The 57671-nt window shown below is 49.5% G+C and carries 59 protein-coding genes (2 of these 59 running past the window's edge); 24 read left to right on the top strand and 35 right to left on the bottom strand.

Going from position 1 to position 57671, the window contains the following annotated elements:
• The 7 genes in view from ACYVAM_RS27805 to ACYVAM_RS27775 are tightly spaced (at most 35 nt apart) and all read left to right on the top strand, a layout consistent with a single transcriptional unit that may run on beyond the window.
• Window positions 1-445, top strand: partial view of an arsenite methyltransferase gene (locus tag ACYVAM_RS27805; RefSeq protein WP_461073225.1) — the 3' portion only. It extends 413 nt beyond the left edge of the window; only the last 445 of its 858 coding nucleotides appear in the window; the start codon falls outside the window, past its left edge; it ends in the stop codon at window positions 443-445.
• Window positions 446-461: 16 nt separating this feature from the next.
• Window positions 462-887, top strand: a complete 426-nt coding sequence (locus tag ACYVAM_RS27800) for an arsenate reductase ArsC (RefSeq protein WP_461073223.1) — start codon at window positions 462-464, stop codon at window positions 885-887.
• Window positions 888-890: 3 nt separating this feature from the next.
• Window positions 891-1340, top strand: a complete 450-nt coding sequence (arsN2, locus tag ACYVAM_RS27795) for an arsenic resistance N-acetyltransferase ArsN2 (protein WP_461073221.1) — start codon at window positions 891-893, stop codon at window positions 1338-1340.
• Window positions 1337-2401, top strand: coding sequence for an ACR3 family arsenite efflux transporter (gene arsB, locus ACYVAM_RS27790; RefSeq protein ID WP_461073219.1), 1065 nt, complete (start codon window positions 1337-1339; stop codon window positions 2399-2401). The genes arsN2 and arsB overlap by 4 nt, the downstream gene beginning before the upstream one ends.
• Window positions 2398-3201, top strand: coding sequence for a metallophosphoesterase family protein (locus tag ACYVAM_RS27785; protein WP_461073217.1), 804 nt, complete (start codon window positions 2398-2400; stop codon window positions 3199-3201). Before arsB ends, ACYVAM_RS27785 begins: the two co-directional genes overlap by 4 nt.
• Window positions 3202-3236: 35 nt before the next feature.
• Window positions 3237-3845 carry a hypothetical protein gene (locus ACYVAM_RS27780; protein WP_461073215.1) on the top strand — a complete coding sequence of 203 codons (609 nt, stop codon included), beginning with the start codon at window positions 3237-3239 and terminating at the stop codon, window positions 3843-3845.
• A 13-nt stretch (window positions 3846-3858) separates the two neighbouring features.
• A complete protein-coding gene (locus ACYVAM_RS27775) occupies window positions 3859-4221 on the top strand; it encodes a YnfA family protein (protein WP_461073213.1) in 363 nt (120 codons plus the stop codon).
• Between the two features lie 9 nt (window positions 4222-4230).
• On the opposite strand, the gene ACYVAM_RS27770 is transcribed toward ACYVAM_RS27775, so the two are convergent.
• The gene (locus ACYVAM_RS27770; protein ID WP_461073211.1) at window positions 4231-4665 is read right to left on the bottom strand and encodes a hypothetical protein; all 435 of its coding nucleotides are present in this window, start codon (window positions 4663-4665) and stop codon (window positions 4231-4233) included.
• 66 nt (window positions 4666-4731) lie between these two features.
• Here ACYVAM_RS27770 and ACYVAM_RS27765 point away from each other — a divergent pair, with 66 nt between their 5' ends.
• Complete coding sequence (locus ACYVAM_RS27765) at window positions 4732-5130, top strand: MerR family transcriptional regulator (RefSeq protein ID WP_461073209.1); 399 nt, start codon at window positions 4732-4734, stop codon at window positions 5128-5130.
• 294 nt (window positions 5131-5424) lie between these two features.
• Here the strand turns inward: ACYVAM_RS27765 and ACYVAM_RS27760 are convergent, their stop codons facing one another.
• Window positions 5425-6675, bottom strand: coding sequence for a hypothetical protein (locus ACYVAM_RS27760; protein WP_461073207.1), 1251 nt, complete (start codon window positions 6673-6675; stop codon window positions 5425-5427).
• Window positions 6676-6888: 213 nt separating this feature from the next.
• On the opposite strand from ACYVAM_RS27760, the gene ACYVAM_RS27755 reads away from it, so the two are divergent.
• A complete protein-coding gene (locus ACYVAM_RS27755; RefSeq protein ID WP_461073205.1) occupies window positions 6889-7467 on the top strand; it encodes a DUF305 domain-containing protein in 579 nt (192 codons plus the stop codon).
• Window positions 7468-7492: 25 nt separating this feature from the next.
• Entirely contained in the window at window positions 7493-8074 is a 582-nt protein-coding gene (locus ACYVAM_RS27750) for a DUF305 domain-containing protein (RefSeq protein WP_461073203.1), read from the top strand.
• Window positions 8075-8204: 130 nt separating this feature from the next.
• On the opposite strand, the gene ACYVAM_RS27745 is transcribed toward ACYVAM_RS27750, so the two are convergent.
• The 5 genes from ACYVAM_RS27745 to ACYVAM_RS27725 form a co-directional block, all read right to left on the bottom strand.
• Complete coding sequence (locus ACYVAM_RS27745) at window positions 8205-9734, bottom strand: hypothetical protein (RefSeq protein WP_461073201.1); 1530 nt, start codon at window positions 9732-9734, stop codon at window positions 8205-8207.
• Window positions 9735-10072: 338 nt separating this feature from the next.
• Window positions 10073-11170, bottom strand: coding sequence for a glycosyltransferase family 61 protein (locus ACYVAM_RS27740; RefSeq protein WP_461073199.1), 1098 nt, complete (start codon window positions 11168-11170; stop codon window positions 10073-10075).
• A gap of 422 nt (window positions 11171-11592) precedes the next feature.
• Window positions 11593-11916: a hypothetical protein gene (locus ACYVAM_RS27735; RefSeq protein WP_461073197.1), complete on the bottom strand. Its 324-nt coding sequence runs from the start codon at window positions 11914-11916 to the stop codon at window positions 11593-11595.
• 367 nt (window positions 11917-12283) lie between these two features.
• Window positions 12284-14554: a heavy metal translocating P-type ATPase gene (locus ACYVAM_RS27730; protein WP_461073195.1), complete on the bottom strand. Its 2271-nt coding sequence runs from the start codon at window positions 14552-14554 to the stop codon at window positions 12284-12286.
• An 82-nt stretch (window positions 14555-14636) separates the two neighbouring features.
• On the bottom strand, window positions 14637-15260 hold the full coding sequence (locus tag ACYVAM_RS27725; RefSeq protein WP_461073193.1) for a helix-turn-helix domain-containing protein: 624 nt from the start codon (window positions 15258-15260) through the stop codon (window positions 14637-14639).
• Window positions 15261-15919: 659 nt separating this feature from the next.
• Between ACYVAM_RS27725 and ACYVAM_RS27720 the strand changes: the two genes are divergently transcribed.
• Window positions 15920-17980, top strand: coding sequence for a heavy metal translocating P-type ATPase (locus ACYVAM_RS27720; protein ID WP_461073265.1), 2061 nt, complete (start codon window positions 15920-15922; stop codon window positions 17978-17980).
• A gap of 125 nt (window positions 17981-18105) precedes the next feature.
• On the opposite strand, the gene ACYVAM_RS27715 is transcribed toward ACYVAM_RS27720, so the two are convergent.
• From ACYVAM_RS27715 to ACYVAM_RS27655, 13 genes are all read right to left on the bottom strand, one after another.
• Entirely contained in the window at window positions 18106-18549 is a 444-nt protein-coding gene (locus ACYVAM_RS27715; protein ID WP_461073191.1) for a 5-fold beta-flower protein, read from the bottom strand.
• Window positions 18550-18804: 255 nt separating this feature from the next.
• Window positions 18805-20682, bottom strand: a complete 1878-nt coding sequence (locus ACYVAM_RS27710; protein WP_461073189.1) for an efflux RND transporter periplasmic adaptor subunit — start codon at window positions 20680-20682, stop codon at window positions 18805-18807.
• A gap of 2 nt (window positions 20683-20684) precedes the next feature.
• The gene (locus tag ACYVAM_RS27705) at window positions 20685-22082 is read right to left on the bottom strand and encodes an efflux RND transporter periplasmic adaptor subunit (RefSeq protein ID WP_461073187.1); all 1398 of its coding nucleotides are present in this window, start codon (window positions 22080-22082) and stop codon (window positions 20685-20687) included.
• Window positions 22060-23328 carry a TolC family protein gene (locus ACYVAM_RS27700; protein WP_461073185.1) on the bottom strand — a complete coding sequence of 423 codons (1269 nt, stop codon included), beginning with the start codon at window positions 23326-23328 and terminating at the stop codon, window positions 22060-22062. Before ACYVAM_RS27700 ends, ACYVAM_RS27705 begins: the two co-directional genes overlap by 23 nt.
• Window positions 23315-25258: an efflux RND transporter permease subunit gene (locus ACYVAM_RS27695; protein WP_461073183.1), complete on the bottom strand. Its 1944-nt coding sequence runs from the start codon at window positions 25256-25258 to the stop codon at window positions 23315-23317. The genes ACYVAM_RS27700 and ACYVAM_RS27695 overlap by 14 nt, the downstream gene beginning before the upstream one ends.
• A 2-nt stretch (window positions 25259-25260) precedes the next feature.
• Entirely contained in the window at window positions 25261-26661 is a 1401-nt protein-coding gene (locus ACYVAM_RS27690) for an efflux RND transporter permease subunit (RefSeq protein ID WP_461073181.1), read from the bottom strand.
• 101 nt (window positions 26662-26762) lie between these two features.
• Window positions 26763-26990 (bottom strand): heavy-metal-associated domain-containing protein, encoded by a 228-nt coding sequence (locus tag ACYVAM_RS27685; protein ID WP_461073179.1) that lies wholly within the window; start codon window positions 26988-26990, stop codon window positions 26763-26765.
• A gap of 92 nt (window positions 26991-27082) precedes the next feature.
• Window positions 27083-27508, bottom strand: a complete 426-nt coding sequence (locus ACYVAM_RS27680; protein WP_461073177.1) for a helix-turn-helix domain-containing protein — start codon at window positions 27506-27508, stop codon at window positions 27083-27085.
• A gap of 196 nt (window positions 27509-27704) precedes the next feature.
• Window positions 27705-28169 carry a DUF3347 domain-containing protein gene (locus tag ACYVAM_RS27675; protein WP_461073175.1) on the bottom strand — a complete coding sequence of 155 codons (465 nt, stop codon included), beginning with the start codon at window positions 28167-28169 and terminating at the stop codon, window positions 27705-27707.
• Window positions 28170-28357: 188 nt separating this feature from the next.
• Window positions 28358-29155, bottom strand: a complete 798-nt coding sequence (locus ACYVAM_RS27670) for a class I SAM-dependent methyltransferase (protein WP_461073173.1) — start codon at window positions 29153-29155, stop codon at window positions 28358-28360.
• A gap of 7 nt (window positions 29156-29162) precedes the next feature.
• Complete coding sequence (locus tag ACYVAM_RS27665; RefSeq protein WP_461073171.1) at window positions 29163-30029, bottom strand: DUF2911 domain-containing protein; 867 nt, start codon at window positions 30027-30029, stop codon at window positions 29163-29165.
• A gap of 9 nt (window positions 30030-30038) precedes the next feature.
• Window positions 30039-31118 (bottom strand): YncE family protein, encoded by a 1080-nt coding sequence (locus ACYVAM_RS27660; protein ID WP_461073169.1) that lies wholly within the window; start codon window positions 31116-31118, stop codon window positions 30039-30041.
• Between the two features lie 153 nt (window positions 31119-31271).
• On the bottom strand, window positions 31272-31718 hold the full coding sequence (locus ACYVAM_RS27655; protein WP_461073167.1) for an HYC_CC_PP family protein: 447 nt from the start codon (window positions 31716-31718) through the stop codon (window positions 31272-31274).
• Window positions 31719-31899: 181 nt separating this feature from the next.
• Between ACYVAM_RS27655 and ACYVAM_RS27650 the strand changes: the two genes are divergently transcribed.
• A complete protein-coding gene (locus ACYVAM_RS27650; protein WP_461073165.1) occupies window positions 31900-32268 on the top strand; it encodes a four-helix bundle copper-binding protein in 369 nt (122 codons plus the stop codon).
• 64 nt (window positions 32269-32332) lie between these two features.
• Here the strand turns inward: ACYVAM_RS27650 and ACYVAM_RS27645 are convergent, their stop codons facing one another.
• From ACYVAM_RS27645 to ACYVAM_RS27630, 4 genes are all read right to left on the bottom strand, one after another.
• On the bottom strand, window positions 32333-33394 hold the full coding sequence (locus ACYVAM_RS27645) for an exo-alpha-sialidase (protein WP_461073163.1): 1062 nt from the start codon (window positions 33392-33394) through the stop codon (window positions 32333-32335).
• A 316-nt stretch (window positions 33395-33710) separates the two neighbouring features.
• A complete protein-coding gene (locus ACYVAM_RS27640; RefSeq protein ID WP_461073161.1) occupies window positions 33711-33920 on the bottom strand; it encodes a GDCCVxC domain-containing (seleno)protein in 210 nt (69 codons plus the stop codon).
• 3 nt (window positions 33921-33923) lie between these two features.
• A complete protein-coding gene (merTP, locus tag ACYVAM_RS27635) occupies window positions 33924-34514 on the bottom strand; it encodes a mercuric transport protein MerTP (RefSeq protein ID WP_461073159.1) in 591 nt (196 codons plus the stop codon).
• A gap of 13 nt (window positions 34515-34527) precedes the next feature.
• The gene (locus ACYVAM_RS27630) at window positions 34528-34923 is read right to left on the bottom strand and encodes an ArsR/SmtB family transcription factor (RefSeq protein ID WP_461073157.1); all 396 of its coding nucleotides are present in this window, start codon (window positions 34921-34923) and stop codon (window positions 34528-34530) included.
• Window positions 34924-35305: 382 nt separating this feature from the next.
• On the opposite strand from ACYVAM_RS27630, the gene ACYVAM_RS27625 reads away from it, so the two are divergent.
• The 10 genes from ACYVAM_RS27625 (at window position 35306) to ACYVAM_RS27580 (ending at window position 47802) form a co-directional block, all read left to right on the top strand.
• A complete protein-coding gene (locus ACYVAM_RS27625; protein ID WP_461073155.1) occupies window positions 35306-35653 on the top strand; it encodes a DUF6660 family protein in 348 nt (115 codons plus the stop codon).
• Window positions 35654-35753: 100 nt separating this feature from the next.
• Entirely contained in the window at window positions 35754-40184 is a 4431-nt protein-coding gene (locus tag ACYVAM_RS27620; RefSeq protein WP_461073154.1) for a CusA/CzcA family heavy metal efflux RND transporter, read from the top strand.
• 9 nt (window positions 40185-40193) lie between these two features.
• On the top strand, window positions 40194-41480 hold the full coding sequence (locus tag ACYVAM_RS27615; protein WP_461073153.1) for an efflux RND transporter periplasmic adaptor subunit: 1287 nt from the start codon (window positions 40194-40196) through the stop codon (window positions 41478-41480).
• A gap of 10 nt (window positions 41481-41490) precedes the next feature.
• On the top strand, window positions 41491-41838 hold the full coding sequence (locus ACYVAM_RS27610; RefSeq protein WP_461073151.1) for a hypothetical protein: 348 nt from the start codon (window positions 41491-41493) through the stop codon (window positions 41836-41838).
• A gap of 39 nt (window positions 41839-41877) precedes the next feature.
• Entirely contained in the window at window positions 41878-42639 is a 762-nt protein-coding gene (locus ACYVAM_RS27605; protein WP_461073149.1) for a ZIP family metal transporter, read from the top strand.
• 71 nt (window positions 42640-42710) lie between these two features.
• Window positions 42711-43370 (top strand): DUF1345 domain-containing protein, encoded by a 660-nt coding sequence (locus tag ACYVAM_RS27600; protein WP_461073147.1) that lies wholly within the window; start codon window positions 42711-42713, stop codon window positions 43368-43370.
• 16 nt (window positions 43371-43386) lie between these two features.
• Complete coding sequence (lpcA, locus tag ACYVAM_RS27595) at window positions 43387-43965, top strand: D-sedoheptulose 7-phosphate isomerase (protein WP_461073145.1); 579 nt, start codon at window positions 43387-43389, stop codon at window positions 43963-43965.
• A 422-nt stretch (window positions 43966-44387) separates the two neighbouring features.
• The gene (locus tag ACYVAM_RS27590; RefSeq protein ID WP_461073143.1) at window positions 44388-45029 is read left to right on the top strand and encodes a hypothetical protein; all 642 of its coding nucleotides are present in this window, start codon (window positions 44388-44390) and stop codon (window positions 45027-45029) included.
• 5 nt (window positions 45030-45034) lie between these two features.
• Complete coding sequence (locus tag ACYVAM_RS27585; RefSeq protein WP_461073141.1) at window positions 45035-47047, top strand: heavy metal translocating P-type ATPase; 2013 nt, start codon at window positions 45035-45037, stop codon at window positions 47045-47047.
• 41 nt (window positions 47048-47088) lie between these two features.
• On the top strand, window positions 47089-47802 hold the full coding sequence (locus ACYVAM_RS27580; protein WP_461073139.1) for a DUF4198 domain-containing protein: 714 nt from the start codon (window positions 47089-47091) through the stop codon (window positions 47800-47802).
• A 125-nt stretch (window positions 47803-47927) separates the two neighbouring features.
• On the opposite strand, the gene ACYVAM_RS27575 is transcribed toward ACYVAM_RS27580, so the two are convergent.
• The 6 genes from ACYVAM_RS27575 to ACYVAM_RS27550 all read right to left on the bottom strand — a co-directional run bounded on the left by ACYVAM_RS27575 (window position 47928) and on the right by ACYVAM_RS27550 (window position 52351).
• A complete protein-coding gene (locus tag ACYVAM_RS27575) occupies window positions 47928-48149 on the bottom strand; it encodes a hypothetical protein (RefSeq protein WP_297369250.1) in 222 nt (73 codons plus the stop codon).
• 92 nt (window positions 48150-48241) lie between these two features.
• Complete coding sequence (locus ACYVAM_RS27570) at window positions 48242-48613, bottom strand: hypothetical protein (RefSeq protein ID WP_297369252.1); 372 nt, start codon at window positions 48611-48613, stop codon at window positions 48242-48244.
• A gap of 183 nt (window positions 48614-48796) precedes the next feature.
• Window positions 48797-50137, bottom strand: coding sequence for a hypothetical protein (locus ACYVAM_RS27565; protein ID WP_461073136.1), 1341 nt, complete (start codon window positions 50135-50137; stop codon window positions 48797-48799).
• Entirely contained in the window at window positions 50137-50610 is a 474-nt protein-coding gene (locus ACYVAM_RS27560; RefSeq protein WP_461073134.1) for a QcrA and Rieske domain-containing protein, read from the bottom strand. The genes ACYVAM_RS27565 and ACYVAM_RS27560 overlap by 1 nt, the downstream gene beginning before the upstream one ends.
• A gap of 34 nt (window positions 50611-50644) precedes the next feature.
• The gene (locus ACYVAM_RS27555) at window positions 50645-51868 is read right to left on the bottom strand and encodes a di-heme oxidoredictase family protein (protein WP_461073132.1); all 1224 of its coding nucleotides are present in this window, start codon (window positions 51866-51868) and stop codon (window positions 50645-50647) included.
• 96 nt (window positions 51869-51964) lie between these two features.
• On the bottom strand, window positions 51965-52351 hold the full coding sequence (locus ACYVAM_RS27550) for a hypothetical protein (protein ID WP_461073130.1): 387 nt from the start codon (window positions 52349-52351) through the stop codon (window positions 51965-51967).
• A 115-nt stretch (window positions 52352-52466) separates the two neighbouring features.
• Here ACYVAM_RS27550 and ACYVAM_RS27545 point away from each other — a divergent pair, with 115 nt between their 5' ends.
• Both ACYVAM_RS27545 and ACYVAM_RS27540 read left to right on the top strand, forming a co-directional pair.
• The gene (locus ACYVAM_RS27545) at window positions 52467-53072 is read left to right on the top strand and encodes a YceI family protein (RefSeq protein ID WP_461073128.1); all 606 of its coding nucleotides are present in this window, start codon (window positions 52467-52469) and stop codon (window positions 53070-53072) included.
• Window positions 53073-54058: 986 nt separating this feature from the next.
• Window positions 54059-55393, top strand: coding sequence for a hypothetical protein (locus tag ACYVAM_RS27540; protein WP_461073126.1), 1335 nt, complete (start codon window positions 54059-54061; stop codon window positions 55391-55393).
• Between the two features lie 109 nt (window positions 55394-55502).
• On the opposite strand, the gene ACYVAM_RS27535 is transcribed toward ACYVAM_RS27540, so the two are convergent.
• The 5 genes from ACYVAM_RS27535 to ACYVAM_RS27515 all read right to left on the bottom strand — a co-directional run.
• Window positions 55503-56135, bottom strand: a complete 633-nt coding sequence (locus tag ACYVAM_RS27535) for a hypothetical protein (protein ID WP_461073124.1) — start codon at window positions 56133-56135, stop codon at window positions 55503-55505.
• A 335-nt stretch (window positions 56136-56470) separates the two neighbouring features.
• A complete protein-coding gene (locus ACYVAM_RS27530; RefSeq protein WP_461073122.1) occupies window positions 56471-56662 on the bottom strand; it encodes a hypothetical protein in 192 nt (63 codons plus the stop codon).
• A 283-nt stretch (window positions 56663-56945) separates the two neighbouring features.
• Entirely contained in the window at window positions 56946-57125 is a 180-nt protein-coding gene (locus ACYVAM_RS27525; protein ID WP_461073120.1) for a hypothetical protein, read from the bottom strand.
• Between the two features lie 81 nt (window positions 57126-57206).
• A complete protein-coding gene (locus tag ACYVAM_RS27520; protein ID WP_461073118.1) occupies window positions 57207-57410 on the bottom strand; it encodes a hypothetical protein in 204 nt (67 codons plus the stop codon).
• An 18-nt stretch (window positions 57411-57428) separates the two neighbouring features.
• On the bottom strand, window positions 57429-57671 hold the final stretch of the coding sequence (locus ACYVAM_RS27515) for a Y-family DNA polymerase (RefSeq protein WP_461073116.1). It continues 1041 nt past the right edge of the window; 243 of the gene's 1284 nt are visible here — the last part of the coding sequence; the start codon falls outside the window, past its right edge; its stop codon occupies window positions 57429-57431.

Here is a 57671-nt window from a genome sequence, read left to right as displayed (position 1 = left end):
GGACATGCCGTTGCCGAACAATCTGGCCGACGTAGTGGTGAGTAACTGCGTGATGAATTTGGTCCCCGATAAGGTGAAAGCCGTTGCTGAAACCTTCCGTATTTTGAAGCCAGGTGGACATTTTAGTATCTCCGATATTGTACTAAAAGGTGAACTGCCCGCAGGCTTGCAACAGGACGCCGAGCTTTATGTGGGTTGCGTCTCTGGGGCCATCCAGAAGAGCGAGTATTTGCAGCTCGTTGAGGATAGCGGTTTTACCAATATCACCGTGCAGAAAGAGCGTGAAATCGTCCTGCCGGATGAGGTGATGAAAAACTACCTGTCGGACGAAGAAATCGCCGATTATCGCCAGCAGGACAAAGGTATTTATAGCGTCACGGTGTTTGCTCAAAAGCCCGAAGAAGTGGTCACAACGGCTTGCTGCCCTCCCGGTTGCTGCAACTAAATTCAATCAATCAGCCATGAAAAAAATCCTAGTACTTTGCACGGGCAATTCCGCCCGTTCGCAGATGGCCGAGGGCTATTTGCAGCATTTTGCGGGCGACCGTGCCCAAGTCTATAGTGCAGGTGTTGCGCCCCACGGCGTCAATCCGCTAGCCATTCAGGTGATGGCCGAAGACGGCATCGACATTTCACATCACACCTCGAATCATGCCGACGAATACGTGCATATTCCCTTCGATTATGTCATCACGGTTTGCGACAATGCCCGCGAACAATGCCCGTATTTCCCCACGGCGGGCGAAATGATCCATCATAGCTTCCCCGATCCTGGCCACACCCCCGGCGAAGATCCATTGACCTCCTTCCGCCGGGTGCGCGACCTTATCAAAACATACAGTCAGGAACTCATCGCCAGCCGTTTGGGCGAGGCCGTACCGCAATAAACTATGGCCATACACATCGAACCCGCCCAACCGGCCGATAGGGAGGCCGTCATTGCCCTGCTGGTTCAAGGACAGCTTTTAACCGAGGATCTACCAACCGGCCTTCCTGATTTTGTCATTGCGAAATACGAGGAAACCCCCGTTGGGGTGGCCGGTCTGGAGCGCTTCGGCCCGGTGGGTCTGCTGCGTTCGGTGGCCGTTGATCCCCACTACCAGGGCAAGCAAATTGCTGCTCAACTGGTCGGCCGATTGCTGGAAGCCGCCCAGGCATCCAGCCTGCAAGAAGTGTATCTCATCACCAACACGGCCGACCGCTATTTCGAGCGACAGGGCTTTCAACCGGTCAACCGTCAGGAAGTGCCTGCGGCCATCCAACAGACGCAGCAATTCAGCGACTTATGCCCGTCATCGGCCATTGTCATGAAACGCGCGCTAACCCACGAACCTACATGAGTGCCCCCCGTCTTTCGTTTCTCGACCGCTTTTTGACCCTATGGATCTTTCTCGCCATGCTGATTGGCGTGGGCATCGGGTATTTCTTCCCGCAGTCGCAGGGCTTCATCAATCAATTCAATTCGGGCTCGACCAATGTACCGCTCGCCGTTGGCCTGGTGCTGATGATGTATCCGCCTTTGGCGAAGGTGCGTTATGACGAGCTGCCGAAGGTGTTTGCCAATACCAAAATCCTCGGTCTGTCACTGCTGCAAAACTGGATCATCGGCCCGCTGTTAATGTTCGGTTTGGCGGTCGTCTTTCTACTTGATAAACCCGAATACATGACCGGCCTAATCATGATCGGCATTGCCCGCTGCATTGCCATGGTGATCGTCTGGAATGACTTGGCCAAAGGCGACCGACTCTATGCCGCTGGCCTAGTAGCTTTCAACAGCATTTTTCAGGTACTGTTCTATTCGGTCTACGCCTACGTGTTTATTACCGTGCTACCGCCCTTATTCGGTCTGAAAGGCTACACGGTCAACATCACGATTGGCGAAGTAGCCAAGAGCGTTTTCATCTATCTGGGGGTACCATTTCTGGCCGGGTTGTTCTCGCGGATCATCTTGACCAGGCTGTTCAGCAACCAGTGGTACGAGGAACGATTCTTGCCCGCTATCAGCCCAATAACCCTCATTGCGCTGCTGTTTACCATCGTCGTCATGTTCAGTCTCAAAGGGCAGTTGATCGTGTCGATTCCGTTTGATGTGGTGCGTATCGCCATTCCGCTGACGATCTATTTTGCCATCATGTTTTTTTCGGCCTTCTACCTGTCGAAGCGGGCCGGGGCTGATTACGGCAAATCTACGTCGCTGGCTTTCACCGCAGCGGGCAATAATTTCGAGCTGGGCATTGCGGTGGCCATCGCCGTTTTCGGGATCAATTCCGGCGCGGCCTTTGCCGCCGTGGTTGGCCCGCTGATCGAAGTGCCGGTGCTGATTCTGATGGTCAATTTTGCGCTCAAACAAGAGAAGAAGTTTGCTCCCCACTACACAAAAGCATTTCAAAAACACGCATGAAAATTGCCCTGTTTTCAGACATTCACGCCAATCTGCCCGCGCTTGATGCAGTATTGGCCGACATTGACAGCCGCCAGCCTGACGCGGTGTATTGTTTGGGTGATCTAGTCGGTTACAACATCTGGCCGAACGAAGTGATCCGCACCATTCGCCAGCGTGGTATACCGACGATTGCCGGGAATTATGATTATGGCATCGGTCGCAGTTCCGACGATTGTGGATGCGCCTACAAAGAGGAACAGGAAAAGGCCAATGGCAAAGTGTCGATTGCCTATACTAATGCTCAGGTAGGTAATGATGAACGGAACTACCTGCGCACACTCCCAACCCATATTCGGGTAGAATTCGAGCTAGGCAATGACCCCGAACATCTTTGGCAACAACAAACCCCGTTCACGCTGCTGCTGGTGCATGGTAGCCCCCGGCGCGTGAATGAATATCTGTTTGAGGATCGGGGCGACCGCAGTTTGGGCCGCGTGATCGAGGGAGCAGGAGCCGACGTGATGTGCTTTGGCCACACGCACAAACCCTTTCACAAAGTGGTGAGTGCCGAAGCAGAAGGCCAGGAAACCTATTGGCGTCAGGCCATCAATATTGGTTCCGTGGGGAAACCAAAGGATGGTGATCCGAGAGCCGGTTATGTGCTGTTGACGATAGACGAAACAGCGCAGCCAGGTTCACGCGAAGGGGTGGCCGTGGAGTTCGTGCGCGTTGCCTACGATGTAGAAAAAGCGGCCCAGGCCGTTGAGCAAAGCGAGTTGCCGGATGCCTACGCGGAAGCCTTGCGCATCGCCCGTTGATCGACCTACCCGACCGCTCCTAAATCTCCCAGCGTATGAAAAAGATTCTATGTTGGTTCGCCATTGCCGGGATGCTGTATTTTGTGGCAGCTCCCGGCCTTGCTCAGTCGAGTAATAATTACCTGATCGACTACACACGGGAGGGCGCATGGCGATATAGCAGCGTCAGAGAAACACCCTACCAGAGCAACGGGCGGGTAATTCAGCACCAATTAGCCGCGCTAGGTAAGAAACTCAATCATTTGTCGGTGGTTGATGGCTCGGCCTATTCGCAGCTCCAAGGCGATTTACACGGCTATTTGCAACGGCTCGAAAACGACTCTCCCGATTATGGCCGCGCAGAGGTGTATCATGCCGTTTTACTACGCCTGATGCAGTTCGAGGAGTCGATAAAAGAAAGCCTGATCGATAACCGGCAGGGCGACCCGCACCCAATAGCCGCCGATGGGGCAAAACCGGACGAAGGTCAGCAAGCCGCCGTTCTACCGTATGCGTTGCTCTTTCGTCGGCAGGATCACCGCTCCAAGCTAGTGCATATCGTCACCAGTGGGAAAGTCACGATTCTAAAGCATGGCCAGACTTACTGCCTGGTGCGGTGCGGCCCCCATGAGGGATATTTGCACAAAGGAATGATCCTCTGGTAACGGCCCATTATCTTTGACCGAACGTCCTAGCGTTTACGAGCATGCTTCTACCTGTTTTAAAGTCCATTTTAGTATTTATTCTGGCTGGCTTGTGCGAGATCGGGGGGGCTACTTGGTCTGGCAATGGATGAAGGAAGGCAAACCGCTCTGGTATGGCATTGCTGGCGGTATCATTCTGGCGGGCTATGGCATCGTGGCCACCTTTCAGCCCGCCGTTTTTGGCCGGGTATATGCCACTTATGGCGGATTTTTCATTGTGATGGCCCTGATTTGGGCTTGGAAGGTGGATGGATTTAGGCCAGACAAATACGATATTATTGGCGCATTAATCGCGCTCGTCGGGGTGTGCATCATCTATTACGCGCCCCGCAATTAAGCAGCCAGCCTAGCGAACGGCGGGCTTTTGTAGTTTGTCGAGTTCCATCACCAGGTAGACCATTTCCTTTGTTTCGGCGGAATCGCCCATCTCCAACGAAATCGGGCCTTCTTCGGGCTGAAAGGTTAGCTGAAAGACGAGCCAGGGGCAGCATAGTCGCTCGAATTTGATAAATTCGGCCAGATCGCCAATCATGGCATTATCCGACTTCTCGAATACCAGCTCATAACTATTGGGATGCTCTACGGCGCGCGACACTTTTTTAAAAAGCGTCTGATACAATTCATTCATTCGCTTGATCTGGTCTTTGTCAGTAAGCTTACAGGCCAGGGCGATTTTCTTTTTCAGAACGGTTTCGGTTTCCATCGTCTTTGTTGTTTTTGTCTGAGCCAGGCAGGACAGCAGGAGCAGCCAGGCGAGCCCGGTAAGCAGGAGTGATTTCATAGTTTTTCTGGTAAATTTAAACGGTGGAGTATAGTCCACTGTCAAGCGTTTCACCGATAAATCTTTATGCTCATTGGCATCATTGCCCACGAATCGGGCTTTTCCCGCGACACAATTCGGTATTATGAAAAAATCGGCCTGTTGCGCCTGCCCAAAAAAGCCAGGCGGGAAAACAACTATAAGGAATATTCACCGGCCATTTTATCTCGGCTTCGCGCCATCAGGGAATTAAAGAACATCGGCTACACGCTGGCGGAAATTCAACAGGTCATTGCATATTATGAAACCAGCGGGCTGGACTGCATTGCAGGCAAAGACCAAGTACTAGAAAAAGTTCGGCTAATTGATCAGCAAATCAACCAATTGCTCACGATCAAAGAACAGTTGTTGGAAGCAGTCGCCGATTGCCCCGATCACTGCAAGATTATTGCAATCCTTGATGGAGCGTTAGGCCAAGGCGGGTAAAGTCGATAGCTTTTGTTCACATGCATATGTTCGTATGCTTGTGAAAAGGGTCGCACTCTCTTGTCCTGATTTTATAACGACGTTTTCACGGACGATTTCTAATAATGGTCAATATTTATATAAACTATTCATTTATAGCGAGATAAATAGTTCATTAAATAGCGTTCATCACCCATTTATTGACCAAAAACGGCTGTGACCCGTGCGAAAAGCGACTCAGCAGGTCGCGATTTTGGTCTTGCTAAGCGCCTATTTTAGGTCAAAGGTCACAAACTATACCAGGTTAAGACAGATTCACACGGCCCTTGCAATTTTCTCCAAAACCCGATGGTTATCCCCGAATCGACATAGTGCATCGCAGTGGGTGCGCAGGTCCGACATTAGAATGTAGCGAATTGGGGTATTCGTTTGTTTAATCGAGGGACGGGTAAGCTGCATTTCTACTTCTTTTCGGCGACTGTCAGGAACAACCAAATAGAGTGTCGTAGCATGATCGGGCAGCGAGCAGGTCAAATCAGTCAGCCGGAGAATACCGGAGTAGATCGATGTACTTTTTTCCACCTCGAACGCGCAAATAATCCGACCTGTCCCCTTCTCCAGCCACACTATGTCAATCAGACTAATCGTTTGGCTTGTTTCAGGCGCAACAGGTAAGGTAGGCAAGCTAGGCAGGCTTAAAAACGAAAACGAATGGCCATTATACTGACGGGACATATCATTGCGGGCCGCTACTACATCATAGCCTAAGGCTCGCCCAATAGTCAATAGATGAAACTGCATCTCACTATGGGCTTGCGTTTCCTGCTGTTCGTCTACAACTTCCTTGTGGCGTTTGGTGAGTTGTTTTTGAAGCTTTTCCCGGTCGATTGGCAATTGATCGGCTAGGCCAGTAGGTAGCAGGTTCCCCGCACCCACCTCAAACAATAGGCCCGCTATGGCACCCAGATCATTGGAAAGCTGGGTGCGGTTTTCATTATTAATAGAAAGCAACTTCTCCCGAATCGCCAGATACTCGGACCATGAGCCAAGCTTTCGGCGTTCGTTAAACAGACGATTATAGCCGTTGATAATGGCCGTATTAAACGGAGGTATCCAGGTCGGATGCAAGAAATAAAGGATGCTGGCCACAGCAGGCCCTAGCCCTTTAATTTTGTAGCTGTCAAGCCGATTAATTTCGGAAATAATCGTTTCGGGCTTGGTGGCTTTCAAGCAGCACTCCAGAAATTGCCCAAACTGCCGTTTGTGCTCTTGGTTCTCGTAAATATCCGGAATACGCAGTTTTGGTTTCCAGTAGAACGGGTGTGATGCGCCCTCAAAAACCTGCTTTTGTTCAGTAATGCAACTGAGCACAAATTCCAATGAACTGCCCTTAAAATCATTCGGGAATGAGTCGTCTTTGATGTCACTGATGACTTGCAGAACCCCGCGTCTAATCGAGCGAAAGGCCTTCAGGCGATCTTCATTGTGTAAAAACCAGCTTTGATAGGTGAGGTCCGGGTTTTGTTTGTACTCCTCGATAAGACGGGCAAAAGGCTCTGTTGGCATGCTAGGTGTGAAGCAGTTAATCGAACACCTAAGTTAATAACTGTGATGTGCTTTACCGAGTGAATATATAGAAATTCTGTAACCCTACCGGGCAATATTGTAAAAACTGTCATTCCTCACCGACCGTTAATAGAAGACAAAATCACATAACTCAACACAATGAAAAACAACCTATTGGGCTACGCAGCAACAGCCATCTTGTTGCTATGGACTATGACATCTTGTAACTCGAATCGCAGTGATGGCATTACTCCGCAAGCGCACGATGCAAACGTCTATCAGCAGATTATGCACGCCAACATGACACAAATGAACGCCATGATGATGACAGGCGACGCAGATCATGACTTTGCCCAGATGATGTCAATGCACCATCAAGGCGCTATCGACATGGCGAACCAGGAACTGAAGAGCGGCAGCGATCAAACCATGAAGACGATGGCGCAATCAATTATTACCTCGCAAACCAAAGAGAAAACCCAGTTCGCTCAATTCATCAGCGGTCATCAACCGACCGCTTCCGAAGGCGGAAAAACCTTCGATATGATGGCCATGCAAGGAATGGAGAAAATGATGAAGGCACAGGATACCCGTCTTCTGACCGGCGGATCAGACGTTGACTTTACCGCTCTGATGATTGACCACCATCAGAGTGCGCTGGATATGGCTCAAATGGAGTTAAACTACGGTAAAGTTGAGTCGATGCGCCAAATGGCACAGATGATTATTGACGAGCAGAAAACGGAGATCAGCAACTTTCAGGACTGGTTAATTAAGAACAAACCCTATTGATCCACAAAAACGTAATCAATTAATTATGAAAACGAATCTGTTTATGCTGGTTGCCTTGTGCGTGGCTACGCTATTCACCCAACCGGTCCTATCCCAGCAATCAGCCAGTAATGCCATGATGAAATCCATGCAGGCGGGCATGAATCAGATGATGAGCATGAAAATGACGGGTGACCCCGACCATGATTTTGCCATGATGCTCAAGATGCACCATCAATCGGCGGTTGAAATGTCGGATATGGAAATCAAACAGGGTAAAAGTGCAGCGGTAAAAAAAATGGCTAACCAGATTAAAGCGGCTAACCAAAAAGAGATCGGTGAATTGACGCAATTCATGACTACCCACAAACCCCAATCATCCTCGTCAAAATTAGGCCAGAAAGGTATGGAAATGATGCATAGCGGCACCCACTCCATGAACGGCAATGTTGACCACGACTTTGCCAGTATGATGGCTCAGCATCACCAGCAGGGTGTAGCAATGGCAAAGGCATTCCTGAAGGAGGGCAAGACGGAGAAAATGAAAACTATGGCCAATTCGGTTATCAAACAGCAAACCAAAGAGCAAACCGAACTAAAAAACCTAGAAGCCAAATTGAAAGGTTAAGTAACTCCACTAGGTAATTTGGCCCGACTTGCAGGTAAGCAGGCCGGGCCAAATTAAGCTCAGCGCGTTGAAGATTAACCAAGACTTTCCCCTGAGACCTCCGTCATTTTTAGCGCATGGGGTCGTTTCTTTAATGCATACCCCCCATGCCGTTCATGCCGCGCATCATGTTCTTCATCAGTGAGGGTGTGAGTCGTACGTAAATTTCACCTGATAGGGGCATTGTCCCGTAATAAGGTTGTAGGACTTTTTCAGGCATATTGCCCGTTACCTGCGCGCCCATGACCAAATCCGTGCTGGCAATCTGAATAAATCGGTAGTTCATTCCCAGTGTTAGGGCATTATTGACTAGCACCCGTTGGGTGGGTAATTCTGATTCTAAACCAATCTCATCGGGCGATTTACCTACATATTCATAGCGGCCATAAAATGCAGTTTTACCCCACTGTAAACTACTTTCGGCTAAGAAGGCATTCTCATTAAGACCGTGCGAATTATTTAATCCCCAAACGAACGCCGAGGCAATGTAATGGTCAGGCTGACCACCGAGCGGTAGGCTATGCAATACCGAAGCCGTTGTCCGAGTAACATTTTCCTCGGGATGAAGGTCTTCTGGGCTTTTGATGTAACCCTGCGAAAACTGGAAGGCTAGGGCGGGAGAAGGATTAATCGAGATACGGTATGAATAACTATCGAAACGGGGACGGTCAAAATTGTACCGGTTTTCGTTCGGTTCTCGACCCGTAAACCGAGAGGTTTCCAGCTTGGCCCACTTGTAGCGAAATCCTACCGTCGCTACACCGAATAAAATGTGGGTAGCATCTTCCCAGTGGTGGCCCAGCGGAGCATCGGGGTTATTAAAGGTTGAAATCCGGTGCATGAACGCGGGCGGTCCCAGGGCCGGTTCGCCAGGATATCCTACGTATCCATACAGGTCAATATCCGGATTAAAGGCGTAAGTATAGCCAATGGACAGTTCGGATAATAGGTCATGCGGGTGTTGGCGGTCGATTAATGGTTGGCCTTTGTAGGACTCCCCCGATTGATAGAGAAGGGGATACCCCCCGTTGCCCACCGTCAGGGCATCCAGAGAAATCATGGCCCGTACCAGCAGTAGCCCACGCTGCCCCACCCGGCGCTGCGCCATTCCCATAAACCAGTTGGGCGCGTCAACTTGTCTGTCACTTCCTCGCTTATCTCGATTATTGAAATTCTGACTATTATAACGTAGAAACACGCTATAATGAAGCATATAGCTCCACTTTTTGCCATGTTTCATGTAGGCGTACATTGGTGTGTTGTCGGGGTGCCAGGAAGTGCCCGACCCATTTCGATTCATGGGTAAATTACGCGAAAATGAGTGGGTCATCATCATGCCGGGCCGCGTTCGGCTTGAATCGCCCATCATGCTATGGTTCATTCCGGGCATACTTCCCATATCCTTCTTACCCTCATGATTCATCTGGCTATGATCCATTTGGTCATGCTTCATGCCTTCGTGGTTCATCATACCTGATTTGTTGACCTGTTGAGGTTTTCCCTTTATAGGCTTGGTCGTATCGGAAGACATCGTTCCCATCGTCGACATGGAATGTTGTTGAGCAACTGCGCTTGTCGTCACCCCGTGGCCCAAAAGGAGAAAGAAAAAAAATCGCTTCATAACGTTGATTCGTTTAGCAACTAAAAAATAGAAGCGGGCCATCAATCCTGCTTTAGTAAGCGTACGTTGTTTGTGGGTCTATTTCGTTGAGTATCGCCTTTATTAGCTCAATTTCTGCGCGCTGGCTAGAATTAAAAGTTAGGGCCAATTTCTTAACTTCAGAGTCATGAAGTACGGCTTGTTCGCTCATTAAAATGGCTGCGGCACAATGGGGTATCATACCTTTATGGTTTCCACAACGTTGAGCTAATCTCCTATTAACTTCATGTCGGGCGAATCCTCTCTTCGATGCACTTGTAATTTTAGCGGGAAACGCTTACAAAATTGCCTGTTAATGACTAGGTATCGTTCGATATCTTTCGGACCTCTTGATCAAAAAGCGCGTTTAACCCTCGTTCAATGTCCGAAATTGATACAGAAATATCTTCCTCAATCGGGTTTTGGCGAGTCTTATAAGGATGCCCCTGATAATAGGCTGAGTACTGAAGACCCATGAGTTCAGCGAGATACCTAAAATGACCAACAACGTAATTTGGAGAGAATAATTCTACTAAATGCGTACCCGGCTGACACCAGATAATGTTAGAAAACGATGCACCGTGTGGCCCCAGAATAACAGAGGCTCGATTATAAATTGAAAGCTGTTCAGCCAGGGAACGTGGCTTATCTTCGACAATCCTAAAATTGTATTGCTCCAATAAACAAATCAATGCCTCCTCATTGATGATCCGGCGACGTCCCGCCCGGCTGATGTACATACGTTCCCGCTTTTTATCCACGTTTTGAATCAAGGGATACAATCGCTCCCGTAGTGCCCGAACATCGGCTTCATTGGGATAAAACCAATGCCCGCTACTGCCCAATAGACACGTTTTAAAGGTAATATTATACTGGCGGCTGTCTAAAATCTGCCCCGGCGCAAAACCTATATACGTTAGTAACTCCCGTTCGTAAGCCGTCTTAAATAGGGGGTACGAAACGACTGACCGATTGAACAGATCTTTCGGAAACGTATTTTCTATTCGGCAAAGTTTGGCCGCCACTATGTACATGAAATCATAGTAACCACCAATTAAGTAACCATCCTGATAATGGCTAAAGGGGGCTACCAGCGTATTTGTCTCATAGCGTTTTCGGCCTTGCCAATGGAAACGCTCTTTCAAGAGATTCTCAGTCCAAAAGTCGGTGCAAAGTGCTTTGCCTTCGGTCAACACATTACCCGAATGAAGTAGGGTTGTCTTACGTTCATCAGGTTGGTAGGCCCACACATAATTTGGAAACGTAATGGCTTCCTGGCTAGTAAAGATGACTTTATGCGAGTCAGCAATATCGGTCACTTCAGGGAGCAGTAGCTGATTGACTCCCTGTACCGACCGCTGGAAAGGGCTTAAAAAGGCAACGGTTTGCTCTTTTGTTAGAGAGGTTATGCCAACCAAACGGCCTAACCAAGTTACTACTTGTTGGATAACATTCTTAACTGTAGCCGGTATACTATTCTTCATTCCCTATCATGGATACAATGAACCCGGTTACCGGCCCCTATAGTCTAAGAAGGAATGGCCAAAGATTGATTTTCAACTTAATAAGTCAAAAAATGGGACGGTGAATGGGTTGCCAAACTTAGAGAAAGACCTGTTCTAAAGTCGGGCCTTTGTCTTGTAAGATTGACGGTCAGAACTTACAATTTTTGAGGATTAAATTGACTATCCGCAGTCCAAGCTGTTAATCATCACCAAGGCCGACCAGAGTGCGTTGGCCATCCGGACTTTTGTTCTCGTGTGATTAGAGAAGAAACTTGCCCCTATACATAGGTAGTTTCGTTCAACATAACCTTATTTCGATGCCTTGTCTGCATTAATTAATGGACACCCATGTCACCGCTTACCAGGTGTTTAAGGATAATGAACAGAACTAAACTGACAATACCGATCAGAACGTAAAATCTCAATGATGTTTTAGGGCTAATGGCGCTGACCGGCACCTCCTTTTTTCGACCGATGTCATCCCATCGCCCAGATTGGATTCTACCCCACGGCTTGTAGACCGATACGGTGGTAATCACCAGCAGTAATAAAAAAGCGGCACCTGCATCGGCAATAAGTTGCACCCGTAAATTAGGTAGCGTATTTGGTGGAAAAGGATTTTGTGAGGCTACCCTGGCTATATCGCTTATTGGCTTCATGTGAAGTAATAACAAGATGGTGGCCGCAAGAGTAAGCACGAGCTTGACGACTATCCAATACTGGTTGAATAACCCCCATCTCGTACCCAGAGCCTGAATAAGTCCTGTAACTAAGGAAGCCAGGCAAAAGGGAACGATAACGTACCAGCCACTCAACTCCATCGCCAGGTAAGCGGCACGGGCCAGTTGTATATTCTGACTCGTTACACCCGCTATGGCTAGTACTAAGAAGACGGCAATAGCACCCAGCCAACCAACAGCAAATGTGATATGCGAGGTTAGTACTACTTTGCTGAGTTAGGGCGTCAACGTCATGGCTTTAGTTATTGAGAACGTAAATGTAAAGGGGCAGTTTAAACGGTACGGATTAGAGTTTCAGGGTTCGTAATCGCAGACTATTAGTCACGACGGACACTGAACTAAGGGCCATGGCAGCCCCGGCAATCATGGGGTTGAGTAAGTAACCATTGATGGGATACAACAGTCCTGCGGCAATAGGAATACCGATCAGGTTGTAGATGAATGCCCAGAATAAATTCTGTCGAATCGTCTGAACGGTCTTTTGAGAAAGTAGTAATGCTTTCGGTATGCTATTCAGGTCCGAGGTAATGAGCGTCATCTTGGCCACGTCCATCGCAATGTCCGACCCCCGCCCCATCGCAATACTAACATCTGCCTGCGCCAATGCCTGCGAGTCGTTGATACCATCGCCGACCATCGCGACGATCTTGCCCTGAGCCTGTAATGCTTTAACGAACTCGGCTTTATCAGCGGGAAGCGTTTCCGCCCGGTAGTCACTAAGTCCGACTGATTTGGCGACAGCTTTGGCAGTCTGCTCGTTGTCGCCGGTCATCATATAAACGGCAATACCGCGTTTTTTGAGGGTATGAACGGCATGGCGAGAGTTTTCTTTGACCGGGTCAGCAATAGCCAGGACTGCTAAAATGCGCGTCTCATCGGCAAAATACACCACTGTTTTGGCTTGTTCCTGCCAGCCAGCGGCCAGCTTTTGAACAACTGAACCCGTCATGATGTTCTGTTCAGCCACTAGCCGGGCATTCCCCACGATATAAGTCGTGTTCGCAAAGCGACCCGATACACCCCGGCCGGTTAAACTCTCGAAGCCGTCGAGAGATGTACCAGTAATACCGTTGGTTCGCAGGTTATCCACTACCGCATCCGCTAAGGGGTGTTCAGATTTCGCTTCCAGTGCGTAGAGTATGGACGACAAGTTGACAATCTCAGCTTCGCCAGTCTGCCAGATCATATCCGTCACCGTTGGTTTACCTTCGGTAATGGTGCCGGTTTTGTCAAGTACTACTGCATTTACTCTATAGCCCAGTTCCAGACTCTGTGCATCCTTAATAAGGATATTATTTTCAGCCCCTTTTCCTACGCCGACCATGATGGCTGTGGGTGTCGCCAGACCCAACGCACAGGGGCAGGCAATGACCAGTACCGTTACGGAAGTCAGAAGGGCGTGCGTAAACGCATTTTCTCCTCCGAACACCATCCAAGCAACGAACGTAAATAAGGAAATGCCAATGACTACGGGTACAAAAATACCGGCAATTTTATCGACCAACTTCTGAACCGGTGCTTTGCTACCCTGTGCTTCCTGCACCAAACGGATGATTTGCGCCAGCACGGTTTCACCGCCTACCTTTTGCGCCGAGAATCGGAACGATCCTTTCTGATTAATTGTCCCCGCAAATACCTCGTCTCCGGTTCGCTTCGCCACGGGGATGGCTTCGCCAGAAATCATGCTTTCGTCCACAAACGATTCACCGGATTCAACAACTCCGTCCACGGGTATCTTTTCCCCCGGCCGCACAACGATCACCAGACCGACGTGAACCTGAGCAATCGGCAGTTCACGTTCGATACCGTTCTCGACGATACGGACTGTTTTGGGTTGAAGGCCCATCAGCTTCTTGATGGCTGAAGAGGTAGTTGATTTGGCCCGTTCTTCAAGTAGCTTCCCCAGTGAAATAAACGCAATCACTACGGCCGCAGCCTCGAAATAAACGTGTGAGTGTAGACCCCGACGGTGCCAAAACTCAGGATATACTGTATTAAATGTGCTGAATAGAAAGGCAATTCCCGTCGAAAGCGCTACCAGTGTATCCATGTTAGCCTTACCATGGCGGGCCTGCTTCCAGGCGTTGACAAAGTAAGATCGACCCAACCAGAAGACCACTGGAGCTGATAGGCCCATCATGATCCAATTGGCATAAGGTAAGTTCATGAGGAACATACCCAGCAGGATAACTGGCACAGATAGGATGCCCGACCATAGGGTCCGCTTTTTTAGGGATTCGTAGTGTCGCTGCTGCGCTTCCTGCTGTACCTGCTGCGGGTCTTCAACATCAACGACTAAGTCATAGCCAATTGATTGCAGAACCTGTTGCATTCCAGTAGGGGTGATGGCTTTATCATTGTACTCAACCGTCGCCGACTGGTTGGCATAGTTTACAGTGGCTTTCTCGATGCCGGGCGTATTGTTAAGTATGGATTCGACGCTGACCGCACAGGCTGCACAGGTCATTTCCAACACAGGAAAGGTCTGTTTTTTATTAATTACGATGAGCCGCTCTGGTACAGATGATCGATTCGTCGGGTGAGTTTGCGTTTCCATAATTGAACTAAGTACTAGCAACGCAAAGGTCGGCACCCTACCCGCGCCGGGCAGTATATAATCCCCGAACGAGTTTGTAAGATTACTGTGGCGTTCGCTGGAGCGTTTGCTTTTCGCGCCGAATAGAACGGAAATAAGCTGGAGATAATCCCGTCAATCGTTTGAATTGGTTCGACAAGTGGGGAGCACTACTGAAGCCCGTTTCATAGGCAATGTCGGCGAGTGGCAAATCCGTGTAAACCAGAAATTCACGCACTTTATCCAATCGTCGGTTGATGATATATTTTTCAAGAGTAATTCCCTCCTGCGCAGAAAATAACGCACTAAGGATCTCATAATCCATGGGGATCTGTTGAGTAATTAGTTCAGAAAACCGGATTTTGTGGTCACCCAAATCCGTTCGACTCATTAGCTTCTCCACCACCACTTTCACGGCGTCAACGGTAGCCGTTTTGGCATCCGTCAAGAGCGAAAAACCCTGTTGCTCCAGGGCCGACCGAACGCTTGTCAGTTGCTGGGCCGAGACCGGGCCATGCACACGCACCTCGCCTAGCCGGACATCGGTTATAATCAACCCTTGTACTGCTATCTCTGCCCGTACTACGTCAATACACCGGGCGCAAACCATGCCCCTGACTCGTAAACGAATGATATCGGTCGCCTTTGCCTCGCTGATCATATTCTGCTCTTCACCTCTATAACTCACCAGTCAAATACGTAAACACCTGTTTTGGATTTGTTCGGCAGGGAAATACTTGATCTGGTAACGACAAAACTACCAGTCCTGTTGATTCACTCACTTGCAAAATTCAGGCAAAGGATTACAGAATTTTCATCCAACGTACTCTTTATTAATTTATTCGTGTTACTCATTGTAAAGTTATCAGCATCAAGCGGAAATTCGCCTGGTACCCCCTCAGCCTTCAATACGATACCGTTATGACGCACCAACACCGTTTTACCATACACGGACTAACGACCCACGAACAGGCCGAGTCTATCCGCCAGGCTTTAGTGGCTCAGGCTGGAATCCTTGACGCTCAAATAACAGTTGATCCGCCTGAAGCGACACTTACTGTAGAAGAGCATCCGTCCCTGGCTGAGGTGCAACGAGTGGTCTCGTCGGTCGGCGCGTTTCATGTCATGGATGGGCAAGCTAACAAGGCCCCTGTTCATACTCATTCGTCTAAAAAAGAGAAAATAACCGGTGATGAACATTCTATAACCCACCCGATCAGCCATTCCAAAGCTGCTGAATCAACCAGCGAAACCATATCCCCCGCTGAACAGCAGGCCCTCCAACAGATCGGTCATGACGAACACAGCGGCCCGGATAGCACAGAGAGTCAGCAGAATCATACCGGGATGAACTATGTGAGTATGGACCACAGCCACATGAATGCGGGACAGGTGAAGCCTGGCAAAATGGATCATTCTACGATGGATCACAGTCAGATGGGACATGGGGGTGGCCACGATCACGGAGCCATGATTGCCGATTTTCTGCGCCGGTTCTGGATCTGCTTGGGTTTATCCATACCGGTAGTGGCGCTATCCATGATGGCCCAGGAGTTAATCGGTTATCATCTTAACTTCCCTTTCCAAAATTGGATAGTTTTGATTCTGGCCACCCTTATCTATGTCTATGGAGGCTGGCCGTTTTTGACCGGTATGGTGGGTGAACTGCGAACCCGGCAGTTAGGTATGATGACCTTAGTCGCCGTCGCGATCACGACCGCATATGTTTATAGTGTAGTTGTGTCGGTGGGCTGGCTCAGGGGCATGGACTTTTTCTTTGAACTGGCCACGCTGATTGATATTATGCTGCTGGGCCACTACGTGGAAATGAAATCGGTAGCGGGGGCATCCCGCTCGTTAGAGTTAATCGTGCAGATGCTACCCTCGGATGCCCATAAGGTGGAAGGAGATAAAATCAATGATGTTAACGTAAATACTTTAGCCATTGGCGATATCGTGTTGGTACGTCCTGGAGAACGTATTCCAACTGATGGGGAAGTGGTCGATGGGGACAGTGCGGTTAATGAAAGTATGCTAACCGGAGAAAGTGTACCTGCTCAGAAAGCGATGGGTGATGAAGTTATTGCCGGGGCAGTCAATGGGGAAGGCTCACTCAAGATTAAGGTGACGCATAAGGGCGAGGATAGCTATCTCAATAAGGTAGTCAAGATGGTCGAGGAAGCCCAAAACGCCAAGTCACAAACCCAGACACTGGCCGACCGAGCTGCCGGATGGCTAACGATACTATCCCTATCGGTTGGATTTATCACGCTCGTAGTTTGGCTCTGGGTTGGTAAGGATTGGGCGTTTGCCATTGAGCGAATGGTCACGGTAATGGTCACGGCCTGTCCGCACGCCTTGGGTGTTGCTATTCCGCTCGTCGTCGCCATTTCCACCGCCATTTCAGCCCAAAAAGGTCTACTAATTCGCAACCGCACCGCCTTCGAGGAAGCCCGCAAAATTACCGCGATGGTTTTCGATAAAACCGGTACATTAACGGAGGGCGAGTTTGGCGTTACCCGTATCAAGATGATAAGCGGAGAAGGGGATGAATCGAAATTTTTAGCAACAGTAGCAGCCCTGGAGCAGCAATCCCAACATCCGATAGCACAGGGTGTTGTCAGAGAAGCAAAAAAGCGGGAATTGACGTTACCGGTTATACAAAACTTTCAATCGATCACGGGTAAAGGTATATCGGCCACCGTGGACGGTCGGCAGGTGGTAGTCGTTAGCCCTGGCTATTTAAAAGAGAAGAACATTGAGTTACCACCCGATGCGTTTGGGAGTGGAGCCGAGACCGTGGTTTTTGTGCTGATAAATGACAAGGTGATGGGATACATCGCCTTAGCCGATCGGATTCGGGGGGACTCTAAAGAGGCCGTTCGAAGGTTACAGGAGTCAGGCATTAAGGTATATATGGCCACCGGTGATAACCAGAAAGTGGCTGATGCGGTTGCCAAAGAACTTAATCTGGATGGAGTCTTTGCGGAGGTACTACCTGATCAGAAAGTTCAACTAGTCAAAGATTTGCAGGCACAGGGTCAGTTCGTGGCCATGACCGGTGATGGGGTGAATGATGCACCTGCCCTAGCGCAGGCTAATGTGGGGATTGCCGTTGGTTCGGGTACCGATGTAGCCGCAGAAACCGCTGACATTATCCTTGTTAATAGCAAACCCACGGACATTACCAATCTGGTTGACTTCGGTAAGGCAACCTACCGCAAAATGATTCAGAACTTATTCTGGGCTACCGGCTACAATGTCATTGCGATCCCACTGGCGGCTGGTGTGCTGTATCCAAAATTCGTCCTAAGCCCGGCTCTGGGTGCGGTGCTAATGAGTGTAAGTACGGTAATCGTAGCGCTAAATGCTCAGTTGCTGAAACGGAACCTTCATGCTGAAAAGTAAATCCCAAAAAGCCTTTTATAAAATGATTTTTTCCCGTTCAGTAGCGATCAGGTTCTAAATCAATGGCCAGTCGTAAACCAGCCAATCATCAATAACACTCATTAATTAAAGCCCTAGTTGAGTCACTACTGATTCATATGGGAATGCTGATTCTGGAAACAGTGCAGTGCACAAGCGGTTCCTTTGTAACTGTCGTGTACGTTCCCAATTTTTTTACCCTTGGCATCGAAAATGTCACAGGTCTCGTCAGGATTATCTTTGATGGTGAACAGCAGTTCGCCACTGGCATCGTAGTAGGTTTTGCCATCCTTCCCCATTCGGCCCATTTTCTTACCCGTCTTGGTATCGACCAGATTACCTTGCCCATCCACAAAAGCAAGCTTCTTCCCTTTGGCATCTTGAATGATCTTGTCTTTTGTGAAAAGCCCAATGGCTGCACCCGTAGCGTCTTTCACCTGTCCACTGGCACTGATGGTCATCGGCTGCTTGTAATTGGCACTTTGGGCAAACGTATGAAAGGGAAGAGTAGTCAATCCCCAAAATAGAAAAATGAGCGCTAGCGATTTCATAATTGTAAGTTAAATGCTGGTAAAATGCTAATTCGTGTACTCCAGTACCTAATGAATTGCATCAAAGGTGAGAAAACCGACGATTCAATAGCATGACTTTGGTCAGATAAAGTCATGACCTTTGTTGTATTCCTTACTTGCTGAAACGGCTAGCTATCTATCAGCAGATCTAAGGATGAATAGGTAAGAGTAGATAAAGCGCGCTTACCTGCCCCTCATTGAGAAAAACCTGTCAAAAAGCTTGACGTACTCCTATCAAAGTACTTCCTTCGTTTCACCACAAGTGAGCATCTGATCACCGAAATAGGGATTGCGAATTGGCTTTTTATCGCTCAGCCAGTAAGCTCCTTTGCTGTTTTGTGCCATCGGACAATACTGTCGGTACGCTGGTTTACTTAGCATGCCCAGAGTTTTTATACTCTGATAAAGCCCTTCTTCAAACTGGGCATAGGCAGCACGCTGTTTCTCAATGGCTCCCGAATTACGAATGCTCTTCAGAGCCTGATTCATAGCTGTTAGCTGGGTCATCCAGGTTGAATGAACCGGGCCGGAAAGCTGGCTCATATCCACGCGGGTCAGGACGATTTCAATTCGACTTGCTGCGGCTTTGGCCTGGCCCGCATCTGAGCTAATTAGGGCATCAGTAAGTTTTAACGAGGCTTCGTACACGTCCGTCACCTGCTTTTTGACAACCTCTGGGTTTTGACTAACCTTGGGAGAGGGAGACTTCGATAGCTGTATGGCGTTAGAGACTGCTGTAGGAATGGCCGCTTCGGTAGGCAGGTCGGATTGCCTACCATCGCCCGGCCGCACCATCGCCGTTGATTTGACACCTACCTCATCCACCTGGTTTGTGAACGGATTGATGCCTTTTTTTAGGATCAGTTCACTGTAAAGTAGATAAGCCCCCGATATGGCAACTTGTTCGGTGCCGGATAAACCCTTAAGGATAGCAACCCGCTGATCGGTTTCCGTACCCGTTTGTACTTGGCGTGGCTGAAATGTACCCGTTCCCGTTTGTACGAAAACCACGGTGCCGTTACCCGACCGCACTACGGCATCGACAGGCAAACTAAGGCCCTGCTGGACACCGTGCTGAATCAACACGCGCGCCTGCTGGCCTGGCTGGAATTTCCCCCCTGGATTTGCCATAACCGCCCGCATCGTCAATATCTGACTGCCAGCCTTATATTCTGGATTTAGAAAAGTTACCCGAGCTGTCAGCGATTGCCCGGTTTCATACCCAACAATTTGAACTGGTACCCGGTCCCCAACCTTAACTAAACTGGCTTCCCCGGCATACAGATCAGCTTCGACCCACAATTGACTTAGGTTGACCAAGCGGTAAAGCAGGGTCCCTTCGGTCACGTACTGTCCTTCATTAACAGCAATTTCCTGCACCGTTCCCGAAGCTGGTGCCACAAAGGGAATCCGTGGTTGAACCTGGCGCGTTTTAGCCAGTGTAGCAATTTGCTCGGGGGCCATTCCATACAGCCGAAGTTTCTGTTCAGCCGCCTGACGAAATTGACTATAGCGCCGGGCCACGTCCGGTTTTTCGGAATTGCCTAACTCAATTTCTTGCTGCAAAGCCACAAGGTACTCCTGCTGATTGGTTAGTAAGGGTTCGCTGTAAATTTCATACAGTACTTGCCCCTTACGTATGAGCTGCCCAGTTTCCTTCACATACAGCCGTTCGATACGGCCGGATACCCGGCTACTGATCACATCGGTCTGTTCCTGATCGGTTGTAAGACGGGCATTGAGTACTGTCGTATTACCGAATGCGGCCTGGCCAATGGTTCCCGAAGATACCGGTTGTACCGTCACGTTGGCTAATTGCATCTGACTGGCACTCAGCACCAATTCTGCCGCTTTAGACCCACGTTTGACGACGGGCACCAAATCCATTCCACAAATTGGGCAGGCACCGGGCGCACTCTGCACGATTTGTGGGTGCATAGGGCAGGTATAACTCGTGCCTCCTGGCTGACTGGCCTCATGTTTATGAAGCTGATTGTCGGTCTGTAGCGTTGTCGAATCCTTCTTCGTTTGGTCAGCCGATTTCCGTTGCTGGCAGGCGGTATTGAGCAATACCAGCAGAGCCACTGAACCATATAGCCATCGTTTGATCATGATTATTGGGGCGACGGAGGTGTATTAACAAAACTCTCACTATCAATTAAAAACTGGCCATTTTGCGCAACTTCCTGGTTTTCGGTCAAGCCACTCGTAATAGCTACCCAATTTCCCGAATGTGCCCCTGTCTGGATGCGCATCGGTTGAAAGACACCCTTTTCTTTTTGGACAAAGGCAACTTTCTGATCACCTAAATCCAAAATGGCTGTGGCTGGCAGCCATAGATTATTGGTGGTTGGTCGGCTAATAACGGCACGAGCTAATTGACCAACCTGTTCCCCCCGACCACCCAGTATATAGGCCCGAATGGTTACAAAAAGCGAGTTGCCTTCCATAAACGGAATAACAAAATTTACCCGTGCCGAGCGGGGAGGCTGCCCCGTCTGGTCGAGGGTAATGGTTAGTGCATCGCCGGGTTTGACGCCAGCGGCATCACGGGCGTACAAGCGAAATTCGGCCCAGAGCCGTTTGGGGTTTACAATTCGAAACAGTGTCTGGCCAGCTTGTATATACTGGCCTTCACGTAGCAGCAAAGCGCCTGATTCGGGTGGCATGGCTGAGGATGGAGGTGCGGAAAAAGTAACCTCGTCGGTTCCTGAACTCATGCCTCCGCTAGACATGCCACTCGAAGCAGGTGCCATGCCTGATGCTGGGGACTGTATCGGGGATGGGGCAGTTGTTTCGACGACGTAGCCATCGTAGGGACTATATACGGCTAAAGAATAACTTGGTTTACGAACACGGATGAGATCGGCAAGTTGACCTTCGGTTATTCCTAGCAGCCGAAGTTTTTGTTTAGCGCCCGTGATCAGGGTACTATTTTCGGCGTCGGCCTCAAGTAGATAAATCAGTTCCCGCTGGGCGGTTATAATATCGGGACTGTAGAGTTCCAGTAATTTTTGCCCTTTGCGGACAGACTGATACGTGTAGCGAATGTACATTTTCTCAATCCGGCCGCCGAATCGGGCGGGAATGGTGAAGAGCTGCCGGGTATCATAGGTGATAATTCCGTTCGCATTCACTGTACCGGACTGGCTTCGGCGCTCGGGACGCACCGTCTTAATTCCGGCTACTACCATCGAATTTGTCGGTTGCAAAAGCGCCTTCAGGCTGGCATCAACGGCGAGACTATCCCCGCCACTCGATGCTTTTTTTACCAGATCCATGCCACAAATCGGACAGGAGCCGGGCTTATCCTGCACAATTTGTGGATGCATGGGACAGGTGTATTCGTCTATTACTGAGGCATGATTATGTCCGAGTGGTTCGCCTTTTCGGTGACCAGTAGCAGACGCATCCTTGTTTTCGCTACCGGTACGACAGCTTGCCAATATGAACAGAACCAGTAGGGTAAACAGTCCGCCCGTGGTCAGGTTATTTTTCCAGTTCTTTTTCATAACTAACAATCATGCGGTAATAATCTTGTAAGCGAGCCAGGTAATCCATCTGGGTCATATTGAGCGTTTCCCAGGCATCTATGACGACGGGAAGTTCCCCTTTATTCTGCTCGTAGCCGATGAGCTGCGTATCGTAGTTTTTGCGAAGTGTGGGGATAATGCGGGTCTCGTAATTGGTGAGCTGCCCTTTCAGGTTCCGAATATCGGTCAGCATCTGAGCGACCATTCCCTGCGTTTCGTTAAGCATACCTTCCCGCTCGTAACGCATGGCGTCGATATCAGCCGTCATGCCCTTTATTTCTGCCTTGTACATGCGCGATGCCCAGGGTACAATCGGTATCGAAATCATACCCATCAGGGTAAACTGCGTGGGCATCATGCTCTTGGTGCCCGCAAAAGGTTGCATGTGGTCGAATCGGACGCGAAAGTCAGGTTTCGCCTGTGCTTTCTGGGCTTCAATACCCGCCTGCATACTCAGGATTTGCCGATCCATCCGTCGGATGTCGGAGCGTACAGACCCAATTTCATCTGTAGTAGGCACAATTGGGGCCGGTTCTGTAGGATGGTACGCGGTGTCTATGCGGAAGACCACGGTTTTAGAGCGGTTCATGAGCGTATTGAGGCCAATCTGTTTCCGGGTTATCTCGGCATCCGTCATGGAAAGCATATTATCCAGTTCATACAACCGACCTTGGGCTTTGTAGACGTTGCCTAAACTGCCCTGTTGATAGGGATACCGGATGTCGGCCAGCTTTTTCATGGTTTGTAGAATCCGCCTATTTTCGGTCAGCACAACCCTTCGTTTTTCGAGCACTAACCAGTCAAAATAGAGTTGTTTGGCATCGCTGCGCAGCCGGTTGAGCGTTATACCCCTGCCTGCCTCTTCAACCCCTGCCTTCGATTCCTGAAAAATCTGCGTAGCTCGTTGTTTGAGCGGATTGGGAATGTCCTGTTCAACGGAAATCATACCATATCCTTTATCCCGATCATCCATTATCATTTGCGCTGGATAAGGAGCCATAAATGTGCCCATACCCACCATGGGGGCCATCCAGCTTCGTGCCCCTTCGGCATAAGCGCGGGCCGCAGCGGCCCGGCTACCGAAGGGCCTTAATAAAGGATTATACTGGTCAATTCGAACCAGTACACTGTCCAACGGCAGCACCGGTATGGGCTGCGTTTGTCCGAATACCCGGCCTGTTAACAGAAGCAGGCTTAGGCCGAGTATATGATTAATGCGAAGCATCCAACACATCAAGTTTTCCAAATTTTCGTAATTCATACTCTTTCGTCATCAAAAAGATGAGTGGCGTTACCAGCAGAATATGCGTGGAGGAGGTCAGTACACCGCCAATCATGGGCAACACAATCGGTAGCATCACGTCGCTACCGACACCATTGGCCCAAAGCACCGGTACCAGACCAAAGAGGGCCACCGAAACGGTCATGATTTTAGGGCGGAGTCGTTTAGCTGCGCCATTGATAACGTATTCGCGTAGCTCGTCCTGACTGATGGCCTCTTGTGAATTGCCCCGTTTAGCCACGAGTTGCTTCATGGCATCATTAAGGTAAATGACCATCACAACACCCGTTTCGACGGCAATACCAAAGAGGGCGATGAAACCCACCGCCACTGCCACCGACAGATTTACCCCATAGAAATAGACCATATACGCCCCACCGATGAGGGCGAAGGGAATTGTAATTAAACTCAGAAAGGCCTCCCGAGCTGAGCCAAAGGCCAGATAGAGCGAAATAAAAATGATGACCAGGACAATGGGCGCAATCAGCAGTAAGGTTTGCTTCCCCCGAATCAAGTTTTCGTACTGACCGCTCCACTCCAGGAAATAGCCGTTGGGTAGTTTCAATTCCCGGTTTACTTTCGCGATGGCTTCTTCCACCGTTCCGCCCAAATCCCGTTCCCGCACGTTAAACATCACGGCTCCGCGCAGCAGCGCATTGTCTGATGAAATCATAGGCGGGCCATCCTCAAATCGTACCGTGGCTACCGTGGACAGTGGAATGGTGCCGAACGATGCCGTGGCAATGGGAATCCGCCGAATGCGTTCGACACTATTGCGGTAATCCTGGGCCAAACGAACATTGATGGAAAAACGCCGTCGGCCTTCAATGGTCTGTCCAATGGGTGAGCCACCAATAGCCGACTCAACTACACCATTGACATCATCGACGCTCAGGCCGAAGCGACCCAGCGCATCCCGGTTGACTTCAACCGTAAGATACTTCCCCCCCGTTACTGGTTCGACGTACAAATCCTTCACGCCAGGTACTCCTTCCAGGGCGGCTTTTACCCGCTCGGAAACGGTATAGATGCTGTCCAGCGATTGACCGTGTACTTTGATACCCACATCGGTGCGTATGCCGGTTGAGAGCATATTGATCCGGTTGATAATGGGTTGCGTCCAGCCATTGACGACACCTGGAATCTGGAGTTTCGCATCCAGTTCGTTAATCAAATCTTTTTTGGTGAGGCCCTCCCGCCACTGGGTCTTGGGTTTGAGCATGATAATGGTCTCAATCATGCTGATGGGCGAATTGTCAGTAGCCGTTGAGGCCCGGCCCGCTTTTCCTAATACCTTTTCCACTTCTGGGATGGATTTAATCAGTTTATCCTGAACCTGCAAAATCCGTTTAACTTCCGCATTCGAGATGTCGGGTAGCGTCACCGGCATAAACAGGATGCTCTGCTCATCTAAGGGAGGCATGAATTCTGATCCCAGACTCATCAGCATGGGTACACTGATGGCCAGTGCAAGCAGATTGATGGCGATAGTTGTTTTGCGCCAACGCATGACCCACCGAATGATCGGTTCATAAACCCGTTCCAATACCCGATTGATGGGATTGGCGTGGTCATCCTTGAACTGCCCTTTCATGAATAATGATAACATTACCGGAGCCAGCGTCACCACCAAAAATGCATCCACCAACAGGATGAATGTTTTGGTCCAGGCTAATGGGTGAAACAGCTTACCCTCCTGACCAGTCAATAGAAATACCGGTAGAAACGAGGCAATGATGATAATGGTCGAGTAAAATACACCCCGTGAGACTTGAATGCTCGACTTTTCGATGATGGCCAGGCGCTCGTCTTCAGGTATCTCCACGTAGGATTTTGGCCCTAAGCCAAATAAGCTCTTAAGTTTGTTCCACATGGTTATGAGCGCGTTTGAGGAGTAGATTTGGGGGGCGACTGGGGTGATTTAGACTGTCCATTTGTAAATTCCAATCGGCTGTTAACCTGGCCGTTCGTCGTTTTTTCATTTTCACTACGTTTCGTCCGCTCATCCGTCAATTCAGCTTGCCGGGTCGCTAAGTTCTTATAGGCATTCTCCGCCATGATGATGCCGTTATCGACGATAACTCCAATGGCCAAGGCAATCCCCGTCAGGGACATGATATTGGAGGAGATGTCGAAGGCATTCAGCAGAATAAAGCTCGTAGCGATGGTAATTGGAATCTGTATGATGATGCTGATGGCCGAACGCCAGTGAAGCAGAAACAAAATAACCACCAGCGATACAACAATCATTTCTTCAATCAACGTGTGCTGAATGGAGGCTACCGACTCCTGGATAAGTCCGCTGCGGTCATACACAATGTTGAACTTGACTCCTTCGGGTAAGCCTTTCGCTATCTCTGCCATCTTCTTTTTGACGTTCATAATGACGGCGTCCGCGTTTTCTCCGTAGCGCATCACAACGATACCCCCCACGGCTTCACCCGTACCGTTCAAATCGAAAATACCCAGCCGGGTCTCGCCCGTCATTTGCACAGTCGCCACGTCTGAGACGCGCACCGGTACGCTGTTGAGCGTCTTAAGGGGTATGTTTTGGATCTGCTCGACGGATTGCAGATACCCCGTTGTTTTGATGATGTAACCAATCCCGCTTAACTCAAATTTTCGCCCCCCCGCTTCGTTGTTATTGGCTCGAATCGTGCCAATGACCTGGGGAACCGTTAACCCGTAGTAGGTCAGTTTATTGGGGTCAAGCGTTACTTGGTATTGTTTTTGAAACCCTCCGAACGAAGCAATTTCAGCTACGCCCGATACATTCTGTAACCCAAACTTCACATACCAGTCCTGCACCGCCCGCTGCTCACCTAAATCCATACCCGGGGCCTCCAGTGTGTACCAAAGGATGTGCCCAACGCCCGTTCCATCCGGCCCCAAGGTAGGCGATACGCCTGATGGCAATAGCCGGGAGGCATAGTTGAGCCGCTCTAGGACACGTTCTCTGGCCCAGTAAACATCTGTATCATCATTGAAGATGACATAGACAAAACTCATTCCGAACATGGATGTTCCCCGCACGTATTTTACCTGAGGAAGTCCCTGTAAATTTGTTACCAGGGGGTACGTGATCTGATCCTCAATTAATTGAGGACTACGGCCCATCCACTCGCTAAAGACAATCACCTGATTCTCCGACAAATCGGGAATGGCATCAATTTTGCCGGTTCGTACCGAGTACACCCCCCAACCAAACAACCCGGCGGCAATAAGCAGCACGATAAAGCGGTTACGAAGGGAAAATTTGATTAAGCCTTCAATCATAACAAACTGGCCGCCAGGCGGCCTGGTTAAATAGCTTTCGTTCAGGGCAACAAAAAAGCCGCCCGTTGATGGCGGCTTATCCGAAGCGAAGTCGATGCCCGTTAGGGCAGCGGTTCGGCTTTGTAGCCTGCCTGCTTAACGGCCTGTTCGACTGCCTCAGCCGTTACGCCAGTTGCCGTTACCGTTAGCACTTTGTTAGGGTTCTGCGTATCCACTTGCCAGTTGCTTTCACCAACGGCTTCATTTAAAAAGGGGGTTACTGTGGCTATGCAGCCCCCACATTTGATATTAGTTTTAAATTGAATACCGTTTTGCTCAGTCGTTTCCATGATCTGTTGTCTTTATAAGATAGTAAGACAAAGGTCACTGTAAACGGCTGCGGTTCATTACATAATTCCCGATCCGAATTGTCAATTTTTTGTTAAATCCAGTCTAATGGATTGCGTTGGGTCGTGTTCTGACTTCGATAGGCGGCTGGTGTCAGCCCCGTTATCTGCTTAAACTGATTCGTTAAGTAGGCTACGCTGCTGTAGCCCAACTGCTGAGCAATCTCACTGATCGGAATTTCATTATAACTCAGTAATTCTTTGGCCCGCTCAACGCGTTGCATAATCCAGAACTTCTCAATGGTCAAGTTCTCCGTCGTAGAAAACAGGTGGCTTAAATGGGCATAGTCCAGTCCAATCTGCGAAGCTAAATAATCCGACAGCGTTGTTCGAAGGCTAGCAATACGGCCACTTTGGATCAGATCTATAATCAGGGTTTTGACCTGATTGACTATTCGGGTCGTCCGGTCGGTGAGTAGCGCAAAACCGTGCCGTTCAAGGGCAGTAGCAATTGTAGGCAAATCGACAGAGTTACCTACAATACTTGCCCTTCCAAGTTCAATCTGTTCCACTTGGTAACCCAGTTGTTCAAGTTCGCCCCTTACCGCTCGAAGGCAACGGTCGCAGACCATATTTTTGATATAAAGCTCCTGTGCTGCCATCATTCGAATGATTCACCTAGGAACGGGTATCAAACCGCTCCCAGGTCGTTTGTCATTAAATTTCTTCCTTCACAGACCCACACTTCAGCATCTTATCGCCATAATAGGGGTTACGAACTTCCTTTTTGTCGCTGAGCCATGATGCATTTACCATGGGGCAAAACTGTACGTAGGCTTTTGCGGGTTTGGTGGCTTTAGTCAGGGCTATCATATTGGTCGATAGGGCCTCAAACTGCTCTCGCTGAAGATCAACGTCGCCCGTTTTACTGATAGCCGTCGCGGACGTTTTGGCTGAAACAAGGGCTTTCTTGTCAGTCGCTGATAGCTTGGTGTCATCTACTTTTCCTAATGCCGTGGCCAAAACCGTAGCCGAGGTTTTCGCTTTAGCCCCATCGGTAGCGACTAAGGCATCTTTTACGCCATAATAGGCAGTCAGGGCGGGAGCGGTCGTCTGAGCCGAAGCGGCCAGTGAACTGATGAAGAGGCCTAGAGCGGCCACCGAGAAACGAATGGTTTTCATTGACATTGGTTTATAGTAAAATTGATTGGTTATTTTTAAAATCAAGCCACTTGGTAATTACGCATTATACCGTTGTTTTCGAGGTAACGACAGAAGAAGACGAACAAGCGGGGAACGTTAAATTGGAGCTTGACCGGTTACCGAAGCAAGCGCACCTACGCCCATCGTTTTAAGGAATTGGTGTCGTTTCATAAGTAAGCGAGTGTTCCTTTTCGAGCCTTTTTATCTTTTCTACGTTGTGGGGATGATATGAAATACAGGGCGAAACCCGACGAAATAGTCAGCAGACCTAGTACCGAGAAGGCCCGTAAAAGACCGTTATTAAAGTCGTCACGCCCGTTATAATCTATTGTGTGAAGCATCCATAATACGTCAAATACACGCCATACATCAGTCCGAACGCTTTGTACAGTACCCAGATTAGCCGCTACGTACACGGTAGCGTGGCTAGGTTGGCTAAAGGTGATGACGTCAACGAGTTGAAGTCCGAAAAACAGGAGCCGCATGAGTGCATTGGTTGGTTTGCCCCAGTCAGCTAATGTCAATGATCCTTCCTCCGCTAATACACGCCACATTTCTTGTATAGATTGTTGCTTGTCTGAATCCGAAAGGTGGTGCAAAAGCAGGCTACAGATTATTAAGTCAATGCTTTGGTCCGGATAAGGCAAAGCCGTAGAAAGCCCCTGTTCGAAAATGACAGGCTGACCAGCGATGACCCCCTTTCGGCGGGCAATGGTCAACGCTTCCTTGTCCCCATTTAAACCGAAGACGCTGGCCTTTGGAAAGTGCCGTTGAAATATAAATGCCTGTGAGCCAGTACCACAGCCCACATCCAGTACATAGCGAGGATACCTTCCAACTACCGGTTCCAGCAACATCGAACGGAAGCGATCTTCCTGCATGGTGATGGACATAACCCGGTCGTAGAAACGGGTTAATCCGTTCCAACGCAAGGCCGGTTTGCAGGGGTTGGACACCGTCGTCATGGCTGGTTTACTTTTTCTGCCATTCGGCAATTAACTGATTGTTGAGTGTCACCAAATCTGGTAGCTTCTTTTCCACAGCCAGTTCCGATGACTTTTGAGCTGCCGCAATTGCGCCTTTATAGTCACCCGCACGGGCCAGTAGTTTGGCTTGCAGGTGCAAATAGGTAAAGGCGGGCTTGAGCTGCACCGCTTTGGTTGCCCAGACGAGGGCCTGTTTGGTATCCTTTTCCTGCTCGAAGTAGTAAAGGGCTGATTGAAAATAGATGCCCGGCTGCTCATCCGTTGCCGATCCAATCCGCTTCTGAATATCCGCCATAATACGCTCATCGGCATTACTGACGAGTGGAAAGTGGACGGATGTATTGGCCCAGGTCAGGTACATTACTGCCTGATTGCGTATTACGTCGGCTATCTCAATGGTAAACGATTCGTAGAAGCGGACGGACGGAACGGGTTTAACGGAGAATCGGAGTACATCGTTTTTCTCTTCATAACCTTCCGTACCATGCCCACCGACGTAGCTATTGAAAATTACCGTCCACTCGTTCTGAGTCGGAATAGTGAACAGCGAATAACTTCCAGCGGGCAGTGGTTTTCCACCAATTGTAATCGGATCAGTCGTCGTCAGGATGGTGGCATCCGACGCGCCCGTACGCCATAACTTACCAAAAGGAACCAGCCCTCCGAATATGGTTCGCCCTTTTACAGCTGGCCGTGCATAAACGATGGTTACATCCGTAAAGCCGATTTTCTGCTTAACGGTCGCCGACGGAGAGGGTTCGGGCAAACTTAATTGGGCCAATGCAGATTGGCTAACGCTTACCAGTCCAGCAAGGAGTGTTAAGTAAATAGTGATTTTAAGGGATTGATTCATGCGACTTGATTACTGTTTAAGCACGATTCCATTAGGCTTTTGGCCAACGGTGATATCTTTCAACTTGGTCCGGGTAGCGACATTAATAATCGATACACTGGCGGCACCCTGGTTGGATACATAAGCGGTTGTGCCATCTTTCGTAAAGGCAATGGCATGGGCATCAAGACCAGTTATCACCTCACCGTGGTTCATCCAGGCTCCGTTCATACGCTCGAAAATGATGACTTTGTTACCTGTCCCGGCCTGACTTACCCATAATTCATTGCGGATGGGGTGATAAGCCACGTAACCAGGGGTGAAACCCAACTGCACCGTCTCCGTAACAGCCAGTGAGGCTACATTAATGACGCTCACACTTTGCCCCATTTCATTGTCCACATACATATTTCCATCTGCTCCAGGCCACGCTCCTACGGGGTCTTCACCAACTGAAATGGTTTTAACAAGCGACTTGTCGGTTACCCTGATGACCGATACGCTGTTGCTCATGCCATTGGCCACAAACGCATATTGCCCATTGCTAGACATCGTTACTTCAGCCGGTTCCATACCAACTGGAATGGTTTTTTTGAGGGTTAGGGTTGCGGCATCGTAAACCAGTACTGTCCCATTTCCATCCATCTGTGATGTCCAGAGTTCGGTACCGTCCGGAGAGAACACCGCGTTATGGTTCATAATAGGTGTTTGTTGATTGGCCGTTACCGCTCCTGTTTGTGGGTTTATGACCAATACCCGCCCCATCATGCCCGTTGTTCCCCCTGCATGGCCACCGCTGAGATCCATACCCGGTACGCCAATCCCCAGTTTACTGCCATCAGGGGAAAGGTAAATATGGTGGGGCCACATAATTCCATCGTTCATGGTACTGCCATGACCAGCCGACGCGCTGCCGAAGGAAATCGTTTCTTTAACCTGCTGGGTCGTCAAATCGATTATGGACAGGCTGTTTCCTTCAGCATTGACTACGTAAGCCGCAGGGTAGGTGATAGTTAATTCGGTTGGCTGCATGGATGCCATGTCATGGTTATTACAAGCCGATAGCGCGAGAGGAGCCAGTAAAGCCCCCGCTTTGAACAGGTTGTTCATGCGTGTACTGTTTAGACGAGAGATGAAAACGCGAATGGGAAGCCCGGACGGATTGCGGTAATGCTCAGCAGAATCGGAAGCACTGAGAAACGGCAAAAGCCCACTGACCAGGCCACATAGGTGCCGTCAGTGAGTCGTAGTTTGTAAAACGGCTCAGATAAGCCAGCTGCAATGGGAAGTAAGCCGGAAACGCCCCGTTCGATAGATGGGGTCGGCAGTAATCGATGAACTAGTTGCACTCGGCTCTAGGGGAAGCAAAGCGGCCAGCAAATGTTGAAATTCAGGATTGGGAATAAAGTCAGCGGGGCCAGGAGCACCTGGAATATGCTGGTCAGCTACAACACGGCTTACGTCGAGGTGTTGATACGAAACCGTCGTTTTGCAACAGGGCATTTTTTTGACGATTGATTCACCCGAGACCGGTGCAGGAAGTTCATTCGCTTGACAGGGTGTAGTACAGCTTTTCTGGGTGAGTAGCAACGATTTTGTATGTCCCCGCATCTGGCACCAATGTTCAACCATACCAAAGCCTGTGCTACTGAGCAGGACCACTAGGGCCAGCCAGATGCAAATCAGACGAGTATAGAAGCGGATTTTCATTAGATACAGATTACTACTGCAAACTTACACACTTTCTAAACTGTGATTCTTACAGGATTAGGGGTGGTCTTTACAAAATTTATAGAAGTAAGCCCTAATGGGAGGAAAAGGCCAAAGCCGACTCAACCTTTATACTGGAAGGCAGTTATAGCCTCATTCTTTACTAAACTGACTGACAATTATGACAACTGGTCTTATTCCATCAACCTATCAAACCTGCATCGATGCCTGCCAAGCCTGTGCCGTAGCGTGTGATGCCTGTGTCGAAGCCTGCCTTGGCGAACAGGATATTTCGATGATGATCAACTGCATCCGGCTTGATCGCGATTGTGCCAAGATTTGCTACATGGCCGTTTCGTTCATGGCCAGTAATAGCCAACACGCGGCTGATGTTTGTCAGCTCTGCGCCCATCTCTGTGAAGCCTGCGCTGCTGAGTGTGAAAAACATGCCGACCATATGGATCACTGCCGCCAGTGCGCCGAAGCGTGCCGAAAATGCGCTGAAGAATGTCACAAAATAGCAAAAGGTGCTCATGCTATAACCGCTTAGTGAATTCTTAATTCGTCTATCTCCTGAACCAATTAAATTGGTTCAGGAGATAGGTAAAGTCAACTTACGGTGCTTTATTGAGGCTAATCGAATTCATCATCACCTGCCCGTCTGACTCCCAAACGCACAAGGCTATTTTGCCCGCTACAGCGATGCTAGGGATCTGACCTTTCCCCACTGAAATGGCTGAATTATCGGCTGATTTAATCCAAACCGTGCCACCTTCATCCCAAGCCAGCACAGGTCTGGCTGTTCCCGAAGCGAGCGTTACGTTACGCCCCGTCGTAATGGGTTTTTCCGGCTCGCCTGGCAAACAGGTATATAGGGTGTTTTCGCGTCGCCAGGTGGTTAGTGGCTGACCGCTTGCCGACAATACGACCGCTCCTCCGTCCATCGGGCAAGCCGTTAGCTTCCAGTTACCTATGCCCAACTTTTGGGCAGTTGCGTAGGTCTTGCCCCCATCAGCCGAGTGAGCCAGGTATAAATTTCGGGAACCGTCGAGCCAGTTGCGAAACTGAACATAAACATCGTTGTCGCTTGCAGCAATCGACACTTTACAGCATTCGCAAACCGTGCCATCCGGTGAATGGTAAATAACCTGATTGGTGGACCAGGTACGCCCGCCATCGCGGGAGGTAGCTCCGACAATTTTATTCTTCTTATCGTCACGCAAGTCCAGCCAGGCCGTATGGAAGGTACCGCTGCCCGTGCCCGCCACAGCCTGAAACCCCTCTTTGGCTATTTGTGGCGTATCGTTGATTCGCACGGCAGTTGACCACTGATTGGTGGCCCGGTTGAGGGAGTAAGCCACTATATCCCCTTGCCGATTCACAGCAGTAATGACAATAAATTGGGTAGTAACCGCTACCTGAGGCCCACGTTTAGCCCCGGCCACCAAATTCGGCAGGATGGCCACTTTGACTGGTGAAGAAAAAGAAGCAGTCTGGTTTTTGGCTGTTGCGTAATAGATTGTTGAATCCTGACCATATACCAAATGTACTGTTCCAGTAGCATCAGCCATAACAACAGGCAAATGCCCGGACGCGACTTTTTGAGGATATGTGGAAGACTGGGCTTTTACAGAAATAACCCATAGCTGTAATAGAACAAAGAACAGATAGCGCATGACAGAGAAGAATAAGGAACTGAGTTGATGAATATGATAAAGCAACTTTAGCTGTGTATATAATTTAAAGCAGTATTGCCACTTTTCAGATACGACAAAACAAATGATATTAGCCTTATACAGCATAACTAAACTGAGTGCCAAGAGAACAGTGCCAACAAATTCCCAATTAGTCCGATACAGTCCGCCGTTCATATGTCATGTCATGAAATTATTGGGATGTTTATGTAAAAGTTCATAGTCCAACAAATGTGCACAAGCATACGCTCGTTTGTTGGTGAACACTAAGGACAAAAAGAAAGCCCCAAATCGGGGCTTATGCGCAACAGCTCTTTTGCTCTTGGATCGGAGGGCACTTCGCCGACCCGTAGGAACAGAATACACAACAGTCTCCTGCCAGCGGCTTTAGAAGGGTATGGCAGGCCGTGCATTCATAAAAATAGGTGCAAGCATCGGTCGGCATGATCTCCGCTGCTTGGTGGCCACAAGTTGGGCATGTAATCACGGATTCAAGTGTGACGGTCATTCCTTAAAGCGTTTTTGTGCTGGTGACTTTATAGCCGGTGGCATCCACCGCTTTTTTAATGTCAGCCAGAGAGGTTTTTTTGCTGTCGAATTTCACTGTGGCCGCTCCTTTTTGGTACGAGACATCAACCGCCGATACGCCTTTGATCTTGGTGACCTCCTGTTTGATGTGATGTTCGCATCCCTCACAGGACATGCCCTTGATGGTCACATAAGCCACTTGCCCAGTGCCTGCTTGCGCGGGCTGCACGGTCGCTTGATTCTTATCCTGGTACAGCCAGTTTGAGTAAGAGGGGAAAGCCAGCAGTAGTAAGGTCATTACTGTCATTACGCCCAAAAATGGCTTTGTTTGCCAAAAGTCGGTTTTCTTCGTTTCGCAAGTACATTCCATCGTTTTTTTGGGTTTTAATTGTTCATACCAGGCCCAACCCAATGCGCCCACCGTAAGCGCGATACTGTATGGCCGCAAAGGTTCCAACCAAGTCCATCCACCAGCCGAGCCGGTGGCACCCACCAGCAAAGCGAGCAAAGGGACAGTGCAACAGAGTGAAGAAACAAAGGCAGTGAGTAGCCCGGTCAATCCTGCGAGTTTCATAGTTTCATGATTGTTATTGCCCGGATTCAGCAGCCAACAAGGGGGCGTTTGGTATCGTTTTGAGGTGTTGCAAAAGCGAATGTAAGATGCCGGTTGATTCTGTTCGCAAGGAATAAAAAACGGTCTGACCAACTTTTCGACCCTGGATCAACTGCGCATCTTTAAGCTTGCGCAAATGCTGTGAAACAGCCGGAATGCTCATGCCCAGAATGTCGCTCAAATCGCAAACGCACAAATTGCTTTCTTCCTGCAACAGAAAAATAATTTTAAGTCGGTTGGCATTACCTGCCATATCCAGCACTTGAGCCAGTCGGTCAAAAACCGGCTCGGCATATTTTATCTTTTCGGTGCATTGCCGAATTTGTTCTTGATCGGCAAAGACGCGGATACAGCTTGGGGAATTTTCCATTTTGGAACAAAGATAAGCTACTTGCTTATTTAAGCAAATTCTTAACTATCGAACTAGTAGGCGATGGCACCTTTGGTAGGGAAAAGCGAAAAGTGCACGTTCGTATACTTGCAGATAGAAGGTATCGACTTTAGGGAGATCGCTCAACGATAAAGCTATCGAGCGATGCGTAACGCTTCCGCGTAGGCATCCGGCCATTCGCTTTGCTTAACGGCCTGGGCCGCATTCTCCACATCCTCAGCGACGTACACGAAATCAATAGCAACCTCCGTAATGTTGCCAATCCTTCAACTAAATCAAGCGACCGTATTCATTATGGGCTACGAAATAAAATATAGACTTGTATTTGACTACCTGTTGCACAAAGCTTTGCCGTACCTTTGTGGCTGTGAAGTGGTTTACGACGATATTGTCTCTCTACCTGCTTGGTCTATCGGTATGGCCTTGTGCGGATGAGGTGCAGCCTGTTCCTAGGCAGGACCATGCGATCGTGCTTGCAAAAGCCGATCGGTCTTATCCCGGTTCGTCCCATGAGCACCACGATCAATGTACCCCCTTTTGTAGCTGTTCGTGTTGTGCCGCCATCGTTACGCTCTTGCCACAGTTCAGCTATAAGCTGACTGCTTCCGTGGCGATAAAACCTGTAGTGGCCACCAGCTTCCGCTATACGTCTCCCCATTGGGCTGATACGCTCTTCGCCATCTGGCAACCCCCCAAGATTACCGTCTGAACACAACTGAGTTCATGACTAATCATGCCCGCTTTTAATCAGCGTGTGCGGCTAGTTTATGAACAGCATTTTCTTGTTACTCACTTGTTCAGATCTGATCATGCTGGATCGTATCATTCGCTTTTCCATTCAGAATAAACTCATTATTGGGCTTTTTACGCTCGCGCTGGTTATTTGGGGTGGCTATTCGCTAACCCGCCTGCCCATAGACGCCCTGCCCGACATCACCAACAACCAGGTACAGGTCATTACCCAAAGCCCGGCCCTGTCAGCCCTGGATGTTGAGCGGCTTATTAGTTTCCCTATCGAGCAAACGATGGCCACCTTACCCGACCTGATCGAGGTACGGTCAATTTCCCGCTTTGGCCTATCGGTCGTTACCATTGTCATGAACGATGGAGTCGATGTAAACCTCGCCCGTCAACAGGTCTTTGAACGGCTGCAACAGGCCCGCTCCCAGATTCCAGCCGATGCCGGTACGCCCGAGTTGTCCCCGATGACCACGGGTCTGGGAGAAATCTATCAATATGTTTTACGGGCTAAACCCGGCTACGAAAAACGCTACCCGGCCATGGAACTACGATCCATCCAGGACTGGATCGTCCGGCGGCAACTACTGGGTACCAAGGGAGTCGCCGACGTCAGTAGTTTTGGTGGCTTTCTCAAGCAGTATGAAGTCGCCGTTGACCCCCAGCGTCTTCGAGCGTCCGGAGTGACGATGGATGAACTGTTCACTGCCCTTCAGCGCAACAATCAGAATGCGGGCGGGGCCTACATTGACCGTCGGCCTAACGCCTATTTTATCCGGTCTGAAGGGTTGATCGGTACACTCCAGGATATTGGTAAGATTGTCGTTCACCGGACGCCCGGGGGTATCCCGGTCCTGATCCGTGACGTGGCCCAGGTTCAGCTTGGCCAGGCCGTTCGGTATGGCGCGATGACCCGCAACGGAGAAGGGGAAGTTGTGGGCGCTATTGTGATGATGCTCAAGGGCGCTAACTCCTCCCAGGTGATTGGCAATGTTAAAGAGCGGATTGAACAAATCAAGAAGTCCTTGCCAGAAGGCGTTGAAATTCATGCTTTTCTTGACCGAACCAAGCTCGTCAACCGGGCCATTGGCACCGTGGAGAAGAACTTAACGGAAGGGGCACTCATTGTCATTTTTGTGCTGGTGCTCCTGCTAGGCAACTGGCGGGCGGGATTAGTTGTGGCTTCGGTGATTCCGCTCGCGATGCTCTTCGCCGTGTCGCTGATGAACCTATTCGGTGTATCAGGAAATCTAATGAGCTTGGGGGCCATTGATTTCGGTTTGATTGTCGATGGAGCGGTCATTATCGTCGAGGCAACCCTGCATCATATCGCCCTGAAAAATTATCGACACCATTTGTCCCAGGACCAAATGGATGAAGAGGTCTTTGAATCGGCCAGCCGAATTCGTTCGTCAGCGGCTTTTGGGGAGATCATCATTCTGATCGTCTATCTTCCGATCCTGGCGCTGGTTGGTATTGAAGGCAAGATGTTTCGGCCCATGGCGCAGACCGTGGCCTTCGCGATACTGGGAGCCTTCATTCTCTCCCTGACCTATGTACCCATGGCTTCAGCCCTCTTGCTCAGCAAGAAGCCAGTGCGCGAAGGAAGTAAGACGATTTCCGACCGGATTATGCACTTCTTTCACCGGGGCTACGATCCGGCCATTCGCTGGACGCTGGACCACAAAGGGCTGGTGGTTGGCTTGTCGCTCGCTTTACTGGCGGGGGCACTGTTTATCTTTAGCCAGTTAGGCGGGGAATTCATCCCCCAATTAGATGAGGGGGATTTCGCCGTCGAAACCCGGGTCATGACCGGTTCTTCGCTTTCTCAGTCTAGTGATGCCTCCCTTCAGGCAGGGCGGATACTAAAAGAAAATTTTCCGGAAGTCATCGAAACCATTGGCAAAACGGGCGCGGGTGAGATTCCGACCGATCCGATGCCCATTGAAGCCACTGATCTAATGGTAATTCTAAAAGACAGGAAAGACTGGACTTCAGCCAGTAGCCGGGAAGAACTCGCCGAAAAGATGCAGGAAAAACTCAACCAGATACCCGGCGTTAGTTACGGCTTTCTACAACCCATTCAGATGCGCTTTAGTGAGTTAATCTCAGGCGTGAAGCAAGATATCGCCGTGAAATTATACGGGGAAGATCTCGGCGTGTTAGCCGATTACGCAGCCCGCATAGGGCGGGTTGTTAGTACCGTACCCGGGGCGGAAGATCTCTACGTCGAACAAGTGTCAGGCTTGCCGCAGATTGTGGTTAAGTTTGATCGGGATGCACTGGCCCGCTTTGGGTTATCCATTGAGGAGGCCAATCGGTATCTAGAAGCGGCCTTCGCGGGCTCGTCGGCAGGATTAGTCTACGAAGGCGAGCGACGGTATGATCTGGTTATTCGTTTGCAGCAGCAGAGCCGTCAGCGACTGGAAGACGTTCAGAATTTGCTGGTAACGACGGTTGACGGTCAGAATGTCCCCTTGAGCCAAATCGCTGATGTATCGTTTCAGAACAGCATCAACCAAATTCAGCGGGAAGATGCGAAACGGCGTATTATTGTGGCCTTCAACGTGCGGGGGCGTGATATAGAAAGCGTGGTGAATGAATTACGTAGTAAGTTAGATACGCAGATTAAATTGCCGGTTGGGTATTACCTCACCTACGGCGGACAGTTTCAAAACCTTCAGGAAGCCAAAGACCGACTGAGTATCGCCGTACCGGTCGCGCTGGGTCTGATTTTTCTGCTCTTATTTTTTACGTTCGGTTCGATTCGGCAGAGTTTGCTGATTTTCTCAGCCATTCCGCTGTCGGCCATTGGGGGTATTTTCGCGCTCTGGCTTCGCGATATGCCGTTTAGTATCTCAGCCGGTGTTGGCTTTATTGCCCTGTTTGGGGTAGCGGTGCTCAACGGCATCGTGCTGATCGGTGAATTTAATCACCTTACAGCCGAAACGAATTTGAGCCTTCGGGACCGTATTCTCCAGGGGACAGCAACCCGGCTGCGTCCGGTCATGATGACCGCCCTGGTGGCCTCCCTGGGTTTTCTGCCGATGGCCCTGGCAACAACAGCCGGAGCCGAAGTGCAACGGCCCTTAGCTACCGTAGTCATAGGAGGACTGGTCTCCGCTACATTGTTAACCCTACTCGTGCTGCCCTGCCTGTACTGGTGGGAACAGACCCTGTGGGGGGCGAGCTCCCAAGATAAGAAAAAGAAGGCCTTAACGCCCTCCATCTCGGGTAAGGTAGCCAGTTGGCTATTAATTGGGTTACTAGGCTTAGGTTTGGTCTTACCGGCTCAGGCTCAGGTACCCCAATTAAGCACGCAAGTGGGCGGGGCGCTGTCACTGGACGCGGCTTTGCAACAGGCGTCTACCAATAACGGAATAGCCCGGATCAATGCGTTGGTTATCAGTCAGCAGCAGACGGGACGTCGGGCAGCCCGGGACATTGGGACGACTAACTTTTCCTGGATGGGCGGACAGTATAATGGCCCAAACTTCGACAATAACGTTGCCGTTTCGCAAAACCTACCGAATCCAAAACTGATTCGGCAGTTGGGTCGGCTGGCCGATGCCAACGTAGCGGGGAGCCAGGGACAGGCGCGCATCAGCCAGAACGGACTACGGGCCCAGGTAAAAGCCGCTTATTACGACCTGTTATACCTGGTCGAACGGCGTCGGCTGCTCAGGAGTCAGGACAGTCTGCTGGTGGCCTTCCGCTCAGCGACGGAACTGCGGCTCAAAACCGGCGAAGGAACCGCCGTTGAGGTGGCCACGGCAACCAATCAGTTGGGCGAATTGCGTAATTCGCTGGCCCAGACGGAAGCGGATCGACAAATTGTGATCAGTCGGCTGCAAACCCTGCTGAACAGCAACCAACCCATTAATTTATCGGATAGTACCCTGACGCGCCGGGCACTACCCGTCGTCACGGACTCCGCAACGTTGGCTCAGACGCCCGAACTGGCCTATTTACGCCAGCAAATCGAGGTAGCCTCCCGGCAAACGGACGTAGAACAGGCTCGGCTATTGCCCAGCTTTACCGTGGGTTATTTTAATCAGTCGCTCATCGGTACGTATACTGTTAACAACCAAGAAGTGACGTACGGGGGCGGCAAGCGGTTCCAGGGCGTGACCGCAGGCGTAGCCGTTCCGCTGTTTACCAAACCCCAGCGCGCCCGTGTCGAAGCAGCCCGGCTCGGTCAACAAGTAAGCGAAGCTACGCTGGCCCTCTCGCAACGCAATTTGCAAGGTGAGCTAACCACGACCATCCAGGAAATCCGCAAGTTGCAAAGCAGTCTAACCTATTATGAGCAAACCGGTTTGCCAACCGCCCGGCTGCTGGCGGACAAAGCGGGCGTAGCCTTTCGGGCTGGTGAGATTGCCTATCTCCAGTACTCGCTGGCTCTTTCGCAGGCGTACCAGACCCGCGCTAGCTACGTCGATGTGCTGGCTCAGTACAATCAATCCATCATTCGTCTGGAGCAAATTCTGGGCTTACCCTAATATCGTATCATGAAACGAATCCTTTTGAGTGTCGGTCTTTTGTGGCTGACAATTGCCTGTCGTGAATCCACGGAAAAAGAAACGACCAGCGAAGCGGAAACGAAACCCGCTGCCAAACAAGCTGGCCACGAGGAAGGACCTGCTGACGTTGTCGAACTCTCCACCGATCAACTACGCATCGGGGCGATTGGCTTAGGCAGCGTTGAGTATCGTAATTTGGGGCAGTTGCTTCAGCTAAACGGTCGGTTGGCCGTGCCTGCCCAGAGCCAGGTGGCTATTACCGCGCTGCAAGGTGGTTTCGTGCGGAACTTGCCCCTTTTACCCGGTCAGCCGGTGCGGAAGGGCCAGCTAATTGCCCGCATTGAAAACCCGGATTTGGTGGCCATCCAGCAGGAGTACGCCGAGAATCATAGCCGCCTAACGTATCTGGATGCGGAATACGCCCGGCAGAAAGAATTGAGCGAGCAAAACGTGAGTGCCTTGAAAGTGTTTCAGCAAACATCCGCCGAGCGCAACCAAATCCGTTCCCGGCTGGGTGGCCTGGCGCATCGGCTTAAATTGGTTGGCTTGTCTCCACAGGCTGCTCTGGCTGGTAAATTCAGTTCGTACTATGTCGTAACCGCCCCCCTGGATGGGGTGATCACCGAGGTCGCTGTGACCGTCGGCCAATACGTTCAACCCGCCGATATGATGGCACGACTGACAAGTAGTCAGGGCTTATACGCTGAATTGACCGTGTTCGAAAAGGACCTGCCCCAGATTCGGGCGGGCCAACGGGTGAGCCTGCGGCTTAACAACGAGCCCAGTAAAGAGCGGTCGGGTCGAATCACGTTTATTAACCGGTCTATTGAGGCCGACCGCTCGGTGCGGGTAGTAGCAAGGCTTGATCAGCCGGATACCCGATTAGCGCCCAATACGTTTCTAAAGGCTAGCCTGGATGTAGGCGATAGCCGGGTAACGGCGCTGCCCGAAAAAGCCATCGTATCCGCCGAGGGCAAGGATTACATCTTTATTGTGACGGATGAAAAAGCCCCTGAAGAACACGAGCATGAAGAAGGGGAGGCTAACCACTCGGCAAAGGAAGAGCACGATCACAAAGCCGGTGAAACCGAACAGCATGGCACTGCTTTCAAGCAAATCCCCGTACGCCGTGGGGTGACGGAAGGCGGCTACTCGCAGGTCACCCTCCCGGCTTCACTCGACCTTAAAAAGGCTAAGGTCGTTATCAATGGCGCTTATGCGGTGCTCTCGCAGCTTCAGGCGGCAGGTGGTGAAGAAGAAGGTCATGCCCATTAACTCGAAACCGATGGAATCTCTATTGTTAACACCCGAGAATAACGCCCTGCATCTTCATGCCCGTGATGGCATTTCGTCCGTGCAAATCAATTACCTAGTCCTGGAAACGGGTCAGCCCTTCAGCCACTATCCAACGTTGGTAATGACGATTATTGACGAGGATAATCTGGTGTTATGGAGCAACCGGTTACAGACCTATTATCAATCCCAAAACGCTACCGAAGCTCGGATTGAACAGTCGTTTGCGATTTGGGATCAGCTGACAATAACGCTATCGGATACTAGCCAACAACCCGAACATCGGGATTATCTCATTCGACTCTATTATACCCTCAAGACGGATCGTTTACCCCAGTAATTAGTAATCAATTCATCCGCAATTGGTAATCAACTCCTCATGACCCCCCTTTTCCAACAGATTATTACGTATGCGCTGCTACCGACTCTAGCCCTGACAGGCGGTGGTCTATTAGCCTTGTCCGTTCGATTCGGGATGCAGGCGCGTTCAGCTATTCTGCATTTCGCAGCTGGAGTCGTTTTTTCGGTCGTTGCGGTCGAAATACTACCGGACGTTGTTCGGTTACATGATCCGTGGCTAACCGTCCTGGGTTTCAGTCTGGGAATTGGGTTAATGCTACTGATTCGCAGGCTTACTGAATCGCCGGAAAAAGCGTCTTCTGAAAGTGAACCGCCCACAGGTACTATATCAAATCAGCAAGGGGGCGTGTTTCCAGTAGCCTTTCTACTGGCCATTGGTGTAGATCTGTTTATTGACGGCCTGCTGCTGGGTATTGGCTTTGCGGCAGGCGCTAAAGAGGGCATTCTGTTGGCACTGGCACTGGGGGTCGAAGTTTTGTCATTGGGACTGGCTACGGCAACTTCACTCACTGAAGAAGGGGTTTCTCGCCCCCGAATCATTCGTCTGCTGCTGAGTTTATCGGCCTTGTTTTTCGCCAGTACCGTGGGGGGAGCCACGTTGCTGCACAATCTTCCCGAAATGGGGCTAGATATCGTACTGTCGTTTGGCCTGGCTGCACTATTATTTTTAGTCACGGAAGAATTACTGGTCGAAGCTCATGAAGGCCCTGAAAAGCCGTGGCTGACGGCTACGTTCTTTGCTGGGTTCTTGTTGTTTTTAATTTTGGGTATGATCGCTTGACCGCCAGATGTTAGCCATAGAACCAATAAGATATATAAAGCAATAGCCTCCTGATCCAATTACAGTATGTCATGACGAAAAACAACAAACGCCACCGACTAGTCTTAAGCGCCTTTTACCGGTCGCTAATTGCCCTGGGCATTGGTATCGCGGTTTGGCTGGTAACCAATGGATGGTTTAACTGGCAGACTCGCTTGCTACTTATATGTCTTGCCTACGCATTGACCATACTAGGCTTCGTCTGGTTCATCATTGGGTGGACGAATGCCCAACAAATGGCGCAACGGGAAGATAATAGTCGGGCTGTCATTTTTAGCTTTACCATTGGTGCCGCCTTATTAAGCCTGTTTGCTGTGATCGTTCTACTGGGCTCGGTAAAAGGGTTGTCTTCAGCCGAATCAGCCCGCCATGTTGTGTTGTCGGCCCTGACGGTAGGTAGCGCCTGGACGCTTATTCACAGCATTTTTACCCTGCATTACGCCCATCTGTATTTCTATAATGCTGATGATATGCGCCAGGTGGGTGGTTTGACCTTTCCGGGTACAGCGTCACCTAATTACTTGGACTTCGCCTACTTTTCGTTTGTGGTCGGCATGACTTGTCAGGTTTCCGATGTTTCAGTCACCTCCAGCCGGGTACGTCGAATCACACTGCTGCATGGAGTACTGTCATTTGCCTTTAATACAATCATCATTGCCTTCAGCATCAATGCGATAGCCAGCCTGCTATAGAAAATACATAATCGGTATGACTCATCAAGCCCTTATCCAGCAAGAACTTCATCAGGCCCAGTCGGTACTGACAACGTTCATGGCAAATCCCGCTAACTTACTGGCCATTGAAGCGACTGCGCGCTTGATGGCTGATTCTCTGCGATCAGGCCATAAAATTATAGCCTGTGGAAATGGGGGCTCTCACTGTGATGCGATGCATTTTGCGGAGGAACTCTCCGGTCGATACCGGAATGACCGACCATCTCTGGCGGGTCTGGCTATTTCGGATACAAGTTACATGACCTGTGTGAGTAACGACTATGGATATGAGTTTGTATTTTCCCGCTTCATCGAAGGCCTAGGCCGTAATGGCGATGTTCTATTGGGCATTAGTACAAGCGGTAATTCGGCCAATGTGATTCGCGCTGTAGAAGCCGCCCGGACGCAGGGGATGTTCGTCGTTCTGCTGACGGGCAACGACGGAGGAAAGCTTGCCGGACAGGCGGACGTGGAAATACGTGTTTCTCATGTAGGCTTTGCGGACCGAATTCAGGAAATACACGGTAAAGTCATCCATATCCTGATTCAATTGATTGAAACCTTAGTCAATTAAGTGGGGGTAGTCTTTGTGGTAGCTCATTTGAGCACTTGCGAAGACTACCCCATGCAAGGATTGCCAGTTATAACAACGTGTCCTTATGATCGACGATCAAATTCAGTAAATTAATTTTTTTGGTCCGTTACCACGATTAAACTACAGCCCATAATGGTTCATACAATTCGTACGCTACAAGCTATTTTTGGCTTAGCTATTCTAGTCATTTTCTTGGGCTGGTGTCTCTGGCGTTTAACTGGTTGGACTGGCCTGATTAGCCTTAAGCAAAAGAAGCATAAACAAGTAAAAGAGCCCCTGAATGACTCGATTGGAAACCGTCAGAAAACAGCACCAGTCAATATATCCAAAAAAGCCTATTATAGTGCGAAACGGAATAAGTGAGCTGTCAGTCGCTCGAAATAAACCGACCTTACTCAATAATGAATGATCTACTTGTAGGAAGTCTAACGCTTAGTTTGTTACACGCGTTGATTCCCAGTCACTGGTTGCCCTTTGTGACCATCGGTAAAGCCGAACATTGGAGTGGGCGGCAGACCCTGTTCGTGGCAGCTCTGGCGGGACTCGCCCACACGCTCAGCACCACGTTGCTGGGTGTACTGGTCAGTCTGGCCGGTTGGCAGCTGGCGGCAAACTACCATGATCTCTCGGAGCGGGCCATTCCGTTGTTGCTGCTAGCCCTAGGGCTATGGTATCTGATGCAGCATCTGCGACATCGCCACGTTCATGACCATATTGATGCGGGAGCAACCGTGCGACGGTCCGACCGCAAAGCTCGTTCGTTTGGCATGTTACTCCTATCACTGGGTGTCGCCATGTTCCTGTCTCCCTGTCTGGAAATCGAAACGTATTTTCTGAGTGCAGGGGCTAAGGGCTGGCAAGCCGTCCTACTGGTTGCCCTGATCTACAATGTGATTACCTTATCCGGGATGCTGTTGATGGTGAGCATTGGACGAAGGGGACTAAGCCGGATAAATTCACATTGGTTCGAACATAACGAAAATCTACTTACTGGCCTGACACTGGTCGGGCTGGCGGTTATAAACTTTTTTATTGAATTCTAACAACTATGGCAGACGATCATACTCATAATCACGACGATCACGACGATCATGACCACGACGACGATGTGGATCTGATTGAGGAGGGAACAACCCCGGCAGCGGATGCCGCTCCGGCAAAAAAAGGGCCGGATCAAACCTGGCGAACGTATGCGCCGGTCATCAGTAGCCTGGTTCTTTTAGTAGGTGGTATTGCGCTGGATCATTTCGCTAAAACCGGCTCGTCCTTCCAGTGGTTCAAAGACCCCATTCGGTTTATCTGGTATGTTATTGCGTATTTACCCGTTGGGTGGCCCGTGCTGAAGCGGGCCTGGAAAGGAATTGTGAGTGGAAATGTATTCACCGAATTCTTTTTAATGGGCGTCGCAACGCTAGGCGCTTTTGGTATTCGCGAATATCCGGAAGGCGTTGCCGTCATGTTATTTTATACAATCGGTGAGTTATTTCAGGATGCCGCTGTACTCCGGGCACGCCGTTCGATTAAGGCGCTGCTGGATGTGCGACCCGATGAGGTGACGGTAGTGCGAAATGGACAAGCCCAAACGGTGAAAGCGGCTTCAGTGGCCATAGGGGATGTCGTGCAGGTGAAGCCCGGCGAAAAAGTCGGTTTAGATGGCACCATGCGTTCCGATAGTGGCTCGTTTGACACAGCCGCTTTGACGGGCGAAAGCGTTCCCCGAACCATTCAGAAGGGAGAAGCGATCCTCGCCGGGATGATTAATCGACAGTCCCTGGTCGAAATGGATGTGACCACGCTCTATCAAGACTCCAAGCTGTCCCGAATTCTTAAACTCGTGCAGCAAGCTACCGGGCGCAAAGCCCAAACGCAGGAGTTTATTGCCAAGTTTGCTAAAATCTACACGCCAGCCATCTGCGGCTTAGCACTGCTGATTACGTTCATCCCGTATTTTTTTGTGGCCGATTATCAATTTCGCGACTGGCTCTATCGGGGACTTGTCTTCCTGGTCATCGGTTGTCCCTGTGCCTTGGTGATTTCCATTCCGCTCGGTTATTTTGGTGGTATCGGGGCTGGTTCCAAGCAGGGGATTTTGTTCAAAGGCTCGGTATTTTTGGATTTGATGACGCAGCTAAAGGTTGTCGTCATGGACAAAACAGGAACGCTGACGAAGGGGGTCTTCAAGGTGCAGGAAGTAAAGCCGGTTGGCATTGATGAAAAAGAATTAGCCCGGCTGACGGCCGCTTTAGAAAGCAAATCAACGCACCCTGTGGCAACAGCCATCATTGAGTATGCTGGTAAAGGGTATGAATCCGTTTCCGTTGAAGGCGTCGAAGAAATTGCCGGACATGGACTGAAAGGCCGTGTGGATGGAAAAGAGATGCTGGCAGGAAATGCCAAACTGCTCCAGAAGTTCAATGTTTCTTTTGATCAAGCACTGACTCAGATCCCTTTCACGGTTGTCATGACCGCTATTAATGGGAAATTCTCGGGATACTTCACCATTGCTGATGAGGTAAAGTCGGATGCAGCTGAAGCCGTGAAAAGGCTAAAACAGGATGGTATTCGTACGGTCATGCTATCGGGTGATAAATCAGCGGTTGTTGAGGCTGTTGCCAAACAGGTCGGCGTAGACGAGTGGCACGGTGATTTGTTGCCTGAAGATAAAGTTCGGGAGGTCGAGCGGTTAAAAAGCGAACAGGCCACTAACCCTAAAGCGAAGCTGGCCTTCGTCGGCGATGGGGTAAATGACGCACCGGTAGTGGCGCTCGCCGATGTCGGTATGGCGATGGGTGGTTTAGGATCGGATGCCACGATTGAAACGGCGGATGTCATTATTCAAAATGACGAACCCGCCAAGATTGCTACGGCGGTTGAGATTGGGCGGGCCACCCGCCGAATCGTCTGGCAGAACATTACGCTCTCGCTAGTGGTCAAAGCCATAGTCCTGGTCCTGGGCGCGGGTGGCCTGGCCACCATGTGGGAAGCCGTTTTTGCCGATGTGGGCGTAGCGATGCTGGCCATCCTGAACGCCGTACGGGTGCAGAATCTCAAATTTAAGTAAGCAACAAGATTTGTCCATTTAACGCCTGTTCCGTCTGAATTATGAAGAAAATCATCATTGCTCTATTGTGTCTGTTTCCATTGCTAACCGAGGCCCACAGTTATTGGCTCGAATTGAAAGGTTCGGGTAAGGTCGGCGAACCAGTAACGGTACAATGCTACTTCGGCGAACTGGAAAACGGTCTGCGCGAAAAAGCCGATAAACTGGCGGGCATCAAGGCCTTTACAGCCTCGGTGCTGCTGCCCGATGGCTCGATTCAGCCGCTCACGTTATCACCCGCCGAGAACTGCTATCAGGCGCAGTTTACACCCAGCCAGGCCGGTACGTACCAGGTGCTATTGGTCAACGATACCCGTGCCGTGCAGGACTGGACCAGTCACAAACTGGGCATTGTGCGGCCCCGCGAGTATTTGCGGGCCATCTGTCAGGTGGGTGAGGGAAGCCTGTTTGCCAAACCCGTTCATTATCTAGACGTAACGCCCGAAACGGGATTCGCACTGGGCAAACCGGCTACCTTACTGGTTACCAAAGACGGTGCCGCCTATGCCAACGCCCCCCTCAAGCTGACCACTCCCGATGGTAAGCAGATCAAACAAACTGCTGATGCCAACGGTCGGTTAACGCTAACGCCGACTGGAGCGGGGCAGTACGTGGTGGATGTGGACTTTATGGACAAAACGCCCGGACAATATCAGGACAAAAACTACCAGGCTGTGCGGAATAAAATAGCCCTAACGCTGGTTCTGGCTCCCTGAGCTTGATTGGTTGCGTTTGCTCACCCGAATGAATGCTTGATAACAGCTACGTAGGTAAATAAAAAAGCTTCCCCAGAGACAGCCAAAGCCAGACTCCGGGGAAGCTTTCGTTACTAACTACCTAATTAGGCAACCGGATCACTGTGTCCTGCGTCGTGCCGTTCAGCGTGATGCTCAGCCGCAGCCAGCGCATGCTGATCCGCTAAATTATGGTGGCCATAGGCCACATACGCTTCGTGAGCTTCCTGCTCATGATTGCCAGCTTCATGGAGTTGCTGCGCTTTTTCATGGTATTCAGCTGCTTTACGGAAATGATAAGCGGCTTCTTTGTGATGTTCGTGTGCCATAATCTAGACGTTGTTACCTGGTTTTGTCTACGACCTAACTGTCCTACTCTACTGTATGTTCGAGGTAGATTGGGTGTAATCGAAAAAGAAAATTACTGATTGCCTTTCACCTTAGATCGGCCAGTGTTTGCGATCAGCATCCGGTCACCGATCAAATCCGCTAAATGAACGGAGTCAGCCTGTTTCCAGGTGGAAATCAATTCGCCAGCGTGATTATACAGAAAAAATCCCTGGCCCTTTCTATCCTGTCCAAACAGGTGCACGATGAACACTTCTTGCCCCCAATAATGCGCTTGATGGACTTCCCACGTATGCTGAGCCGTTGGAAAAACGCCTATCTCCTGGATCATTCGGTTCAGCCAGCGCAGTTTACGGGTAGGCTGGTCGCACCAGTGCCGATGAGTCAACGGCCTTATCGATTGGCAGGACAACAGGCCCAGCGTGAGACAAAACAAAAACTTCATATGAAAACGGTTTAGGAATAGTCATAGCCTCTTGTAGGTGATCAGAATTTCATAACGACCATGGCAGCCCTAAAGGCGGCAAACGTTGTATAAGCAGCCGCCCGATGGTACGGTATAAGATCGGGGCTTTGTGTTTCATAGAAAATAAACCCCAACGGCTAGCAGCCATTGGGGTGAGTAATGTTAGAAGTAGGTCGAAAAACCAAACTGAAACCCGGCTGTGCGGGCGGGGGGATTGCCCAGTAAATCGGTTTGCCAGTGGTAGCGGTAGTTACCCCGAATCACCGTCGTAGGCGAAGGCCGGAAGCTCAGCCCCGGCACTATAGCCCATAGATCATCCCGCAGCGGATCACCCGTTTCAGCGAATGTACCCACGTTGTAATCAACCCGCTCCACGCGCAGAGCCGCGTTGACAACGGCTTTTTTCCAGCCAAACATGGTCTTCTTCACCAACGGATGCACGATGTCAATCCAGCCGCCCTGCTGCATCCGGCCAAATTGCTGGGTGTAGGTGGTGGGGACGTTGATGCTGGCCCACACGAATTCGCTGTTGATAAATGTACCCGTAGGCAGGGTTGTGTTGAAATCCAGTGCCCACACATCCACCCGCCGACGTTGATCGAGTACCAGCCCATCAATCTGGAATTTATTGTACACCCCTCCCATCCACGACAGGCCGATTTCGCCCCATTTGCGTCGTTTGAAGGCCGTTTTGAGGGTAACTAACGGCACTCCATTGAAGCTCTCATCGAAGCGGTCGCGGTTGGCTTTGGTGGCGGGCAGGAACGTGCGGTTCTGGCCGTTGGCAATGATCTGATCATCGAAGCCATTGGTCAGGTACGCTTCGTACGCCAATACCCAGTTGGCGGTGTATTTCTTGCCATATAAGCCAAAGCCCACATTGCTCCAGGTGGAGGGAATAATCGTCACCGACGAAATGGGCCGGTCGATAAACTCCCACTTAGGGCCATCGTGGTTCTGGTTGAAGGAACCAATCGGATTCATGATGATGCCCCCGCGCAGGTTCAGCAACGGAGTCAATTCGATGTCCATGGCGGCAAACTCGATGTTGATTTCCTTTGTCCCGTCCTCGAACTCGATCTCGGAGAGAAACTTGATCCGCCGGTTGATGCTCGATGCCAGGAAGATGGTCATCCGGCGGGCCTGAAACGAAAGGCCATCCGTCTTGCCATTGGTTTGTATATACTGGGTGTTGGCTTCCAGATAGCCCCCAATCGACACGGGGGCCTTCGTTGACGTAAGAAAAGGCCGGTCATACGTAGCATCCATATTAATCTTGAGGGCTCCCTTCTCCTGTTTACCTTTGCGAAGCGTCGAATCCCGGTAAAACAAGTCGGCAAATGCTTTGGGCATGGGGGTCGAATCAGTGGGTATCGGCTTGGTCACGGTCACCGCCGTAGCCGCCGTAACCGAGGTTGAAACGGGTCGGGCCGCGTCAGGCTGGGCATAAGCCGCCACGTGTATCAGTGCAGACCCAATCAAAAAATAAAGTGTTCTCATCATCAGGCAATATTGATGTAGATGTACTGTTCGTCGGTTGTCACAGTGTATCGCTTCAGGCTATCCTCGGCGGGGCCTTCCGTTACCCGCCCATCGGTGTCGTATTCGCTGCCGTGGGCCGGGCACGACAGGTAGCCGTCGTGCGCGTTGAGGTCATTGCCCTGATGGGTGCATTGCATCAGTACCGCCGTGAAGTTGTCGCCCCCAACCCGGCGCAGATAAATCGGGTGGGTCTGATTCTTCATTTCGACCACCATAAACGGGCGTTGCCGTTTGCCGTTGGGATCAAGGTCAAATTCTTTCTTGCTGATCTGAATCGCCCAGCCTTTGATGCGCGGAGCCTGGGCGTAATAGACGCTCGCACAGCTCGTCAGGGCGGCCGTCAGCACGGATGTACTCAGGCAGGCCATACCGCAGGTTTTCAGGACCGCCTGCCGCAGGAAGTCCTGTCGGTTTAATTTTACTTCTTTTTTCATAAGAGAAAGGCTCGGACTGGCGAGCCAGGTGAGGTTAGAGAGTGTCTAAGAAACGAAGCAGCTTACCGCGTTCGGCTTCAGCCAGTTTGGCGTACTTTTCCACGCTGCGGCTGGCTTCCCCGCCGTGCAGCCGGATGGCCTCGTCTACGGAGTGGGCGCGACCATCGTGGAGCAGGAATACCCGCCCCCCCTGGGAATTTTGTGACAGGCCCAGGCCCCACAGGGCGGGTGTCTTCCATTCGGCGGTTTTAGCTATCCCTTCGGTGTAGCCGTCGTCAAGGCCCGCGCCCATATCGTGCAGCAGCAGGTCGGTGTAGGGTGAGAAAGTCCGGTTGGCCAGCACGGCTACATCCGATTGCCCTGTTTTCCAGTCGGGCGTGTGGCATTTGCCGCAATCCAGGTTAATAAACAGTTGCTTACCCGCCACTACCATTGGGTCGGCGGGGGTACGTTGCAGGGGCACTTTTAATGTTCGCAGGTAAAATACCACCGCATTGACCTTTGCCGACGATACCTCCGGGTCATCTACGCCGTCACCAGCCTGCCCGGATACATTGTAATTGATCGGATCTTCGGAATCAAACTCGGAGGTAATGCCCATATCCTGCTTGTAGGCATTGACGGTCTGATGCAACAGGTCTATTGCTGCCGCCTTCTTGCCGAACCGCCCAACGTACCTGTCGTTTTGTTCTTTATGGAACCACTGCGGTTTGAAGTAATGGGGAGCATGAATCCAGTTGGGTACGCCCGAAATACCGTCCCCGTCCCGGTCGGTCGGGTCGGCATTTGCCAGAATCTGCTCGTCGGAAAGGGCGGCCAGCAGGCCCAGTCCTGTATTGGCGGGTGGGGTAAACTTAGAGAAGACCGCACCCGCAGGTAGTAATTCGGCGGTATGGCCCGGAATGGCCCGGGTTTGCAGTTGGGGGCCACCCTGCCCCATAAACCGATTACCCGTATCATCGTGCTGTCCAAAGCGGGTGAGGGTGGTGAAGGGCGTTCCTTTCCCATCACCGGCATGGCAGGAGCCGCAGGAGCTGGCAACGAAAATAGGCCCCAGGCCTGTGGCCGGGGTGAAAATGTCGCGGTTAAAGGCGGCATCACCCAGCGCAAACAGGGCATTCTGTTCCGGGGTTAGCTCGGCAATTGGCCCGTCGAGCAGGGCATCGTCGGCAGGAGCCGCTGGCAATAGCGCTTCGCAGGCCACTGCCACGAGCACAATTACCGAAAGCACTAGATAGAGTAGTGTTATCTTCTTCATCAAAAAGCAGGAAAAAAGTGAATACAGTGGCACCGTACACCCCGGTCGTCATGAACCAGTGGCTACTCAGTGCCAGAACCAGACCGGAAGGGCCTATTATTGCCGGAAAGAGAGCGAGGAGGGGGGGCCGCGCAGCGTGGGCCGGGCCAGGCATACCGTTCGTATCCTACATGTAGGGGCAGCAGGAACGGAACGGATAATAAAGCGCACCAATAGCAGCAGAAAGGCGATCAGTAGCGCAAACGTGGGTACGAACGCTGCGTTGCTGACCGCATCCAGCAGGAGCAATTCGTGGGTCGTGTGCGGGTTAGCCGACAGCGGACAGGATTTGCTAAAGAGGTTGTAGGGGTGTGCGTGGGTAATGATCTGTCCGTTGGCCAGCCGGTGTGCATGGCGGAACAGCACCGAGTTGATTTGCATCAACAGGAGTAAGCCCAGCAGGAGCCGGGCAATCCGTTGCCGTATGGGCGCGTGTGCTAACAAGTTGCTTTTGAAGGCATTCGATGCAATCTACTTAAAATTTGTATAGGTACAATTTCTTATTCATTTCGACGTTAGCGTACATTGCACTATACAGGATGTACCTATCTCTTCTGAAATGAAAATTCTCTATCGACTGGCCGCTATTCTACTCCTCACAGTTGGCACAATGGCCACACGTAGTAAACAAACAACGTACGCAGACACGTATAAAGTAGATGTATCGAAGAGCAGCCTGCACTGGAAAGCCAGAAAGGTAACTGGCGAGCATATGGGTACGGTAAAGCTCGCCGATGGTGCATTGCTATTCGATGATAACAAGCTGACGGGTGGCCAGTTTACCTTCGACATGAACAGCATTGTCTGCACCGATTTGACCGATCCGGAATACAACGCTAAACTGATCGGTCACCTGAAGTCCGACGATTTCTTCTCAACAGGCAAGCACCCGACTTCCTCATTTACGATCACGAAGGTGATGCCGAAGGGAGCCACCACGTACCTGGTAACGGGTACTATGCGTATCAAAGGGATTGCGAATGCTGTAACATTCCCTGTTCGGGTGAAACAAGATGGAGCGACGGTGGAAGCGCAGGGTAAAGTGACGCTCGACCGAACCCAATACGACATTAAGTACGGCTCAACATCTTTCTTTGACGCCCTTGGCGACAAAGCGATCTATGATGATTTTGATATTGAACTGAAACTAATAGCCAACAAGTGAGCCATTTGGTTAGCTTTAAAAAGCTCCTAATACGTCTTCTGGTATAGGTTGCGTAGCCTTTTACTTAGGGACCATTCATAATTATATCCGTACAGGTTCCTCTCCTACTTGACCAACCGTTTCTGTTCAAAAAAGGGTATTTAAATCATTTAATAACGTCATAATTACCTATCAATGAAAGGTTTGCGTTAATACCAACACGGCTAAATCCGTCCAGTCAAACGATGATATTTTTAATCAGGGATCACACCCGTAAGCTTCTAGCTAAGTTGGACAATTATTAAAAAGCTCATCATCTTATAAAAACGCTCCCATCTGAGACGATAGAGCCTTCATGCATCTGCTTCAAGAAATGGGGGTATTAGGCGTTTGGCTCTTGCTAGTATTGCTCTAAATCTGTCTACCATCAAGCTGTGGAAACACCTATCCTAAACTATACACGTTGGCGGCTGGTCGCTATGGCCTTACTTACTGCCCTAGATGTTGTAGCTGATTTTATGTGAGGACAATGATACAGCTACCGTCAGGGCAGAAACGATGTGCTAAAGCAGATACAACAGCGATTAAATGCGGCTCCAGTGTCTGCTCTGATCTAATTCTAAACAGAATAATATTTGACAGTCGCGTGTAAAATTGACGATCTACAGGCGGCGTTAACGCCCGATCTGGTCTCGCTTTTGGCGATAGTGGCCTCCCTAGGGGTGTTGTTCCAAAGATTGTTTTCGCCCAACAAACAAGGCGAGTCAATGCTTATCCATTATGCCGGGTCTACCTGTTTAAATGGGCCATTCTTGGAAACAAGTTTAGCAATCATTTTTACGGACGTAAAAACAACGTCATACGTTTGTTAAGCTTCTACACAACTAGTTTAATGCTTACCTATTCTGATGAAAGCAAATCAATTCCATCTTACTGAAGTAAAATCATGCTTAATTGGGCTTTGTAATGGAGTTTACTTAAAGCTATAAACATAAAAACACAACACAATGACCGTTTATGCATCATTACTAAAATATCAACCAAAAGAGGATGAGCTAAAATCGAAATTCCGTAAATGGCACGTCGAATCCTTATTAAACCAAGCAGTTGATTTGCTCGAAAAATGTTTAGAAGAAGAGAGACAGTACAGGTCTCTTCTTTTTACGTCTCTTCAGTTCCAACTTGACCTGAATTCAGAATTGAATGCTCTAGAATTTGAAGAGAAAAAAATTAGCCAAGACTATTTTAAAAGAGAAAAGATAATTTCTGAAATAGATCGTGCAGGTTTATCTGAAACAGAAGTCAGGCACAAAATTTTGTTAGCCTTCTCCGAGGACCTTAATAGTCGATCCGGGGCACTAGGGTTTACAATCCTAGAACAGAACAGATTGACCCAAGATTTTTTTGATAGGTTTAATGAAGATGTTACTAGGAGAATTAGATCTGAAATATTAGATAAAAAAATTTTGTGGCTGGATGAAGATGAAAAAAATATAATAGATCAAACACAAAAAAGACGTGATTTGTATAAAGAAAAGCTGGATGCTACAAATGAGAAAAGGCCATTTAATCTTTCAAAACCTATTGAACAAATAGCTAAACGTCTACAGAGAAATTACGAAGATGGTTATGCGCGATTGAGCGTTGCCAAAGAAGGTTTAGAGCTAATATATAATTATGACATTATTGACTTACCAAACGTAGAAGAAAATTTAATTTCGGAGTTATTAATATGGAACCGAAACGCTATTGAATGGCTTGCAGCTTATCAACAGAGGGATCAAGGAATAACACGAACTATCTCTATTCGTTCTTTAATAGGTCAAACTGAGTGGGATAAATTAGGGATCAGTTTAGAGACAGGAGAGGCAGAAACCTCTTTCTACATTCCCGCTACTTACTTCAACGGATACGAAAATGTACGTCTACGTGGCATTGGGGCTTCAATAATTGGGGCAGCTGGTTTATATCCTTGGACAATAACAATAAAAGTGCCCGAAAAAGCCATATTTTACAGAAACAATAAAGATATAGTTAGAGAATCAAAACGCAACCAAACTAGACTTATAGACCAATCAAAAATGCCGTTTTGTATGTTAGGCCGAGTTGAAAACAGAATGTCAAAGCATCCTGTTGAAATTTCGGGTATGATTTCTTTAATGAACGCAAGCCCAATTGGTGAACCTAAAATATTGGAGACAGATGAAGGGAAAGATTGGATTATAAAAATCTATAAACCTTCTGTTCCTATTAACACCTCTGCTAGTAAATCAGAAACTTTCACAGGCATTGATGATTTACTTATTCAGCTTAATGTAGTCGGAATTCCTATCACAACATAAATCGGTTTCTCAGCATTATTGCTAGAGAATTTGTTGTACCTTTTGTGTAAGAATATAGAAAAGAAATTACAGAATATTTTATGTTATTAATTCCTTTCGTAGAAAGAAGTTAATAAGGTGGTACTCCCATGTAGTTATCCCATGTTGGGCTTTTTAGTCTAATCCCTCCACTAGTGGCCCAATCATATACTTTATCAGAAAGTACCTCACCATCATGGGTTGCAATATCAAAAAATGCGTAACCTAGACCAGCTGCTACAAACACAAAGCCCGCAGGAGTTGCACCTAAAACTATTCCCGTTTGAGATAAACCTGAACTAATTAATAATGTAGTACTTTTTTGAAAAAGATTTTTATAATTTCCGTTATCATACGCCACTGAAAACGTTACTCCAAGATCAATAAATTTGAACGCTGCTGAAACGCCGTCCAAAACTTTGAAAATTTGTTCTACATTAAACTTTTCAACACTTTGTCCTAATAAAATTAAATTAACTAAATTTGTAAAAATATCCTTATCCTTATCGAAATACCCAGCAGTATCCAACAAAGTATACTTTGTTGGATTAGGTTTTGAATTACTTCCATGACCATGACCATCACGGCCACCCCTAGGGGAAGAAGGGGCTGGAGTAGGCCTAGTAGCTGATACTGTTACTGTTTCAGGTCCTTCTCCAGAATCTGATTCAGAGCTTGTATTTGAGTGATCAGAATTGTCGTTTAAAGCTTGAGCGAGTAGCATCTGTAGAATTATTAAGCTTAATGAATCACTTAATGCTTAAATCTACGCTATAGTAAGTCTATTTTAATTAATATTAAAGCATTTTTACGATTTGTATCGTGACTGATTGAGTTTAAAATATATTAAAAGTTGATGTCTCCTAGAAACGCTCCTACTTGAGACGAACTCAGCTGATAGGGTAGTGAATCAGTAACCCCTTACAAACGGTCGTTTAGAAAATGTAAAACCAGTGAAGCAACCTTGTACGGGCAGACAGGATAATGAAAAAATATATAAATTATCTATTTTAGTTACTTTACAAAAGCGTGTGAGAGGAGGTTGCCTTACAGAACAAACTAATCTGGCCATTTCTCTAAGCCAGCAGCAATGCGTAATGCCCGTTGCACATCTTCCCAATAATAACCGCTGTCATAACCAGTTGACAACCGATCACAGATCGTTAGAAAATCATTGGCGGCATCAAACCGAAATTTTTCAGGAGCTAGTTGCTCGGGTTGAGCCGGGAGTTGATCAGACACGCCTTCCATGCCAGAAATAATAAATTGTAAATAATACGTAAAAAGCCCCACGGGTAAGACCAATGGGGCTGAAATAACGTAACAGATATAAAACGTCCCTCTTAGCCTTTTATTGTGTACCTCGAAACAGGAAAGGCCTTATTTAGCACTTTATTTCTACAGGCTCATTTGCTAACTTGGTTCATTTCATACCGGGGGCATTTATTTTCCTAAGGGGCCGCGTGGCTTGGCCTTCCAGTCGAACGGTCGCCGATGAAGCTGGAACAAAAAGGCCGAATTTGTAACGTTCGATTCAATCAACTGCTAAGGGTGGATTATAGGTACCTGAAACGAGTTCCGTATTACAGGCGTCAATCCCTTCTTTCAATTCCGATATCGCCCGCTTATTTTCCGGTAAATCGGCTAAATCAGTCAAGGCGGTCTGCAAGGCGACCTTCCGGGCCCAAACCTCTTTAATTTGTTCTTGTGTCATGGTCATCTTTATGCGTTTTCTGATTTCTGCATTGATTCCAATCAAGGGTAGCTAGATTACCCGTATTAATTTTGTCAATGGCTAAAGTGATTGTTTATCGGCCAACTTCTTCACATCATCAGGGTTGACGAGTTTTGAGCTCTGGCGTTTGTCCCCATAAGGCTGGACTTTGAGTTTGCCCGATGACATCCACCCAACCACGGTAGCTTTGTACGATTTACGCGTAATGCCATTTTTGAGGGGTGTGACGATCACTCGATCCCCCGGCGCAATGACTCGGTTCATACCAGTATTCCCTTAAATTCACTTTGCCTCCAATATATCGTCCCAACGTGTCGTGGGTCGCTTGCTGAGATACTTCTGTTTCATAGGCCAATCGGGATTGTATTGATGAGAAGCCAACCGCAGCTTATCTTGTCCATAACGCCGGTTCATTTTATCAACAACGGCCGACAGTTTGATTAATTTCTCGTCTGGGCCATCGATAAATACACCTTTTTGCCGGTAATCACCGGGAACAAGATCCGATAGCATAACGCCTACTTT

The sequence above is a fragment of the Spirosoma horti genome, assembly GCF_054776595.1.
The sequence above is the reverse complement of the archived record's forward strand: the minus strand, read 5'-3'. Positions and strand labels throughout refer to the sequence as shown.

Bases quoted from the DNA above. Each gene is read 5' to 3' on its own strand.
- ACYVAM_RS27800 (WP_461073223.1), top strand. From the start codon at position 462: ATGAAAAAAATCCTAGTACTTTGCACGGGCAATTCCGCCCGTTCGCAG.
- arsN2 (WP_461073221.1), top strand. From the start codon at position 891: ATGGCCATACACATCGAACCCGCCCAACCGGCCGATAGGGAGGCCGTC.
- arsB (WP_461073219.1), top strand. From the start codon at position 1,337: ATGAGTGCCCCCCGTCTTTCGTTTCTCGACCGCTTTTTGACCCTATGG.
- ACYVAM_RS27785 (WP_461073217.1), top strand. From the start codon at position 2,398: ATGAAAATTGCCCTGTTTTCAGACATTCACGCCAATCTGCCCGCGCTT.
- ACYVAM_RS27780 (WP_461073215.1), top strand. From the start codon at position 3,237: ATGAAAAAGATTCTATGTTGGTTCGCCATTGCCGGGATGCTGTATTTT.
- ACYVAM_RS27770 (WP_461073211.1), bottom strand. From the start codon at position 4,665: ATGAAATCACTCCTGCTTACCGGGCTCGCCTGGCTGCTCCTGCTGTCC.
- ACYVAM_RS27765 (WP_461073209.1), top strand. From the start codon at position 4,732: ATGCTCATTGGCATCATTGCCCACGAATCGGGCTTTTCCCGCGACACA.
- ACYVAM_RS27760 (WP_461073207.1), bottom strand. From the start codon at position 6,675: ATGCCAACAGAGCCTTTTGCCCGTCTTATCGAGGAGTACAAACAAAAC.
- ACYVAM_RS27755 (WP_461073205.1), top strand. From the start codon at position 6,889: ATGACATCTTGTAACTCGAATCGCAGTGATGGCATTACTCCGCAAGCG.
- ACYVAM_RS27750 (WP_461073203.1), top strand. From the start codon at position 7,493: ATGAAAACGAATCTGTTTATGCTGGTTGCCTTGTGCGTGGCTACGCTA.
- ACYVAM_RS27745 (WP_461073201.1), bottom strand. From the start codon at position 9,734: ATGAAGCGATTTTTTTTCTTTCTCCTTTTGGGCCACGGGGTGACGACA.
- ACYVAM_RS27735 (WP_461073197.1), bottom strand. From the start codon at position 11,916: ATGAAGCCAATAAGCGATATAGCCAGGGTAGCCTCACAAAATCCTTTT.
- ACYVAM_RS27730 (WP_461073195.1), bottom strand. From the start codon at position 14,554: ATGGAAACGCAAACTCACCCGACGAATCGATCATCTGTACCAGAGCGG.
- ACYVAM_RS27720 (WP_461073265.1), top strand. From the start codon at position 15,920: ATGAACTATGTGAGTATGGACCACAGCCACATGAATGCGGGACAGGTG.
- ACYVAM_RS27715 (WP_461073191.1), bottom strand. From the start codon at position 18,549: ATGAAATCGCTAGCGCTCATTTTTCTATTTTGGGGATTGACTACTCTT.
- ACYVAM_RS27710 (WP_461073189.1), bottom strand. From the start codon at position 20,682: ATGATCAAACGATGGCTATATGGTTCAGTGGCTCTGCTGGTATTGCTC.
- ACYVAM_RS27705 (WP_461073187.1), bottom strand. From the start codon at position 22,082: ATGAAAAAGAACTGGAAAAATAACCTGACCACGGGCGGACTGTTTACC.
- ACYVAM_RS27700 (WP_461073185.1), bottom strand. From the start codon at position 23,328: ATGCTTCGCATTAATCATATACTCGGCCTAAGCCTGCTTCTGTTAACA.
- ACYVAM_RS27695 (WP_461073183.1), bottom strand. From the start codon at position 25,258: ATGTGGAACAAACTTAAGAGCTTATTTGGCTTAGGGCCAAAATCCTAC.
- ACYVAM_RS27690 (WP_461073181.1), bottom strand. From the start codon at position 26,661: ATGATTGAAGGCTTAATCAAATTTTCCCTTCGTAACCGCTTTATCGTG.
- ACYVAM_RS27685 (WP_461073179.1), bottom strand. From the start codon at position 26,990: ATGGAAACGACTGAGCAAAACGGTATTCAATTTAAAACTAATATCAAA.
- ACYVAM_RS27675 (WP_461073175.1), bottom strand. From the start codon at position 28,169: ATGAAAACCATTCGTTTCTCGGTGGCCGCTCTAGGCCTCTTCATCAGT.
- ACYVAM_RS27670 (WP_461073173.1), bottom strand. From the start codon at position 29,155: ATGACGACGGTGTCCAACCCCTGCAAACCGGCCTTGCGTTGGAACGGA.
- ACYVAM_RS27665 (WP_461073171.1), bottom strand. From the start codon at position 30,029: ATGAATCAATCCCTTAAAATCACTATTTACTTAACACTCCTTGCTGGA.
- ACYVAM_RS27660 (WP_461073169.1), bottom strand. From the start codon at position 31,118: ATGAACAACCTGTTCAAAGCGGGGGCTTTACTGGCTCCTCTCGCGCTA.
- ACYVAM_RS27655 (WP_461073167.1), bottom strand. From the start codon at position 31,718: ATGAAAATCCGCTTCTATACTCGTCTGATTTGCATCTGGCTGGCCCTA.
- ACYVAM_RS27650 (WP_461073165.1), top strand. From the start codon at position 31,900: ATGACAACTGGTCTTATTCCATCAACCTATCAAACCTGCATCGATGCC.
- ACYVAM_RS27645 (WP_461073163.1), bottom strand. From the start codon at position 33,394: ATGCGCTATCTGTTCTTTGTTCTATTACAGCTATGGGTTATTTCTGTA.
- ACYVAM_RS27640 (WP_461073161.1), bottom strand. From the start codon at position 33,920: ATGACCGTCACACTTGAATCCGTGATTACATGCCCAACTTGTGGCCAC.
- merTP (WP_461073159.1), bottom strand. From the start codon at position 34,514: ATGAAACTCGCAGGATTGACCGGGCTACTCACTGCCTTTGTTTCTTCA.
- ACYVAM_RS27630 (WP_461073157.1), bottom strand. From the start codon at position 34,923: ATGGAAAATTCCCCAAGCTGTATCCGCGTCTTTGCCGATCAAGAACAA.
- ACYVAM_RS27620 (WP_461073154.1), top strand. From the start codon at position 35,754: ATGCTGGATCGTATCATTCGCTTTTCCATTCAGAATAAACTCATTATT.
- ACYVAM_RS27615 (WP_461073153.1), top strand. From the start codon at position 40,194: ATGAAACGAATCCTTTTGAGTGTCGGTCTTTTGTGGCTGACAATTGCC.
- ACYVAM_RS27610 (WP_461073151.1), top strand. From the start codon at position 41,491: ATGGAATCTCTATTGTTAACACCCGAGAATAACGCCCTGCATCTTCAT.
- ACYVAM_RS27605 (WP_461073149.1), top strand. From the start codon at position 41,878: ATGACCCCCCTTTTCCAACAGATTATTACGTATGCGCTGCTACCGACT.
- ACYVAM_RS27600 (WP_461073147.1), top strand. From the start codon at position 42,711: ATGACGAAAAACAACAAACGCCACCGACTAGTCTTAAGCGCCTTTTAC.
- lpcA (WP_461073145.1), top strand. From the start codon at position 43,387: ATGACTCATCAAGCCCTTATCCAGCAAGAACTTCATCAGGCCCAGTCG.
- ACYVAM_RS27590 (WP_461073143.1), top strand. From the start codon at position 44,388: ATGAATGATCTACTTGTAGGAAGTCTAACGCTTAGTTTGTTACACGCG.
- ACYVAM_RS27585 (WP_461073141.1), top strand. From the start codon at position 45,035: ATGGCAGACGATCATACTCATAATCACGACGATCACGACGATCATGAC.
- ACYVAM_RS27580 (WP_461073139.1), top strand. From the start codon at position 47,089: ATGAAGAAAATCATCATTGCTCTATTGTGTCTGTTTCCATTGCTAACC.
- ACYVAM_RS27575 (WP_297369250.1), bottom strand. From the start codon at position 48,149: ATGGCACACGAACATCACAAAGAAGCCGCTTATCATTTCCGTAAAGCA.
- ACYVAM_RS27570 (WP_297369252.1), bottom strand. From the start codon at position 48,613: ATGAAGTTTTTGTTTTGTCTCACGCTGGGCCTGTTGTCCTGCCAATCG.
- ACYVAM_RS27565 (WP_461073136.1), bottom strand. From the start codon at position 50,137: ATGATGAGAACACTTTATTTTTTGATTGGGTCTGCACTGATACACGTG.
- ACYVAM_RS27560 (WP_461073134.1), bottom strand. From the start codon at position 50,610: ATGAAAAAAGAAGTAAAATTAAACCGACAGGACTTCCTGCGGCAGGCG.
- ACYVAM_RS27555 (WP_461073132.1), bottom strand. From the start codon at position 51,868: ATGAAGAAGATAACACTACTCTATCTAGTGCTTTCGGTAATTGTGCTC.
- ACYVAM_RS27545 (WP_461073128.1), top strand. From the start codon at position 52,467: ATGAAAATTCTCTATCGACTGGCCGCTATTCTACTCCTCACAGTTGGC.
- ACYVAM_RS27540 (WP_461073126.1), top strand. From the start codon at position 54,059: ATGACCGTTTATGCATCATTACTAAAATATCAACCAAAAGAGGATGAG.
- ACYVAM_RS27535 (WP_461073124.1), bottom strand. From the start codon at position 56,135: ATGCTACTCGCTCAAGCTTTAAACGACAATTCTGATCACTCAAATACA.
- ACYVAM_RS27530 (WP_461073122.1), bottom strand. From the start codon at position 56,662: ATGGAAGGCGTGTCTGATCAACTCCCGGCTCAACCCGAGCAACTAGCT.
- ACYVAM_RS27525 (WP_461073120.1), bottom strand. From the start codon at position 57,125: ATGACACAAGAACAAATTAAAGAGGTTTGGGCCCGGAAGGTCGCCTTG.
- ACYVAM_RS27520 (WP_461073118.1), bottom strand. From the start codon at position 57,410: ATGAACCGAGTCATTGCGCCGGGGGATCGAGTGATCGTCACACCCCTC.